51 protein-coding genes, 1 pseudogene and 1 riboswitch (2 of these 53 only partly in view) are annotated in these 56,103 nt (G+C 68.1%); of the genes and pseudogenes, 23 read left to right on the top strand and 29 right to left on the bottom strand.

Annotated features, from left to right (window positions below; all coding sequences use genetic code 11):
- Positions 1 to 2,928, top strand: the 3' portion of a protein-coding gene (locus HEQ16_17410) for an efflux RND transporter permease subunit (protein ID MCO4055787.1). Its footprint begins 252 nt before the window's first position; the window shows 2,928 of its 3,180 coding nt (coding positions 253-3,180); its start codon lies off the left edge, out of view; it ends in the stop codon at positions 2,926 to 2,928.
- 31 nt (positions 2,929 to 2,959) lie between these two features.
- Here the strand turns inward: HEQ16_17410 and HEQ16_17405 are convergent, their stop codons facing one another.
- The 6 genes from HEQ16_17405 to HEQ16_17380 all read right to left on the bottom strand — a co-directional run bounded on the left by HEQ16_17405 (position 2,960) and on the right by HEQ16_17380 (position 7,544).
- Complete coding sequence (locus tag HEQ16_17405) at positions 2,960 to 3,862, bottom strand: DMT family transporter (protein ID MCO4055786.1); 903 nt, start codon at positions 3,860 to 3,862, stop codon at positions 2,960 to 2,962.
- Positions 3,862 to 4,176 carry a DUF190 domain-containing protein gene (locus HEQ16_17400; GenBank protein MCO4055785.1) on the bottom strand — a complete coding sequence of 105 codons (315 nt, stop codon included), beginning with the start codon at positions 4,174 to 4,176 and terminating at the stop codon, positions 3,862 to 3,864. Before HEQ16_17400 ends, HEQ16_17405 begins: the two co-directional genes overlap by 1 nt.
- A 10-nt stretch (positions 4,177 to 4,186) precedes the next feature.
- Complete coding sequence (locus HEQ16_17395) at positions 4,187 to 5,131, bottom strand: sodium-dependent bicarbonate transport family permease (protein ID MCO4055784.1); 945 nt, start codon at positions 5,129 to 5,131, stop codon at positions 4,187 to 4,189.
- A gap of 138 nt (positions 5,132 to 5,269) precedes the next feature.
- On the bottom strand, positions 5,270 to 5,809 hold the full coding sequence (locus HEQ16_17390; protein MCO4055783.1) for an NUDIX domain-containing protein: 540 nt from the start codon (positions 5,807 to 5,809) through the stop codon (positions 5,270 to 5,272).
- The gene (locus HEQ16_17385; protein ID MCO4055782.1) at positions 5,806 to 6,765 is read right to left on the bottom strand and encodes a threonine/serine dehydratase; all 960 of its coding nucleotides are present in this window, start codon (positions 6,763 to 6,765) and stop codon (positions 5,806 to 5,808) included. Before HEQ16_17385 ends, HEQ16_17390 begins: the two co-directional genes overlap by 4 nt.
- Complete coding sequence (locus tag HEQ16_17380; GenBank protein ID MCO4055781.1) at positions 6,762 to 7,544, bottom strand: DUF429 domain-containing protein; 783 nt, start codon at positions 7,542 to 7,544, stop codon at positions 6,762 to 6,764. The genes HEQ16_17385 and HEQ16_17380 overlap by 4 nt, the downstream gene beginning before the upstream one ends.
- Before the next feature lie 124 nt (positions 7,545 to 7,668).
- Here HEQ16_17380 and HEQ16_17375 point away from each other — a divergent pair, with 124 nt between their 5' ends.
- Entirely contained in the window at positions 7,669 to 8,547 is an 879-nt protein-coding gene (locus tag HEQ16_17375) for a CoA ester lyase (GenBank protein MCO4055780.1), read from the top strand.
- 3 nt (positions 8,548 to 8,550) lie between these two features.
- Here HEQ16_17375 and HEQ16_17370 read toward each other — a convergent pair whose 3' ends face one another.
- Complete coding sequence (locus HEQ16_17370; protein ID MCO4055779.1) at positions 8,551 to 8,919, bottom strand: cell division protein ZapA; 369 nt, start codon at positions 8,917 to 8,919, stop codon at positions 8,551 to 8,553.
- 38 nt (positions 8,920 to 8,957) lie between these two features.
- The gene (locus HEQ16_17365) at positions 8,958 to 9,284 is read right to left on the bottom strand and encodes a DUF4164 domain-containing protein (GenBank protein ID MCO4055778.1); all 327 of its coding nucleotides are present in this window, start codon (positions 9,282 to 9,284) and stop codon (positions 8,958 to 8,960) included.
- A 461-nt stretch (positions 9,285 to 9,745) separates the two neighbouring features.
- On the opposite strand from HEQ16_17365, the gene tkt reads away from it, so the two are divergent.
- The 10 genes and pseudogenes from tkt (at position 9,746) to HEQ16_17315 (ending at position 20,348) form a co-directional block, all read left to right on the top strand.
- Positions 9,746 to 11,737, top strand: coding sequence for a transketolase (gene tkt / locus HEQ16_17360; protein MCO4055777.1), 1,992 nt, complete (start codon positions 9,746 to 9,748; stop codon positions 11,735 to 11,737).
- A gap of 96 nt (positions 11,738 to 11,833) precedes the next feature.
- Positions 11,834 to 12,844, top strand: coding sequence for a type I glyceraldehyde-3-phosphate dehydrogenase (gene gap, locus HEQ16_17355; GenBank protein MCO4055776.1), 1,011 nt, complete (start codon positions 11,834 to 11,836; stop codon positions 12,842 to 12,844).
- A gap of 68 nt (positions 12,845 to 12,912) precedes the next feature.
- On the top strand, positions 12,913 to 13,356 hold the full coding sequence (locus HEQ16_17350; protein ID MCO4055775.1) for a hypothetical protein: 444 nt from the start codon (positions 12,913 to 12,915) through the stop codon (positions 13,354 to 13,356).
- Positions 13,353 to 14,543 (top strand): phosphoglycerate kinase, encoded by a 1,191-nt coding sequence (locus tag HEQ16_17345; protein ID MCO4055774.1) that lies wholly within the window; start codon positions 13,353 to 13,355, stop codon positions 14,541 to 14,543. The genes HEQ16_17350 and HEQ16_17345 overlap by 4 nt, the downstream gene beginning before the upstream one ends.
- A gap of 531 nt (positions 14,544 to 15,074) precedes the next feature.
- Positions 15,075 to 16,157: a fructose-bisphosphate aldolase class II gene (locus HEQ16_17340; GenBank protein MCO4055773.1), complete on the top strand. Its 1,083-nt coding sequence runs from the start codon at positions 15,075 to 15,077 to the stop codon at positions 16,155 to 16,157.
- A 32-nt stretch (positions 16,158 to 16,189) separates the two neighbouring features.
- A pseudogene (locus tag HEQ16_17335) lies at positions 16,190 to 16,515 on the top strand (MmcQ/YjbR family DNA-binding protein).
- Positions 16,484 to 17,734, top strand: coding sequence for a benzoate/H(+) symporter BenE family transporter (benE, locus tag HEQ16_17330; protein ID MCO4055772.1), 1,251 nt, complete (start codon positions 16,484 to 16,486; stop codon positions 17,732 to 17,734). The pseudogene HEQ16_17335 and the gene benE overlap by 32 nt, the downstream one beginning before the upstream one ends.
- Positions 17,735 to 17,762: 28 nt before the next feature.
- Positions 17,763 to 18,392: a thiamine phosphate synthase gene (locus HEQ16_17325; GenBank protein MCO4055771.1), complete on the top strand. Its 630-nt coding sequence runs from the start codon at positions 17,763 to 17,765 to the stop codon at positions 18,390 to 18,392.
- Positions 18,389 to 19,495 carry a sel1 repeat family protein gene (locus HEQ16_17320; GenBank protein MCO4055770.1) on the top strand — a complete coding sequence of 369 codons (1,107 nt, stop codon included), beginning with the start codon at positions 18,389 to 18,391 and terminating at the stop codon, positions 19,493 to 19,495. Before HEQ16_17325 ends, HEQ16_17320 begins: the two co-directional genes overlap by 4 nt.
- A 64-nt stretch (positions 19,496 to 19,559) precedes the next feature.
- Positions 19,560 to 20,348, top strand: coding sequence for an inositol monophosphatase (locus HEQ16_17315; GenBank protein MCO4055769.1), 789 nt, complete (start codon positions 19,560 to 19,562; stop codon positions 20,346 to 20,348).
- A 30-nt stretch (positions 20,349 to 20,378) separates the two neighbouring features.
- On the opposite strand, the gene cobT is transcribed toward HEQ16_17315, so the two are convergent.
- On the bottom strand, positions 20,379 to 21,404 hold the full coding sequence (cobT, locus tag HEQ16_17310; protein MCO4055768.1) for a nicotinate-nucleotide--dimethylbenzimidazole phosphoribosyltransferase: 1,026 nt from the start codon (positions 21,402 to 21,404) through the stop codon (positions 20,379 to 20,381).
- Between the two features lie 164 nt (positions 21,405 to 21,568).
- Between cobT and HEQ16_17305 the strand changes: the two genes are divergently transcribed.
- Positions 21,569 to 22,369 carry an adenosylcobinamide-GDP ribazoletransferase gene (locus tag HEQ16_17305; GenBank protein MCO4055767.1) on the top strand — a complete coding sequence of 267 codons (801 nt, stop codon included), beginning with the start codon at positions 21,569 to 21,571 and terminating at the stop codon, positions 22,367 to 22,369.
- Between the two features lie 72 nt (positions 22,370 to 22,441).
- The gene (locus HEQ16_17300) at positions 22,442 to 23,164 is read left to right on the top strand and encodes a TIGR02281 family clan AA aspartic protease (GenBank protein MCO4055766.1); all 723 of its coding nucleotides are present in this window, start codon (positions 22,442 to 22,444) and stop codon (positions 23,162 to 23,164) included.
- Positions 23,165 to 23,174: 10 nt separating this feature from the next.
- Here HEQ16_17300 and HEQ16_17295 read toward each other — a convergent pair whose 3' ends face one another.
- From HEQ16_17295 to HEQ16_17280, 4 genes are all read right to left on the bottom strand, one after another.
- Positions 23,175 to 23,579 (bottom strand): (deoxy)nucleoside triphosphate pyrophosphohydrolase, encoded by a 405-nt coding sequence (locus HEQ16_17295; GenBank protein ID MCO4055765.1) that lies wholly within the window; start codon positions 23,577 to 23,579, stop codon positions 23,175 to 23,177.
- Positions 23,580 to 23,595: 16 nt separating this feature from the next.
- A complete protein-coding gene (locus tag HEQ16_17290; protein MCO4055764.1) occupies positions 23,596 to 24,510 on the bottom strand; it encodes a DMT family transporter in 915 nt (304 codons plus the stop codon).
- Positions 24,507 to 25,757, bottom strand: coding sequence for a bifunctional glutamate N-acetyltransferase/amino-acid acetyltransferase ArgJ (argJ, locus tag HEQ16_17285; protein ID MCO4055763.1), 1,251 nt, complete (start codon positions 25,755 to 25,757; stop codon positions 24,507 to 24,509). Before argJ ends, HEQ16_17290 begins: the two co-directional genes overlap by 4 nt.
- Before the next feature lie 123 nt (positions 25,758 to 25,880).
- Positions 25,881 to 26,711, bottom strand: coding sequence for a peptidylprolyl isomerase (locus HEQ16_17280; protein ID MCO4055762.1), 831 nt, complete (start codon positions 26,709 to 26,711; stop codon positions 25,881 to 25,883).
- A gap of 402 nt (positions 26,712 to 27,113) precedes the next feature.
- Between HEQ16_17280 and secA the strand changes: the two genes are divergently transcribed.
- Positions 27,114 to 29,930, top strand: a complete 2,817-nt coding sequence (gene secA / locus HEQ16_17275; protein ID MCO4055761.1) for a preprotein translocase subunit SecA — start codon at positions 27,114 to 27,116, stop codon at positions 29,928 to 29,930.
- Between the two features lie 177 nt (positions 29,931 to 30,107).
- Here the strand turns inward: secA and HEQ16_17270 are convergent, their stop codons facing one another.
- The 3 genes from HEQ16_17270 to HEQ16_17260 all read right to left on the bottom strand — a co-directional run bounded on the left by HEQ16_17270 (position 30,108) and on the right by HEQ16_17260 (position 33,594).
- Positions 30,108 to 31,508, bottom strand: coding sequence for a murein L,D-transpeptidase (locus tag HEQ16_17270; GenBank protein ID MCO4055760.1), 1,401 nt, complete (start codon positions 31,506 to 31,508; stop codon positions 30,108 to 30,110).
- A gap of 186 nt (positions 31,509 to 31,694) precedes the next feature.
- On the bottom strand, positions 31,695 to 32,651 hold the full coding sequence (locus HEQ16_17265) for an acetyl-CoA carboxylase carboxyltransferase subunit alpha (protein ID MCO4055759.1): 957 nt from the start codon (positions 32,649 to 32,651) through the stop codon (positions 31,695 to 31,697).
- 151 nt (positions 32,652 to 32,802) lie between these two features.
- Positions 32,803 to 33,594, bottom strand: coding sequence for a class I SAM-dependent methyltransferase (locus HEQ16_17260; GenBank protein ID MCO4055758.1), 792 nt, complete (start codon positions 33,592 to 33,594; stop codon positions 32,803 to 32,805).
- Positions 33,595 to 33,695: 101 nt separating this feature from the next.
- Here HEQ16_17260 and gloB point away from each other — a divergent pair, with 101 nt between their 5' ends.
- Positions 33,696 to 34,460, top strand: a complete 765-nt coding sequence (gloB, locus tag HEQ16_17255; protein ID MCO4055757.1) for a hydroxyacylglutathione hydrolase — start codon at positions 33,696 to 33,698, stop codon at positions 34,458 to 34,460.
- A 29-nt stretch (positions 34,461 to 34,489) separates the two neighbouring features.
- Entirely contained in the window at positions 34,490 to 34,921 is a 432-nt protein-coding gene (locus HEQ16_17250; GenBank protein MCO4055756.1) for a cupin domain-containing protein, read from the top strand.
- Between the two features lie 6 nt (positions 34,922 to 34,927).
- Here HEQ16_17250 and HEQ16_17245 read toward each other — a convergent pair whose 3' ends face one another.
- From HEQ16_17245 to HEQ16_17200, 10 genes are all read right to left on the bottom strand, one after another.
- Entirely contained in the window at positions 34,928 to 35,809 is an 882-nt protein-coding gene (locus HEQ16_17245; GenBank protein ID MCO4055755.1) for a DMT family transporter, read from the bottom strand.
- A 97-nt stretch (positions 35,810 to 35,906) separates the two neighbouring features.
- On the bottom strand, positions 35,907 to 36,302 hold the full coding sequence (locus HEQ16_17240) for a response regulator (protein MCO4055754.1): 396 nt from the start codon (positions 36,300 to 36,302) through the stop codon (positions 35,907 to 35,909).
- Entirely contained in the window at positions 36,299 to 37,426 is a 1,128-nt protein-coding gene (gene cheB, locus HEQ16_17235; GenBank protein MCO4055753.1) for a chemotaxis-specific protein-glutamate methyltransferase CheB, read from the bottom strand. Before cheB ends, HEQ16_17240 begins: the two co-directional genes overlap by 4 nt.
- Positions 37,426 to 38,043 (bottom strand): chemoreceptor glutamine deamidase CheD, encoded by a 618-nt coding sequence (locus tag HEQ16_17230; GenBank protein ID MCO4055752.1) that lies wholly within the window; start codon positions 38,041 to 38,043, stop codon positions 37,426 to 37,428. The genes cheB and HEQ16_17230 overlap by 1 nt, the downstream gene beginning before the upstream one ends.
- Complete coding sequence (locus tag HEQ16_17225) at positions 38,036 to 38,908, bottom strand: chemotaxis protein CheR (protein ID MCO4055751.1); 873 nt, start codon at positions 38,906 to 38,908, stop codon at positions 38,036 to 38,038. Before HEQ16_17225 ends, HEQ16_17230 begins: the two co-directional genes overlap by 8 nt.
- A gap of 4 nt (positions 38,909 to 38,912) precedes the next feature.
- On the bottom strand, positions 38,913 to 41,807 hold the full coding sequence (locus HEQ16_17220) for a HAMP domain-containing protein (GenBank protein MCO4055750.1): 2,895 nt from the start codon (positions 41,805 to 41,807) through the stop codon (positions 38,913 to 38,915).
- Between the two features lie 65 nt (positions 41,808 to 41,872).
- Positions 41,873 to 42,370 carry a purine-binding chemotaxis protein CheW gene (locus HEQ16_17215; protein ID MCO4055749.1) on the bottom strand — a complete coding sequence of 166 codons (498 nt, stop codon included), beginning with the start codon at positions 42,368 to 42,370 and terminating at the stop codon, positions 41,873 to 41,875.
- Between the two features lie 11 nt (positions 42,371 to 42,381).
- Positions 42,382 to 44,508 carry a chemotaxis protein CheA gene (locus tag HEQ16_17210; GenBank protein MCO4055748.1) on the bottom strand — a complete coding sequence of 709 codons (2,127 nt, stop codon included), beginning with the start codon at positions 44,506 to 44,508 and terminating at the stop codon, positions 42,382 to 42,384.
- Between the two features lie 5 nt (positions 44,509 to 44,513).
- The gene (locus tag HEQ16_17205) at positions 44,514 to 44,873 is read right to left on the bottom strand and encodes a response regulator (GenBank protein MCO4055747.1); all 360 of its coding nucleotides are present in this window, start codon (positions 44,871 to 44,873) and stop codon (positions 44,514 to 44,516) included.
- Positions 44,870 to 45,154, bottom strand: coding sequence for an STAS domain-containing protein (locus HEQ16_17200; protein MCO4055746.1), 285 nt, complete (start codon positions 45,152 to 45,154; stop codon positions 44,870 to 44,872). The genes HEQ16_17205 and HEQ16_17200 overlap by 4 nt, the downstream gene beginning before the upstream one ends.
- A 349-nt stretch (positions 45,155 to 45,503) precedes the next feature.
- Between HEQ16_17200 and HEQ16_17195 the strand changes: the two genes are divergently transcribed.
- Positions 45,504 to 45,917 (top strand): response regulator, encoded by a 414-nt coding sequence (locus HEQ16_17195; protein ID MCO4055745.1) that lies wholly within the window; start codon positions 45,504 to 45,506, stop codon positions 45,915 to 45,917.
- A 211-nt stretch (positions 45,918 to 46,128) separates the two neighbouring features.
- Here HEQ16_17195 and HEQ16_17190 read toward each other — a convergent pair whose 3' ends face one another.
- On the bottom strand, positions 46,129 to 47,397 hold the full coding sequence (locus HEQ16_17190) for a hypothetical protein (protein MCO4055744.1): 1,269 nt from the start codon (positions 47,395 to 47,397) through the stop codon (positions 46,129 to 46,131).
- A 450-nt stretch (positions 47,398 to 47,847) separates the two neighbouring features.
- A riboswitch (glycine riboswitch) is annotated at positions 47,848 to 47,941 on the top strand.
- A gap of 135 nt (positions 47,942 to 48,076) precedes the next feature.
- Here HEQ16_17190 and HEQ16_17185 point away from each other — a divergent pair.
- From HEQ16_17185 to HEQ16_17170, 4 genes are all read left to right on the top strand, one after another.
- Positions 48,077 to 49,342, top strand: coding sequence for a D-amino acid dehydrogenase (locus HEQ16_17185; protein ID MCO4055743.1), 1,266 nt, complete (start codon positions 48,077 to 48,079; stop codon positions 49,340 to 49,342).
- A 180-nt stretch (positions 49,343 to 49,522) separates the two neighbouring features.
- Positions 49,523 to 49,648: a 50S ribosomal protein L36 gene (gene rpmJ / locus HEQ16_17180; protein MCO4055742.1), complete on the top strand. Its 126-nt coding sequence runs from the start codon at positions 49,523 to 49,525 to the stop codon at positions 49,646 to 49,648.
- Positions 49,649 to 49,781: 133 nt separating this feature from the next.
- Entirely contained in the window at positions 49,782 to 50,462 is a 681-nt protein-coding gene (locus HEQ16_17175) for a tetratricopeptide repeat protein (protein MCO4055741.1), read from the top strand.
- A 27-nt stretch (positions 50,463 to 50,489) separates the two neighbouring features.
- A complete protein-coding gene (locus HEQ16_17170) occupies positions 50,490 to 51,440 on the top strand; it encodes an alpha/beta hydrolase (GenBank protein MCO4055740.1) in 951 nt (316 codons plus the stop codon).
- Positions 51,441 to 51,462: 22 nt separating this feature from the next.
- On the opposite strand, the gene putA is transcribed toward HEQ16_17170, so the two are convergent.
- Complete coding sequence (gene putA, locus HEQ16_17165) at positions 51,463 to 54,588, bottom strand: bifunctional proline dehydrogenase/L-glutamate gamma-semialdehyde dehydrogenase PutA (protein ID MCO4055739.1); 3,126 nt, start codon at positions 54,586 to 54,588, stop codon at positions 51,463 to 51,465.
- Between the two features lie 117 nt (positions 54,589 to 54,705).
- Here putA and HEQ16_17160 point away from each other — a divergent pair, with 117 nt between their 5' ends.
- Positions 54,706 to 55,164, top strand: a complete 459-nt coding sequence (locus HEQ16_17160) for a winged helix-turn-helix transcriptional regulator (protein MCO4055738.1) — start codon at positions 54,706 to 54,708, stop codon at positions 55,162 to 55,164.
- A 60-nt stretch (positions 55,165 to 55,224) separates the two neighbouring features.
- Here HEQ16_17160 and HEQ16_17155 read toward each other — a convergent pair whose 3' ends face one another.
- Positions 55,225 to 56,103 carry the end of an error-prone DNA polymerase gene (locus HEQ16_17155; protein ID MCO4055737.1) on the bottom strand. The gene runs 2,634 nt beyond the window's last position, so the window shows 879 of its 3,513 coding nt (coding positions 2,635-3,513); its start codon lies beyond the right edge, outside the window — the gene reads right to left on this strand; its stop codon occupies positions 55,225 to 55,227.

Genomic DNA, 56,103 nt, shown 5'->3' with positions numbered 1-56,103 from the left:
ACGCTCACCGACGGCACATCCCAGACGCTGATCCAGTTCCGTCTGGAGGTGAATTCGGACAGGGCCCTCAATGACGTCAAGGATGCGATCGCGAAGATCCGCGCCGACCTGCCGCGCGGCATTGACGAGCCGATCATGCAGAAGATCGACGTCGAAGGCCAGTCGATCCTGACCTATGCCGCCTCCTCGCCCGGCAAGACGCTGGAGCAGCTGTCCTGGCATGTCGACGACGTGATCACGCGCGAGCTTCAGGGTCTTAAGGGCGTCGGGCGCGTGGACCGCTATGGCGGCGTCGATCGCGAGATCCGCATTTCGCTCAATCCCGACAGGTTGCTCGCCCTCGGCATCACGGCTGCGGAGGTCAACCGTCAGGTGCGCGCCACGAACGTCGACCTGGCGGGCGGGCGCAGCGAGATCGGCGGGCAGGAGCAGGCCATCCGTACGCTGGCGGGGGCGCGCAGCGTCGAGCAGCTTGCCGACGCCAAGATCGTGCTGCCTGGCGGACGCGAGGTGCGCCTGCGCGAGCTTGGCAGCGTGGTGGACAGCAACTCCGAACCGCGCAGCTTCGGACGGCTCAACGGCCAGCCTGTCGTCTCGTTCGCGGTGTTCCGCTCCAAGGGAGCGAGCGAGCTCTCGGTCAAGCATGTCGTCGAGCGGCGGCTGAACGAGCTGCGCGTGAGCTATCCCGACGTGCAGATGCAGCTCATCGACGATGCCGTGGCCTTCACCTATGGCAACTACAAGTCCGCGATGACGACGCTGCTCGAGGGCGCGGCGCTGGCAGTGCTGGTGGTGCTGCTGTTCCTGCGCAACTGGCGCGCCACGCTGATCACGGCGGTGGCGCTTCCTCTCTCGGCCATTCCGACCTTCTGGGCCATGGACCTGATGGGCTTCTCGCTCAACCTCGTCAGCCTGCTGGGCATCACCCTGGTGACGGGCATCCTGGTGGATGACGCCATCGTCGAGATCGAGAACATCGTCCGGCACATGAAGATGGGCAAATCGCCCTATCGCGCCGCGATGGAGGCGGCCGACGAGATTGGCCTCGCGGTCATCGCGATCACGCTCACCATCGTGGCCATCTTCGCGCCGGTGTCGTTCATGCCCGGCGTGGCGGGGCAATACTTCAAGCAGTTCGGCCTGACGGTCGCTGTCGCGGTGCTGTTCTCGCTGCTGGTGGCGCGGCTGATCACGCCCATGATGGCAGCTTACCTGATGCGCCCGGTGAAGCATGTGGAGCACAAGGACGGCTTCGTGATGCGCGCCTATCTGTCGCTCCTCGCCTTCACGCTGAAGACCTGGCGCTTCGGGCCGGGCCGCTTCAAGGTTCCGGTGTCGAACGCCTACTTCACCCTGATCATCGGGGTGGGCTTCCTGGTGGCGTCGGTGTTGGCGACCGCCCTGCTGCCCACGGCGTTCATCCCCGACGAGGACAATTCCCGCATCGTCGCCAACATCGAGCTGCCTCCCGGCTCGACGCTGGAGGAAATGCGCCGCACCACCGACCAGATCGTGGCGCGGCTGCGTGAGGCCCCCGAGATCCGCCATGTCTTCGCGCTTGGCGGCTCCTCCGCCACAGGCCAGCGCGAGGTGCGGCGCGCAGCGCTGTTCATCCGGCTGGTGCCGAAGACGGAGCGCAAGATCGCGCAGAAGGACTTCAAGGCCATCGTCGCGGACCGGCTGGCGGAAGCGCCGGATGTCCGCGCCTGGTATGTGAACGAGCGCGGCGAGCGTGAGATGGCTTTCTCGATCATGTCGCGTGACGGCGAGGCCCTTTCCGAAGCCGTGGCGCAGCTCGAGGCACAGATGCGCCAGGTGGAGGGCTTCCTCAACGTGGCCGCCACCGGCGCGCTGTCGCGTCCGGAAGTCCGGGTCCGGCCGCGTCTCGAACAGGCGGCTGAGCTTGGCATCACGCCTGAAGCCATCTCCGAGGCCGTGCGCGTCGCCACGATCGGGGATGCGGGCGCCAATCTCGCCAAGTTCAACACCGGCGACAGGCTGGTGCCGATCCGCGTGCAGATCGAGGAGGAAGCGCGCACCGACATGGCGCGGCTGATGTCGCTGCGCGTGACCTCGGCGACGGGGCGGTCCATTCCGCTCAGTTCCGTCGCCGACATCAGCTTCGGCGAGGGTCCGTCCTCGATCGATCGCTATGACCGCGTGCGCCGCTCCTCGATCGGCGCCGACCTCAAGCGCGGGCTGCCGCTTGGCACGGCCCAGGACATCTTCAACGGAATCGTCCGGGAGGTGGGCCTGCCCGAGGGCGTCTGGGTGCAGGTCACGGGCGATGCCGAGATCCAGGGCGAGGTGGCGCAGGGCTTCATCAATGCGATGGGCACCGGCCTGATGATCGTGCTGGCCGTGCTGATCCTGCTGTTCGGCTCGGTCTTCCAGCCCATCACCATCCTTCTTTCGCTGCCGCTCTCCTTCGGCGGCGTCGTGCTGGGCCTGCTCGCCACCAACAATGCCGTCTCGATGCCGGTCTATATCGGACTGCTGATGTTGATGGGCATCGTGACCAAGAACGCGATCATGCTGGTCGATTTCGCTGTCGAGGCGGAAGCCAAGGGCATCGACCGGCGCGAGGCGCTGATGGATGCCGGCCACAAGCGTGCGCGGCCGATCGTCATGACCACCATCGCCATGGCCGCCGGCATGTTGCCGTCAGCCTATTCGCTGGGCGATGGCGGCGAATTCCGCGCGCCCATGGCGATCGCTGTGATCAGCGGGCTGCTGGTGTCGACCGTGCTGAGCCTTGTGTTCGTGCCCGCCTTCTACACGGTGATGGATGACCTCAGCCGCCTTGTGAGCCGCATGTTCGCACCGTTCCTCGGCAAGCGCGAGGATGAGAGCGCCTGGCGCCATGACGACCATCAGGCGACGGCCCTGCCCGATAACGTCAAGCCGTTGCGGCACGCGGCGGAGTAGCAAGCCTGCGGCGATATCCGTGGCGGGGCGCTCAGCCCCTCCGCGCCATCACGAGAGCGGCGAGGATAAGCGCGCCGCCGAGGCTCTGCAGCGCCGTGGGCGCCTCGCCAAACACCGCGAAGGCGGCGAGCGTCGAGACCATGGCCGGATAGATCAGCACCACGGCCGCCAGCGAGGGGCTGACCCCGCCAAGGCCCACCGTGATCAGGCCCTGACCCAGCGCGTGGGAGATGACGCCGAGCGCGATGACGGCCAGCCAGCCGTGAAGGCTCTGCGGCAGGATGGTTTCCCCCAGCAGCAAGGCCACGGCGAGGCACGCCACCGCGCAGATGGCTGATGAGGTGAGGCTGATCCAGGCCGAGGAGCCCGTCCGCCGGGCGCGCTGTATCGCGATGAGATAGAGAGCATAGGAGAATGCCGCGCCCATACCTGCCAGGTCGCCCAGAAGCACGCCGCCCGCCAGATTGTCCGGCTTGATCAGCAGCGCCATCCCCACGCAGGAGAGCGCCAGCGCGCCCAGCACCATGCGGCTTGGCTTGTCGCCCAGGAAAAGGATGCCGATCGCGGCCAGCATGATCGGGGCCGCGTTGCCCAGCAGCGATGCCTTGGCGATGGTGGTGAGTCCCACCGCGACATGGAACAGGTAGACATCGAGCGCAAAGGCGAGGCCAGCAAGCGTGACCGCCGCCCAGGGGAGCGCGTGCGTCGGCATTCCTGCCGTCCGTGCCGCCCGCTTGCCGGAGCGATCGCGCAGGGCCCAGGCCGCGAGGAAAGGCAGGGCGAAGGCCATGCGCCAGAAGCCGAGCGCGGAGGGTCCCACATCGGAAAAGCGCACGAAGATCGCCGAAAAGCCGATGGCCGTGGCGCCGATCAGCAGCGCCGCCAGCGCGCGGCCTGCGCCTGGCCGCGCGGCGGCGATGCTGCGGGCCGGCATCAGAAATGATCCGCCCGGATCACCTGCACATCCGAGACGGTGACGATGCCGATCTGGCGGGCCAGCACGGAATAGACCCGCTCCAGCACGGCGTCTGCCTTTGCGGCGTCGACGATCGAGATCACCATCACCAGTCGGCCTGCATCGCCCGCCAGGCCCTCGGCGCTCCAGGCGCCCTCGCGGCCGGAGCCCGCCAGCACTGGCACGATGGTGTAGCCGGTGACTCCGGCCTGATTGAGCCTGTCGGTGAGGCGGTGCAGGGCAGGGGCTTCGAGGATGATCTCGATGCGCTTCTTGAGATGTGTGACGACCATGGTGGCCTCCTCAGAGCCCGACGCGCTGGGCCAGCGCAAGGTAGAGCGGAATGCCGAGCGCGAGATTGAAGGGGAAGGTCACCCCGAGCGACAAGGTGAGATAGATGGCCGGCTTGGCCTCGGGCAGGGCCAGCCGCATCGCGGCCGGCACGGCTATGTAGGAGGCCGAGGCGCTGAGCGTGATGAACAGCGCCGCCCCACCCACCGACAGGCCCAGCGGCGCTATGGCGAAGGTCGCCAGAGCAGCAGACAACAGCGGCATCAGGATGCCGAAGGCCAGCACGGGCGGAGACAAATGCCGCGCGCCCTCACGCATGCCGCGCCCTGCGACAAGGCCCATGTCGAGCAGGAATAGGCACAGGATGCCACGGAACGGATCGATGATGAACGGGGCGATCATGGCGAGGCCCTTCGCGCCCGTGGCCCAGCCGATGAGGAAGGAGCCGACCAGCATCACCACGGAGGAATTGAGCCCGACCTCGCGGATGAGCGCGCCCGCGCTTTCGCCCTCGGTCTCCTTTCCGGGTCCGCGCGCGCGCCGCGCCAGAAGCAACGCCGAGAGGATGGCGGGCGTCTCCATCACCGCAGCGACCGCAACCAGAAAGCCCTCGAAGGGCAGCCCCTGTCCCTGCACCGCCTCCGTGGCGGCGACGAAGGTGACGATGGAGATCGAGCCGTAATGCGCGGCAACCGCCGCCGCATCGACCGCGGGCAGCCGTGACGTGGCCCTGAGCGCATAAAAGCCGATGACCGGAATGATAAAGGACAGGATGACCCCGGCCAGCATGACCCAGAGCATGAGCGAGGTGAAGCCCGACTTGGCCACCTCGGCCCCACCCTTGAAGCCGATGGACATCATCAGATAGAGCGCCAGCGTCTTGGCCACGGCCTCGGGGATGGTGAGATCCGAGCGCGCCAGCGCCGCGGCGAGGCCGAGCGCGAAGAACAGAACCATGGGGGACACGAGGTTCTGCGTGGCGAGGTCAAGGAAGTTCAAGCCTGCGGTCTCCTCAGCACGGCCGGCGCGGAAGGTGGCCAGAGCAGCGGATGCCGCCGCCGGCTTATCCCGCAGCTAGCTGTCAGGGGCGGGAAGTCAACCGCCAAGGCCCAGATCGATGGGCACAACCGGCAGCGCACCTGTGGCAAGCCGCCTCGCCAGGGCGAGCACCGTCGCGGGGATCAGCACTTCGCCGCTGGCCGCGAAGGCGTCCGGCGCCCACCAGCGCACGTCGAGCACCTCGTCCTGGTCGGTCTCGGCGAGCCGCGTCGTGTCGAAGCCCGACCCCGGCGCGCGCACGAGGAAGTAACGCTCGCGGCAGAAGGCGGCGCGCGTGAACAGGTCGTTGAACGCATCACGCTGGGCCACCTCGCCCAGCAGGGGCAGGCCAGTCAGCCCGACCTCCTCCTCCATCTCGCGCAAGGCAGCCGCTTCCGCGCTCTCGCCGGGCTCGATGCCGCCGCCGGGGGTGAACCAGAAGCTCGACAGCCCCGGCCAGGAGCGCGACTGGCGCTGCGTGGCCGCATAGCGGATCAGCAGGATGCGGTCCTCCGGGTCGAGAATGATCAGCCGCGCCGTGGCGCGCTCCGCCACTGGGGCAGGGTTCGCTCCGGGCGCCGCCGTGCCGGCGCTCATGACAGCGTGTCCTGCAACTTCTTCAACTCGACATTGGCTCCGCAGAGCAGGATGCCGACCCGCTCGCCGGGCGCCGGCTGATAGGCCCCGCACAGGATGGCGGCGAAGGCTGCGGCGCCGCCGGGCTCGGCGGCCAGGCGGAAATCCTGCCACAGCGTCTTCTGCGCCAGCGTGATGGCGTCATCGGGCACGAGGGCGACGTGATCGACCGTCTGGCGGCAGACATCAAGGACAAGCTGCCCGACATTGCGCGCGCCCAGCGAATCGGCGGCGACGGACTGGACGGCGACGTCGACCGGCGCGCCGGCTTCGAGCGCCGCATGCAGCGCCCGCGAGCCCTCGGGCTCGACGCCGATGACGCGGGTGGAGTGGCCGGCCCACCAGGCCGCCGCGCCGGAAATCAGACCCCCGCCGCCGACGGCGATGAGCACGCTGTCAAGCGCCGGGCCGGCGCCAAGCTGCTCGTCCCACTCGCGCGCCAGCGTTCCCTGGCCCGCGATCGTCTCCACCGAGGAGAAGGGATGGACCCTCAGCGCGCCTGTCACGGCGATGTGGGCGTCGCAGGCCGCCTGGGCATCGTCATAGCGTGCGCCCCCGATCACGATCTCCGCGCCGAAGCGGCGGATCGTCTCGATCTTGGCAGGGCTCGAGATCTGCGGCACGAAGATGCGGGCCTTGTGGCCGAGCTGCATCGCGGCATAGGCCACGGCGGCGCCGTGATTGCCTCCTGAAGCGGCTGCTACGCCAGCCTCGGGCACGCTGCGCGAAAGCAGGTTGTTGAAGGCTCCGCGAGGCTTGAACGAGCCGGCATGCTGGAGGAGTTCCAGCTTGAGCATCGGGACCCAGTCCCCGCCCAGCGCGCCGCGCTCCAGCTCCACGATCGGCGTGCGGCGGATGCGCCCGCCGATGCGGGCGGCTGCGTCATTGATGTCTGTGCGGTAGACGGGGCTGGTCATGAGCTCGGGCCTTGGCGAGGAGAAACCGAGCTTTGCGGCATGGGAGCCCAGATCGCAATCGGGATGTTGCAGGCATCGCTTGCGGGCGGCGCAGGCCAGGATTGCGCCCGGCCATGGGCGATGGCGCGGGCGGTGGCGAGGCAGGCGAGCGCGTCGAGCATATCGTCCTGGCCTGCGCCGCGCGGCGCGGCCCTGGCGAGCGCAACTGCACCGATGCCATGGGCTTCCAGCAAGCCGGCGCGCAGCGCCATGCCATCGGGCCAGGGGCTGCCCTTGATCTTCTTGGGCTGGCCGAGGGCGCGGCCTGCGTTCAGCGCCCAGAACACGACCTCCGGATGGCTTTCGAACAGCATGGCCCTCGCCGATTCGTTCTCGAGAAGCAGCGTGTCGATCTCCCGGATGCGGGGGAAGAGCATGAAGCCTTGCTTCGAGACCTTGCGCGGCGGCTCTGACCGGGCCGCTGCCTCGGCGCAGGCGCTCACATAATCCGCTGCATAGATCGCGGCGCGGGCCGGGATGGAGAAGACAGAGGATTGGCGCGCACCGAGCAATGGGCGAACCAGCCGCTCGGGAGCACGCCCGTTCCCCTCGATGCGCTCGGGCAGGCCGATCGGCATGTCGACCGCAATGATCGTGGGCGCCTCGGGCGCTTCCAGCACCTGCGCAAGGCGCCGGATCACGCGGATGCGGGGAGCTGTGATGTCATCGGCCGGCGCAAGGGCGACGATCCAGCCCGCCGGGCAGCCATCCACGCCTGCGATCCAGTTTGCTCCAGCCATTCACTGTTCTTATCCACAAGACCGCGCGGCCGCCAGGAGCCACAGACATGGCGAGCTGCCAGGGCTTTGTCTACTCTGTCCTCCCGAGCAGCCGTCATCCAATTCGGCTGTCGGGAGGCCTGGTATGATCCGCCCACGGCGAAGCGCACTCTATCTTCCGGCTTCCAACGCCCGGGCCATCGAGAAAGCCCGAACGATCGACGCGGATGTCGTGATCTTCGACTTCGAGGACGCGGTCGCGCCCGAGATGAAGACGGTCGCCCGGGAACTTGCCCAGGCGGCGCTGGCGAGCGGCGGCTATGGGCGCCGTGAAATGGTGATCCGCACCAATGCGCCCGGGAGCGTCTGGTTCGAGGACGACCTGGCCATGGCCGCGCGGTCGGGGGCCGATGCGGTGCTCATCCCCAAGGTTTCCGATCCCGCCGATCTTGCGCGTGTGGGCGCACGCCTCGGCGCGTTCGGCGCGCCGGAGCGGCTCAGGGTCTGGGCCATGATCGAGACCGCCCGTTCGATCCTGCGTGCAGAAGCGCTGGCGGCCTGCGCCCATGACCCCGCCACGCGGCTCGCCTGCTTCGTGATCGGCACCAATGACCTGGCCCGCGAGACCGGCGCGAGGCTTGTGCCGGGCCGCGAGCCGATGCTGCACTGGCTTTCGACCGCGCTTCTGGCCGCGCGGGCGCATGGGATCGCAATTCTGGACGGGGTCTATAATGACTTCCGCAATCTTGAAGGCTTTGCGCGCGAGGCGGACCAGGGGCGCGACATGGGCTTTGACGGCAAGACGCTGAACCATCCCACCCAGGCGCCCATCGCCAATGTGGTCTATGCGCCGACCCATGGCGAGGTCGCCCGGGCAAGGGCCGTGATCGCGGCCTTCGCCTTGCCCGAAAACCGGGACAAGGGCGCCATCGCGCTGGATGGCGTGATGGTGGAGCGGCTCCACGCGGAGATGGCCGCGCGGCTGCTGGCGCTTCATGCCGCGATTCTCGGCGAGGCGCCGTGAGCGTCAGCCGGCTGGCGCAGGCGCGAGGGACCGCGCCACCTTCTCGATGCGATCGGCAGCCGAGGCGATGGCGGCGGTGGCCACGCGTTCCACCTCGCTGGCCCGGCTCTCGGCGGAGCCCGCATCGCCCTTGAGAGCGTCGAGCTTCTGCTCAAGGCTTTCCACCCGCCTCTTCATCTCCGACATCTCGTCCGCGATCATGAGCGCCGCCATGACATGAAGGCGCATGTCGCCGAGCTCGCCAAGGCCCTTGCGCATGTCCTCGATGCGGGAGTCATACAGTGCGGCCAGGCTTTCGAGGTGCGCCTCCTCCCCGTCGCCGCAGGACATGCGGTAGACCTTGCCGGAGATCGTGACGGTGACCTGCCCCATGGTGGAGATCCTGCTTCAAGCGGGTTAGCGGGCTGGCATCAGTGGCCGCGTGCCGGGCCGCCATCGGCGCGGCCCTGAGAATCTTGCGGCTCCTCGCCGAGGACGGATTGGATCGCCAGCATGGCGCGGTCAAGGCGCTGCACCGCGTCGTCGGCAGCCGTCTCCACCGAGCGCAGGCGCGAGAGCGCGCCGTCGAGGTCCGTGGCGAGACGGGCGCGATCATCCTGCATGATTGCAAGCTCCGTCTCGAGATCGCCGCGGCGGCGTTCGAGGTCGAGCTTGCGCTGCGCCGCGGCCTCGAGCTGGCCAAGCGATTCGTCGAGGCTTTGCAGAGCGTATTCGAGCGATGACGTGGTCACCTGCATGATCCCTCGGGTGGATGGCGGGTCCAGAGACGTCGGTTTCGATTCGTCATCGTAACCGCTGGGCAGCCGATTGTCAGGGCCGTGCCGAACAGGAATGGGCGCAAGGGCCCACCGCTCGTGTGGCCATCGCTCGTGTGGCCATCGCTCGTGGGCCCATCGCTCGTGGGCCCGCCCGGCCGGGGCCGCGCGGGCACGATGAACGGACCGCTGCGATGACCGTGGCGAATGCCGCAGATCGGCCTGGCTTGCAAAGCAGGCCTCGCTCGCAAGATCGGCCCCGCTTGGTTGACTCTGGCCGGCCTTGCGGCCTATCGACCGCACGAGCGTGGGGGTGGCCATCGGGCCCCGCCGCTCCCGCCTGACGCCGCTCCCGCCTGCCGCAGGCTCGCGCGGCGCGACGCGGCCCCTAGACGTTGCCCCTTCCCGCCGCCAAGGCGCCACATGATTGCCGGATGCACGCCATGACCGACCGCACCCACCACGACATGCTCGCCAACGCCATCCGCTCGCTGGCGATGGACGCGGTGGAGCAGGCGAAGTCCGGTCATCCCGGCCTGCCCATGGGCGCTGCGGATGTCGCCACCGTGCTGTTCTCGCAGGTGCTGAAGTTCGATGCCGCCGATCCGGCCTGGCCCGACCGCGACCGCTTCGTGCTCTCGGCAGGCCATGGCTCGATGCTGATCTACGCGCTGCTTTATCTCACCGGCACGCCGGGCATGACGCTCGACGAGATCAGGCGCTTCCGCCAGCTGCATTCGCTCACGCCCGGCCATCCGGAAGTGGGCCATACGCCCGGGATCGAGACCACGACCGGCCCGCTCGGTCAGGGCCTCGCCACAGCGGTGGGCATGGCCATGGCGGAGCGGATGCTGGCGGCGGAGTTCGGCAAGGGCGTCGTGGGGCACCACACCTATGTGCTCGCCTCCGATGGCGACCTGATGGAAGGCATCAGCCAGGAAGCGATCGCGCTGGCGGGCCACCAGAAGCTCAACAAGCTGATCGTGCTGTTCGACGACAACGGCATCTCCATCGACGGGCCGCTGTCGCTCTCGGACTCTGTCGATCAGATCCGCCGCTTCCAGTCGGCCGGGTGGCGCGCCGAGCGCGTGGACGGGCATGATCCCGCCGCCATCCTCGCGGCGATCGAGCGCGCAAGGGCGGCGAACCGGCCCTCGCTCATCGCCTGCCGGACAGTCATCGGCTACGGCTCGCCGAAGAAGGCGGGCACCTCCAAGGCTCATGGCGAGCCGCTTGGCGCCGAGGAGCTTGCCGCCGCCAAGGCCAGGCTTGGAGTGGCGGCCGGCGCCTTCGATGTGCCTGAGGCCGCGCTCAAGGCCTGGCGGGCAGCCGGCGCGCGGGGCGCTGCAGCCCGCAAGGCCTGGGACGGCGCCTTCTCGGCCCTGAACCCGCGCAAGCAGGCCGAGTTCAAGCGCCGGCTCGCACGAGAGGCGCCGGCGAAGCTCACAAGGGCGATCAACGCGCACAAGGCGGCGCTCGCCGCCAATCCGCCGACCGTGGCGACGCGCAAGGCGTCCGAAATGGCGCTTGAGGCGATAACGCCCGTGGTGCCGGAACTGGTGCTCGGCTCGGCCGACCTCACGCCCTCCAACAACACGCGCATGAAGACGGCCGTGGCCTTCACGCCCAAATCGCCCAGGGGCCGCTATGTCCATTACGGCATCCGCGAGCACGCCATGGCGGCGGCGATGAATGGAATGCTGCTGCATGGCGGCCTGCGTCCGGCCGGTGCGACCTTCATGGTCTTCACCGATTACTGCCGCCCGGCCATCCGGCTCGCGGCGCTGATGAACCAGCCGGCGATCTACGTCATGACCCATGATTCGATCGGGCTGGGCGAGGATGGGCCGACGCACCAGCCGGTCGAGCATCTGGCGGCGCTGAGGGCGATCCCGAACCTGCGCACGCTGCGGCCGGCGGATGCGATGGAGACGGCCGAGTGCTGGCAGATGGCGCTCGAGCGCACCGATGGCCCCACCGTGCTGGCCCTGACCCGGCAGAACCTCGCGCCGATGCGTGCTGAAGCCTCACGCGCGAACCTGTGCGCGCACGGCGCCTATGAGCTGCTCTCGGCAGAAGGCGGTCGTGCCGACGCCACGATCTTCGCCACCGGCTCGGAGGTCGAGATCGCCGCGGCGGCGCGCAAGCTCCTGAGCTTGTCCGGCGTCCGCGCGCGGGTCGTTTCGGTTCCGTCGCTGGAGCTGTTCCTGGCGCAGCCCGAGCCGGTGCGCCGCAAGATCATCGGGCCGGCGCGCATCAAGGTCGCGGTCGAGGCCGGGATCCGGATGGGCTGGGATGCGCTGATCGGGCCAGAGGGCGGATTCGTAGGCATGTCTGGCTTCGGCGCCAGCGCCCCCTACAAGGAGCTCTACAAGCATTTCGGGATAACGGCCGAGGCCGTGGCCGCCGCTGTCAAGGCCAAGCATAACCAATAATCGTCTTTTGTGGCGGCATGGCTTGAAACCGCCGCAAATTCGGGCAAAAGGGCTGCCATCCAACCTGAATTCTCGCATTCCAGAGAAGGTGACCCCATGACAGTCCGCGTCTTCATCAACGGCTTCGGCCGCATCGGCCGAAACGTGCTCCGCTCCATCGTCGAGTCGAAGCGCAAGGACATCGAGGTCGTCGGAGTCAACGATCTGGGCCCTGTCGAGACGAACGCGCACCTGCTGCGTTTCGATTCGGTGCATGGCCGCTTCCCTGCCGAGGTGAAGGTCGATGGCGACGCCATCATCGTGAACGGCAAGCGCATCCGCGTGACCGCGATCAAGGACCCGGCGCAGCTGCCGCACAAGGAGCTGGACGTCGACATCGCGATGGAATGCACGGGCATTTTCACAAGCCGCGACAAGGCCGCCGCCCATCTTGCCGCCGGCGCGAAGCGCGTGCTGGTTTCGGCGCCATGCGACAATGCCGACCTCACGGTCGTCTATGGCGTGAATGACAGCGCGCTGGCCAGGGACCACCTCGTCGTCTCCAATGCGTCGTGCACCACCAACTGTCTCGCGCCGGTCGTCGCCGTGCTGCACAAGGCGGTCGGCATCGACAAGGGCTTCATGACAACGATCCATGCCTATACCGGCGACCAGCCGACGCTGGACACCATGCACAAGGACCTCTATCGGGCGCGCGCCGCCGCCATGTCGATGATCCCGACCTCGACGGGCGCGGCCAAGGCCATCGGGCTCGTCATTCCGGAGCTGAAGGGCCGGCTGGACGGCACCTCGATCCGCGTGCCGGTGCCGAACGTCTCGGTGGTGGACTTCAAGTTCATGGCCAGGCGCAAGACCACTGTCGAGAAGGTCAACGAGGCCATCATGAAGGCTGCGGCGCGTGGTCCTCTCAAGGGCATCCTCGCCGTCACCGACCAGCCCAACGTCTCGGTCGACTTCAACCACGCGCCGGCCTCCTCGACCTTCGCGCTCGACCAGACCAAGGTCATGGATGAGCGCATGGTGCGGGTGCTCTCCTGGTATGACAACGAGTGGGGCTTCTCGAACCGCATGTCCGACACTGCCGTCGCGATGGCGAAGCTGATCTGACCGGGCGCGGCGGGGCCGCGCGGCCCCGCCGTCCTTTTCCCTGAACCCACCTCACGGAGGCTGACGCCATGGCCAATTTAGTGAAGTCCGACCCGGCGCCCGAAGGATCGGCCGTTGCCGCCCTGCCGCTGTCCGGCGCCCCCCGCATCCAGGAGCCGGCGACCGCGCCGGCAGACGCCGGCAAGCTGGACCAGCTCAGCCGCGTCGAGGACAAGACGGCGCGGATCGAGGAGAAGTTCGCACGCTCCGAAGAGCGCATGATGCGCGTCGAGAGCGCGCTTGAGAAGGCGACGCTGCGGCTCGAGGGCGCCACCCAGGACATGAACCTGCAAGGTGTGCGCGACGACCTCGCCCGGCTGCGTGACAGCGTGCGCCGGAAGCCCGGCGCGGCCACCATCTTCGTGATCGCGCTTGTGTCCGCCATTATGGGCGCGGCGCTGTGTTACGCGCTGATGCGCTATGGCGTGCCGGGGCTGCTGCCGGCGATCGTTCCGACTGTGACGCCGCAATGAACGCCTTCCGGACGCTGGATGACGCCCGTCTCGCCGGCCAGCGCGTCCTGGTCCGGGTGGACATCAACGTGCCCATGGAGAACGGCGCCGTCTCCGACGCCACGCGGCTCACGCGCATCGTGCCCACCATCCGCGATCTCGCCCGGATGGGCGCGCGCGTCATCCTGCTCGCCCATTTCGGCCGGCCCAGGGGCCGTGACCCGAAGCAGAGCCTGCGGCCCGTCGCGGCGGCGCTGGCGGGCCATCTTGGCCAGCCCGTCGCCTTCGCCGATGACTGCATCGGCGAGGCTGCGGCCCAGGCCGTGGGCGCCGTGAAGCCCGGCGAGGTGCTGTGCCTCGAGAACACGCGCTTTCATGCCGGCGAGGAGACGAACGATCCGGCCTTCGTGGCGGCTCTGGCCGCCAATGGCGACGCCTATGTCAACGACGCCTTCTCGGCGGCGCACCGTGCCCATGCCTCCACGGAGGGGCTCGCGCATGTTCTGCCGGCCTATGCCGGGCGCACCATGCAGGCCGAGCTCGAGGCGCTCGACAAGGCGCTTGGCAAGCCGCAGCGCCCCGTCATGGCGATCGTCGGCGGCGCGAAGGTGTCAACCAAGCTCGACCTTCTGGGCAATCTCGTCGGCAGGGTCGATGTCCTCGTCATCGGCGGCGGCATGGCCAACACCTTCCTCGCAGCGCACGGCCACGATGTCGGCAAATCGCTGTGCGAGAAGGATCTGGTCGGCACCGCCCGGGAGATCGAGGCCAAGGCGCTGGCCGCCGGCTGCGAGATCATGCTGCCGGTGGATGCGCTGGCCGCCAGGGAGTTCAGGGCCAATCCCGGACACAGGATCGCCGCGGTGGGCGACATCGCCGCCGACGAGATGATCCTCGATGCCGGGCCGAGATCGACCGGGGCGGTGATCGCCCGGCTGCGGATGATGAAAACCCTGGTCTGGAACGGGCCGTTCGGCGCATTCGAGCTTGAGCCGTTCGACACGGCAACCATGGCGGTGGCCAAGGCTGCCGCTGTGCTTGTGAAATCCGGCGCGCTCGTCGCGGTGGCGGGCGGGGGCGACACCGTCTCGGCCATGAACCAGGCCGGCGTCGCAGACGATTTCACCTATGTCTCGACGGCAGGGGGGGCCTTCCTCGAATGGATGGAAGGCAAGCCGCTGCCGGGGGTCGAGGCGTTGAAGGGGTAGCTTATGACTGTGAAGTTAAAGTCCCATAAGCGGCGAGCTTGTGAGGTTTTAGTTTTTCTTTCCCTGTTTTCTTCAGTTCACAACGGCGCGGCTTTCGCTCAAAACGAGAATGATTGCCAATTTTCGCCATTTCCACTGCGTCGCTACCCACAGGCGCTAGTGGAACTTGAGGCTAAGCAGCTATCCGGTGATCCCAACAATACAGTAGTTGGGTCCTTGTTAGGGCGATGCTTGCAAACCCGTCCAGACGTTACATTTGTTTGTGGGGTTTATGCCAGAAGGAGCTCAACCGGATACATAGATCGGGCTACAAGATTTTACGGTGAACTTCGTACATCACCTTCCACAGGAATGAGCTTTCGGATTGTTTCTCGAAACCTCGATGCCGAACGTGATTGTATGAAATACGTTCTAAAGCGAAAATGATGCCCAGTCGGTCTGCTCGCATCCCGCAACTTATGTCCACTGATGGCATGCCCCAATTATATGCCCTCAAGCACGCGTAGTCTTTTCCTTACCCGGAGAACGCCCATGGCCCGCATCACCCTTCGCCAACTGCTCGACCATGCCGCCGAGCATGACTATGGCGTGCCCGCCTTCAACATCAACAACATGGAGCAGGCGCTGGCGATCATGGCCGCGGCCCACGAGGTCGACGCGCCGGTGATCATCCAGGCCAGCCGCGGCGCGCGCTCCTATGCCAACGACATCATGCTCAAGCACATGATGGACGCGGTGACCGAGATCTATCCGCACATCCCGGTCTGCGTGCATCTCGACCATGGCAACGAGCCCGCCACCTGCATGACAGCGATCCAGGCCGGCTTCACCTCGGTGATGATGGACGGCTCGCTCAAGGCCGACGGCAAGACGCCGGGCGACTGGGACTACAACGTTGCCGTCACCCGCAAGGTGGTCGAGATGGCGCATCTGGGCGGCATCTCGGTCGAGGGCGAGCTTGGCGTGCTCGGCAGCCTCGAAAGCGGCATGGGCGAGGCCGAGGACGGACATGGGGCCGAGGGCAAGCTCAGCCATGACCAGCTGCTGACCAATCCGGACGAGGCGCTGAAGTTCGTGCTGGAGACGCGTGTCGACGCGCTCGCCATCGCCATGGGCACCAGCCACGGCGCCTACAAGTTCACCCGCAAGCCGGACGGCAAGGTGCTGGCCATGAACGTGATCGAGGAGATCCATGCCCGGCTGCCGAACACGCACCTCGTCATGCATGGCTCCTCCTCGGTGCCGCAGGAGCTTCAGGACATCATCAATGCCTATGGCGGGCAGATGAAGCCGACATGGGGCGTGCCGGTGGAGGAGATCCAGCGCGGCATCAAGCATGGCGTGCGCAAGATCAACATCGACACCGACAACCGCATGGCCATGACCGGCCAGATCCGCAAGGTCTTTGCGGAGAACCCGGGCGAGTTCGACCCGCGCAAGTATCTCAAGCCGGCGATGGATGCGATGTCCAGGCTGTGCAGGCAGCGCCTGCAGGAGTTCAACACCGCCGGCCAGGCCTCGAAGATCAGGCGCGTGTTCACGCTCGCGGAGATGGCCAGGCGCTATGCCAAGGGCGAGCTTGACCCGGTGGCCAGCGCCGCCAAGGCCGCCTGAAGCGGCGCGCGGGCGAAGGGAACAGGGCGCGCATGGTCAACGCCGTGGATTTCGACCGCGTCGCGCTGGGCTTCAAGGGCACGGTGGCGGCCCCGCATTTCGATAACACCGGCTATGGCGTGAACCGCATCTATGCGGTTCTCGCAGCCGACGGCGCCAGCGCCAACTTCAAGTTTACGCCCGAGGAACAGCGCTATCGCTGCACCATCGCCCGCGATGCCTTCTCGCCCGTGCCCGGCGGGTGGGGCGGAAGGGGTGGACCACGGCGCGCCTTGACCGGCTCTCCGAGGACGAGCTGACCGAGGCCATGCTCACCGCATGGCGCCATGCCCGCCTGCGCAGGGCCCCCAAGCCCTGAATGCCTGCACCCCTCCGGGCGCTGGGCCAGCTCCTTTCAATCTCTCCAGGGGTCTGCCGTGTCGCAGCTCTTCTCCGCCTTCGTGGCTGCCTTCGTCGGCTTCGCCGCCTCCGTCGCGGTGGTGCTCGCCGCCGCGCAGTCGCTTGGCGCGACGCCCGAGCAGACCGTGTCGTGGATCGCCGGCCTGTGTCTTGCCAAGGGCCTTGCCGCGCTTTTCCTGAGCTGGCGGCACCGCATGCCGATCATCTGCGCCTGGTCGACGCCGGGCGCGGCGCTGATCGCAGCGTCATCGGGCATCAGCCTCGATGCGGCGGTCGGCGCGTTCATCGTGGCGGCCGTGCTGATGATCGCCACCGCATTCGTGAAGCCGCTGGGCGCGCTGGTGGCGCGGATTCCCATGCCGATCGCCTCTGCGATGCTGGCAGGTGTGATCTTCCGTTTCGTGGTGGCGGTGTTCGACGAGATGCGGGTGGAGCCCATGCTTGTCGGCGCGATCGTGCTGCTGTTCCTGGTCGTGCGCGGCTTCAACCCGTTCGGCGCCGTGATCGCGGCCCTTGTCGGCGGCATCGGCTTCGCCTTCGCGACGGGGCTCGCCTCGGCGCCGGTGCTGCCCTCGCTGATGCCGAGCTTCGCCTGGGCGCACCCCGTCTTCGAGCCCTCCGTGATGATCGGCATCGGCGTGCCGCTCTATCTGGTGACGATGGCGGCGCAGAACCTGCCGGGCTTCGCGGTGCTGCGGCAGGCTGGCTATCAGCCGCCCACGGCGTCAGCGTTGGCGGTCACGGGCTTCGCGTCGCTGCTCACGGCGCCGCTGGGCGCGCACATGGTCAACATGGCGGCGATCTCGGCGGCGATCTGCACGGGTCCGGACACCCATCCTGATCCCAGGGAGCGCTGGAAGGCCGGCATCTGGTATGGGCTGCTGTGGTGCCTCATCGCGCTTCTGGTCGCGCCCATCCTCGCCATCATGTTCGCCATGCCCAAGGCGCTGATCGTGGCGGTGGCGGGGCTTGGGCTGATCGGCTCGCTGGCCGCTTCGCTGGCCGGGGCCATGGCGGATGAAAAACAACGCTTCGCGGCGGTCGTCACCTTCGCGGTGGGGGCCTCGGGCCTGTCGATATTCGGCATCGGCGCGGCGTTCTGGGCGCTGCTGGCTGGCCTTGCGACCCTTGCCATCGAGCGCAACGTGGCGCATCTCAAGGTCAGGGGCCAGGCCTGAGGCCGGCCCCCAGCAAGCGGTGCGCGCCATGTCGTTCGAAACCTATCTCGTCAGTCCGGTCCTGACCGAGCCTGCGGCGTTCCGCGCCCGGCTCGAGGCCGCGCTGCGCCTGCTCAATCCGGCATCGCTGCTGCTGGACGTGCCGCCGGGCGAGGAGCGCGCCCAGATCAACCTCATCAAGGCGCTGGCGCCGCTGGCGCAGGAGGCGGGCGTGGCCGTGCTGGTCAACACTGCGCCGCAGGTGGCGGTGCGCGGCGGCGCCGATGGCGTGCACGTGGCGTCCCCGCTTCTGGTCGGGCCGGCGCGCGAGGCGCTCAAGGCCGAGCGGATCGTCGGCGCGGGCGGGCTCGCCGCGCGCCATGACGCGATGGATGCAGGGGAGGCGGGCGCCGATTACGTGATGTTTGGCGAGCCGCGAGCCGACGGCACGGTGATGACGCTTTCGGCGCTGGTTGACAGGGCCAGCTGGTGGGCGGAGGTGTTCGAGACGCCTTGCGTCGCCTGGGCCGCGTCCGCCGGCGCGGTCGAGCCCCTGGCCGCCACGCGGTCCGAGTTCGTGGCCCTCGGCCCCTGGTGCTTCGAGGATGCGGCTGCGGCTGCGGCCGCGGTGTCCGAGGCGCGCGCGCGCATCGCCGCGCGGGGCAAGCAGCCGGCATGACCGCGCGACGGAAAAATTGGGCCGTGCCCCTTGCCGTGCCTCTTGCCGTGCCTCTTGCCGCACTCGTGGCCGCGGCGCTGATCCATGCCGGGGCCTCCGCGCAGTCCTCGCCGCCCGCTTCCGCCCCGCCGTCAGCGCAACAGGTCCAGCCTGGCCCGATCCTGCCGGGAATTGCAGTGCCGCCCCGGATCGCGCCGCCTGTTTCGGCCGATCCGAAGGTCGATCAGGCCTATGGCGCCTATCAGGCCGGGCATTATGTCACCGCCTTCCGGCTCGCCACCCGCCGCATCGAGGCCAACGCCGGCGATGCCGCCGCGATGACGCTTCTGGCCGAACTGATCATCCAGGGATTGGGCACGCGCCAGGACGACCGCCGCGCCGCCGAATGGTATCGGCTGGCCGCCGACCGCGGCGATCCCAATGCCCGCTTCGCGCTGGGCATGCTCCACCTGAGCGGACGGGGCGTGCCCCGCGACGAGGCGAGGGCTCGCGCCCTGCTCGGGCAGGCCTCCGAGCAGGGCCATGGCCTTGCCTCGTTCAACCTCGCCTTGCCGCTGCTGGTGACCGGCGAGGCGCAGGATCTGACCCGCGCCATCGCCCTGCTGCAGCGCGCGGGCGATGCCGAGGTGGGCGATGCCCAGCACGCGCTGGCCGTGCTGATGATCGAGGGGCGGGGCCTGCCGCAGGACATCGAGGCCGCGGCCGACATGATGGCGCGCGCCGCCTCCAACGGCTCGCTCGCCGGAGAGGTGGAGTTCGCGATCCTGCAGTTCACCGGACGGGGCATCGGGCGCGACGAGCGCGCGGCGGCCTACCGCTTCGCGCGCGCCGCCGCGCGGGGCAACGCCATCGCGCAGAACCGGCTCTCGCGCCTGCTGTTCCAGGGGCGCTGGCTGCCGCGCAACCCGATTGTCGCCGGCGGATGGCACATCGCCGCCCGCTCGCAAGGGCTGCAAGATCCGGAGCTGGACGCCGAACTCGAGCGCCTCACCCCGGAGGAGCGCCAGAGGGCGGTGGACTTCGCGCAGGATCACGTGACCGCAAACGCCTTGACGAGACCGGGCGCTGCGGCGCAAACCACGGGCCCGGCCTTCAAGCCGTGAACCGGAGGCCGCGAGAGGCATCCGCCTGCCGCCGCTCACATGTCCGCCGTCCGAAAGCAAAACCATGATCCGCTCGCCCCTGATGACCGTGATGACCGACGCCGTCATCAAGGCCTCCCGCAATCTCAAGCGCGATTTCGGCGAGGTTGAGAATCTCCAGGTCTCGCTCAAGGGCCCCGGCGATTTCGTCAGCCAGGCGGACAGGAAGGCCGAGAAGACCATTTATGAGGCGCTCGACAAGGCGCGGCCCGGCTATGGCTTCGTCATGGAGGAGAGCGGCGTCGTCGAGGGGCCCGACAAGAGCCATCGCTGGCATATCGATCCGCTCGACGGCACCGCGAACTTCCTGCACGGCATTCCGCATTTCTGCATCTCGGTGGCGCTGGAACGCGATGGGCAGATGGTGGCAGGCGTGGTGCTCGACGTGATCAAGGACGAAATGTTCGTGGCCGAGCGCGGCAAGGGCGCCTTCGTCAACAACCGCCGCCTGCGCGTCTCCGGCCGGCGCGAAGCCGCCGGCATGCTGATCGGCACCGGCATCCCCCATATCGGAAAGCCGGGCCATGCGCTGTTCATCAAGGAGCTGGGCTCGGTGATGTCGCGTTTCCAGAACGTGCGGCGCATGGGCGCTGCGGCGCTGGACATGGCCTATGTCGCGGCGGGCCGACTCGACGCCTTCTGGGAACGCGGGCTCAACAGCTGGGATGTCGCGGCCGGGATCGTGCTGGTGCGCGAGGCGGGAGGCACGGTGCTGTCCCTCGATGGCCATGCCGACCTGGCGCAGGCCAAGGACATTCTGTGCGCCAACGAGGCAGGCGAGCGGCTGCTGCGCGAGGCGTTGGCGAAGGCCTGAACGCTTGCCCTGACGCCGGCTCGGCGCCGATCATTCGCGGCGCGAAACCTGCGCCTGCTCGAAGGTGGCCATGTTGTTGTGCGTGGCCACCGCCGCCTTGACGATCATGGCCGCGAGGGCCGCGCCGGAGGCTTCGCCGAGCTTCATGTCCAGCGAAAGCAGCGGCATCTTGTTCAGCCGCGCCAGGACCTCGCGATGCGCCCCCTCGGCCGAGAGGTGACCGGCCACGCAATGATCGAGCGCCGAGGGATCGAGCGCATGCAGGATCGCGGCGGCGGCCGTCACCACATAGCCATCGAGCACCACAGGGATGCGCTGCAGCCGTGCCGCCAGGATGGCGCCGCACAGCGCGGCGATCTCGCGTCCGCCAAGCCGGCGCAGGATCTCCAGCGGATCGTTGAGGCAGGCCTTGTGCAGGTCGAGCGCCGTGTCGATGGCGAGGATCTTGCGCGCGAGGCCCTCATCGTTGAGCCCGGTGCCGCGGCCGGCCCACTTGCCGCCGCCGCCGCCATAAAGAGCGGCATAGATGGCCGCCGCCGCCGTTGTGTTGCCGATGCCCATCTCGCCGAGGATCAGCAGATCAGCACCGCCCGAGATCGCCTCCATGCCGAAGGCCATGGTGGCGACCGCCGCCTTCTCGTCGAGCGCGGCCTTGCGGGTGAAGTCCTCGGTCGGCAGTTCAAGTGCAAGATCGAAGACCTTGAAGCCGAAATCGTTGACGGCGCAGATCTGGTTGATCGCCGCGCCGCCGGCCGCGAAATTGTCCAGCATCTGGCGCGTCACGTCCTGAGGGAAGGCCGAGACGCCATGCTCGGCGACGCCGTGATTGCCTGCGAAGACGCAGACAAGCGGCCGGTCGCAGCTGGGCCTCGTCCTGGCCTGCCAGGCGGCCATCCACAGCGCCAGCTCCTCAAGGCGGCCGAGGCTGCCCGCCGGCTTGGTCAGCTCCCGGTCGCGCTCGCGGACAGCCCGCGCCGCGTCCTCATCGGGCCCGGGCATCGAGCGCAGCAGCGCACGGACATCGTCGAAGGGCAGACCGGAGGCGGACATCGACATGGCAGAGGTCTTTCGGCAACGAATCGGGGGGTGTCATGCCCGCAGCTTCGCGGCGCAGGATTGGTTTCTGCTATAACGATGTCCGGTGGTTCGTCCAGACCGGCAGGGGCAGGCGCGAGATGACAGGCACAGGCAAGGCGGCGCAGCCCGCGGTCCCGGACAGGATGACGCCGCGGCGCTTCGCGCTCGCGGTGGCGCGCTGCGTGCGTTTCTATTCGCGCCTGCCAATGCCTGCCCTGCCGGGCGAGGCCGATCCCCATGCCGTGCCCGATTTCCGCATCGAGCCTGTAGGCCTGCCCGTGGCGGCGCTGGTCATCGTCGCGCCGGCGCTGCTGATGCTGGGAATCGCGGCCATGCTGCGGCTTGATCCGCTGCTGAGCGCCGTGCTCGCGATTGCGGCGCTGGTGATCGGCACCGGCGCCTTCCATGAGGATGGGCTGGGCGATGCCGCCGACGGGCTGTTCGGCGGGCATGACGCCGAACGCCGGCTCGAGATCATGAAGGACAGCCGCATCGGCGTCTTCGCGGGCTGCGCCATCATGCTGTCGCTGATGCTGCGCGTGGCCGCGCTGGCCGCCATCCTGCGTACGGGCGGGCTGGATGCGGCCATGGGCGCGCTCGCGGTGGCGGCCGTCGCCTCGCGCGTGGAAGGTGTGCGCATCCTCGCCACGCTGCCGGGCGCGCGGGCCTATGGCGCGGCCGCGGCCGTGGGCACGCCCACCATCGCCACGGCGCTCGTGGCGGCCGCCCTGGGGCTGGCGATCATCGGGGTCGCCACGGCCGGGTCCGGACTGCCCTGGACGGGGCTCGCAGCCGGCCTCGCGCTGGCGGGCCTGCTTGTCACGCTGCTTGCCAGGCTGGCGCTGCGGCTGATCGGGGGGCAGACCGGCGACATTGCCGGGGCGGCGCAGCAACTGGCGGAAATAGGCGTCTATCTGGGCCTCGCCGCTGCGCTCGCGCCCTGAGCCCGGCCTTTCAAAGCGGCGCCCGCGACGCCATATGGCAGGGCGCCGGGGCGGCCCTGCGGACGCTGCCCCATGCCCTCGCGAAAGGCCCCAGCCGACATGCTCTATCTCGTTGTCCTCGTGATGCTCATCGGCGCGATGCTCGCCCTCGTGCTGTTCGGCGAGGGCGAGCACATTCTCGGGCTGGACCCCTCCATGTTCGCCTCGCTGGTGTCGATCCTGGCCTTCGGGGTGCTGGTGCTGGGTTGGGGCGCGGCCGAGTTCAGGGGCAAGTGGCGGCAGGCCGCGCGCGATGCGGCGCTCTGGCTCTTGATCCTGCTCGGCCTCGTCACCGCCTATGCCTATCGCTTCGAGTTGCAGGTCGTGGCCAACCGCGTGCTGGCCGAGATCGCGCCGGGCCATGTGGTGATGGCGCGCGGCGGCGAGGTCATCGTGGCGCGCGCAGGCCCGGGCAGCTTCGTGCTGGCGGGGCGGGTCAATGGCCGCGATGCGCGCTTCCTGTTCGACACGGGCGCGACCATGGTGATGCTGACCGACACGACGGCGCGCGCTGCGGGGCTTGAGCCTGCAAAGCTGAGCTACAACGTCAACGTCATCACGGCCAACGGGCGCACCACCGCTGCGCAGGTTCGGCTCGACCGCGTCACCATCGGCTCGATCGTGGAGACGCGGGTGGATGCGCTGGTGGCGCGGCCAGGCACTCTGTCCGACAACCTGCTCGGCATGAGCTTCCTTGAGCGGCTCGCCTCCTATGAGGTGCGCGACGACAAGCTCATCATGCGCGGCGGGCGCTGAGCGCAGGCCCTCACGGACCCAGCAGATCGATCAGCGCCGGGATCAGGGGCTCGTCGGCTGGCGGCATGGCGAGGCTGCGCAGCATGCCTGGCCTGATCCATCGTATCGCCTGGCCTTCGCGCGAGGCCGGCGCGCCCTCCCAGCGGCGGCAGATGTAGAGCGGCATCAGCAGATGGAAGCCCTCATAGCCATGGCTCGCGAAGGTGAGGGGGGCGAGGCAAGGCTCCTGCACGGATATGCCAAGCTCTTCGGAAAGTTCGCGGATCAGCGCCGCTTCCGGCCTTTCGCCCGGCTCTAGCTTGCCTCCGGGAAACTCCCAGAGTCCGGCCAATGGCTTGCCGTCGGGCCGCTGGGTGACCAGCACGCGGCCATCTGCATCGACGAGGGCGCAGGCGACGACGAGAGTGAGCTTCAGCACGGCCCGTCTCCGTTCAGGCGCGCCGCAGGGCTGCCGGCGCAAGGGTGATGATGGCGACGCCCACGAGGATGACCGCGCCGCCCGCCATCTGCCAGGGCGAGAGCGTCTCGCCGAGCACGATGACGGACAGCATCACAGCCGTCGCGGGCGCGAGATAGCTCGTCATGGACGCCTTGGTGGGGCCGGCGCGCGTGATGAGCTGCATGAAGATGAGGATCGGCAGCGCCGTGCAGACCGAGCCGAGAATGAACAGCGGCCAGCCATGCGCCTGCATCGCTGCGGCGGTGGCGAGCGGACCGGCGATCGCCATCGCCAGCGGGGCCGACACCATGGCCGAGATCATCTGCTGGCCAAGCGCCAGCCGCTCCGGCCGGGAGGCGCGGCGAAAGCGCGTGTAGATGTTGCCCGAGCCATAGCAGACCACGACCGCGATCATGGCGATGACGGCGAGCGTCTCGGCCCCGCCCTCGGTCAGGCGCGGGCCGATCAGCAGCAGCGTGCCGGCAAACCCGACCAGGATTCCGACGACGCGCTGGCGCGTCAGCCGCTCGTCGGCGAACAGCATGTGGGCGAAGAGCGCGGTGAACAGCGGCGTCGCCGCCTGCACCATCGAGGCCATCCCCGCCGCCATGCGCTCGAGCGCGAAGGCCACCAGGATGTTCGGAATCCAGCCATTGACGCTGCCGAGCACCAGCCAGTCCTGGATTTCGCTGCGGGCAGGCCAGGGGACCTGGCGCAGCAGCATCACCCATGCCGCCATCGCCGTCGCAGCGATGGCGGCGCGGATGAAGGAGAGCGTGATGGGATCGACCTCCCCGCGCGTGAGCTTGATGAAGATGAAGCTCGATCCCCAGGTGGCGGCGCAGATGGCCAGATGCGAGGCGACGAAGAGCGTGGAGGCGCTCCGATCCGGACCGGCCGCGTTCACGAACGGTAGTCGCCGTTGATCTCGACATAGGCCTTGGTCAGGTCGCAGGTCCAGACGGTGGCGCGGCCGCGCCCCAGCCCCAGCCCGACGCGGATCGCCAGGTCCTCGCCGCGCATGTAGGCCGTGGTGGCGGCTTCGGAATAGTCCGGATCGCGCGCTCCGCCCGTGGCGACGCGGATGTCGCCGAAATAGATGTCGAGGCGATCGCGCTCGGCGGGCTCGCCGGCCTTGCCGACAGCCATGACGATGCGTCCCCAGTTCGCGTCCTCGCCGGCGATGGCGGTTTTGACCAGCGGCGAATTGGCGATGGACAACGCGATGCGCTTTGCCGAGGCGTTGGAGACGGCGCCCTCGACCGTCACGCCGACGAACTTGCGGGCCCCTTCGCCATCGCGGACCACCATCTGCGCCAGCTCGAGCAGCAGGCTGTCGAAGGCCTTGCGGAAGGCGGCGGCGCGGCGATCATTCGTCGCCTCGATCCGGGGCGCGCCGCGCTTGCCGGCCGCCTGGGTGGCGAAGGCGAGGAGCGTGTCGGAGGTCGAGGTGTCGCTGTCGACGGTGATGGCGTTGAACGAGGCCTTGACGCCGGCCGAGAGCATGGCCTGCAGCGCCGGCGCCGCGATGGGGGCATCGGTGAACACATAGGACAGCATCGTCGCCATGTCGGGGGCGATCATGCCCGCGCCCTTGGCGATGCCCACGAGGTTGACCTCGACGCCGCCGAGCCTGGCCTTGCGGACCGCGACCTTGGGGTAGGTGTCGGTTGTCATGATGGCGCGGGCGGCATCGAGCCAGGGCCCGTTCCTCGCGTCGCGGACGCAGGCGTCGAGCACGCCCTCGAACCTTGTCGCGTCCAGCGGCTCGCCGATCACGCCCGTTGAGGAGATGAAGACCTCGCCCGGCCTGCACCCGGCGGCCCTGGCCGCGATCTCGGCCGTCAGCTTGACCGACTGACGCCCCTTGAGGCCGGTGAAGGCATTGGCGTTGCCCGAATTGACCACGAGCGCGCGGGCCCTGCCGCCCCTGAGCGCCTCGCGGCACCATTCGACCGGCGCGCCGGGGCATCTGGAAGTGGTGAGGACCCCCGCCACCTCGGTGCCTTCGGCAAGAAGCGCCATGAAGACATCGCGGCGGTTCTTGTAACGGATGCCCGCCTCGGCCGTGGCGAAGGTCACGCCTTCGATGGCGGGCGCTTCGGGATAGGATTTCGGCGCAAGCGGCGAAACGGGGACATCCTTGCCAGCCATGGCGGCATACTCCGGAACGATGAAGCGATCACGATCCGGCAATGCCGCCAATGGCCGGGCAGGTCAAGGCGCGCCACGCCATGGCGGCCCGCAGTGAAAGCGGAGCCTGAGCCCGCGCCGGGATCAGGGCTTGGGCTGGTCGAGCCGCTCGAGCTTGAGGTCGCCGCGCAGGCTGAGCACGATGTCCTGCTGGGCCTTGCGCATCAGATAGGTCTCGATCTCACCCTTCACGTCCTCGAACCTGGGCAGGGGACGGTCGCGTTTGTCCTCGACCCTGATGACGTGCCAGCCGAACTGTGTCTGCACAGGCTCGGAAACCTCGCCTGGCTTGAGCTGGAAGGCCATGGCTCCGAACTGCGGCACCATGCGGTCCTGCGTGAAGTAACCAAGATCGCCGCCTTCCTTGCCCGAACCGGGATCCTTCGAGAGCTCGGCCGCAACCTTGGCGAAATCCTCGCCGCTGCGCACACGGGCAAGCGCGGCCTTCGCCTCGTCCTCCTTCTCGACCAGGATGTGGCGGGCGCGAACTTCCTGATCCGGCTTCATGGTCTTCATGGCGTCGTCGAAGAGTTTGCGCGCCGCTTCCGGCGTGGCGGCGATCTTCGACTGGCGGGCGATGAACTCGTCCATCAGGACCTTCTGGCGGAAGTAGGCGAGGCGCAGGGCGAATTCGGGGGCTTCCGTGATCTTGGCGCGTTCGGCGGCGCGGGCTCCGATCTTGAGGTCGGAGAGATAGCCGATGAGGTAGTCGCGGCGCTGGGCCGCCGGAACCTGGGCGATGCGCTCCCCGAGATCCTCGCCCGCAAGGGCGATCTCCTGCTCGGTGATGTCCATGCCGTCGATGCGCGCGACGACCTTGTTGTCCTGCGCCATGACGGGACTGGCGGCGAGGCCCGCGCCGAGGATGGCGGCCGACACGAACATGCGGACAGTACGGATTGCGGTGTGGGACATCACGTATCCTCAAGATGGCCAAGTTTGCAGTTCAGTTGCTATGCAGATCATCTGCTGTAAGTTTCACCTGCCAGCCCTCAAGGGCCTTGGCAAGTGCGCTTGCGCTCCGGTGCGCGCAGCGCGCTTCACCTTGCCGTCAGCAAGGGTCTGGCGTCGGCCAGACCTGGCCGCCGGCACGCCTTGCCCTGGAGCCGGCCGGGAAGGCCTGGCCAAACCCCGATTGGCCGCGCCTGAGCTTGCGTCAGGGCTTGTGCTGAGGCCGTGTCAGACCCCACATGTCGGCACGACGCTGGACCGCAAGGGCCCGCGGCTGTATGCGTGCGCGCAACGCATTCAACAGACTCCCTTCAAGGCCTGCCGGCGCTGACCAGCCCGAGGCAGCCTGCTTGAGAAAGACAACGCATGTTTGGCGCCTTGGCGAAGAAACTGTTCGGTTCTGTCAATGACCGCCGCGTCAAGGGCTACCGGCCTCGGGTGGACGCCATCAACGCGCTGGAGGCCGAATATGCGAAGCTCAGCGATGAGGAGCTGCGCGGCAAGACCGCCCAGTTCCGCGAGCAGTTGGCCGCTGGCAAGAGCCTCGACGATCTGCTCGTGCCCGCTTTCGCGACCGTTCGCGAAGCGGCCAAGCGCACGCTCGGCCAGCGCCACTACGATGTGCAGCTCATCGGCGGTATGGTGCTGCACGAGGGCTCGATCGCCGAAATGAAGACCGGCGAAGGCAAGACGCTCGTCTCCACGCTCGCAGTCTATCTCAATGCGCTGGCCGGCCGGGGCGTCCATGTCGTCACGGTCAACGATTACCTCGCCCGTCGCGACGCGGGCTGGATGGGCCAGATCTACAGCTTCCTGGGCATGACCACGGGCGTGGTGGTGCACGGCGTCGACGATGCCGAGCGGCACGCGGCCTATGTCTGCGACATCACCTACGGCACGAACAACGAGTTCGGCTTCGACTATCTGCGCGACAACATGAAGTATGACTTCGCCCAGATGGTGCAGCGTGGCCATGCCTTTGCGATCGTGGACGAGGTCGACTCCATCCTCGTCGACGAGGCGCGCACGCCGCTGATCATCTCGGGCCCGACCGAAGACCGCTCCGACCTCTATGTGGCGCTCGATGCGCTGATTCCGCGGCTGGACCGCGCCGACTACGATCTCGACGAGAAGCAGCGCCAGGTCTCGCTGACCGAGGCGGGCACGGAGAAGATGGAGGAGATCATCCGCGCGGCCGGCCTGCTCCGCGAGGGCGGGCTCTATGACGCCGCCAACGTCTCGATCGTGCATCACCTCAACCAGGCCCTGCGCGCCCACACGCTGTTCACGCGCGACAAGGACTACATCGTGCGCAATGACGAGGTCGTCATCATCGACGAGTTCACCGGCCGCATGATGCCGGGGCGGCGTTACTCCGAAGGCCTGCACCAGGCGCTCGAAGCGAAGGAGAAGGTCCAGATCCAGCCCGAGAACGCGACGCTGGCCTCGATCACCTTCCAGAACTATTTCCGGCTTTACGAGAAGCTTGGCGGCATGACGGGCACAGCCGCGACCGAGGCGGAGGAGTTCCAGCAGATCTACAAGCTCGACGTGGTCGAGATCCCGACCAATGTCCCCGTGCAGCGCGTCGACGAGGATGACTCTGTGTTCCGCACCTTCGAGGAGAAGGTGAAGGCGATCATCGTCGAGCTCGAGAAGGCCTCGGCCCGCATGCAGCCGGTGCTGGTCGGCACCGCCTCGATCGAGCGCTCGGAGCTGGTCGCCGAACTGCTCGTCAAGGCGGGCTACAAGCAGCTCGACTTCGCCCAGCCCAACGCGCTCGACAGCCTCTACAAGGCCGCGCGGGAGGGCAAGGCGACCAGGCAGTTCGCCGTGCTGAACGCCCGCTTCCACGAGCAGGAGGCCTACATCGTGGCCGAGGCCGGCGTGCCGGGCGCGATCACCATCGCCACCAACATGGCCGGGCGCGGCACCGACATCAAGCTCGGCGGCTCGGTCGAGATGCGCATCCAGACCGAGACGGCCGGCATGGAGGACGGGCCCGAGAAGCAGGCCCGCATCGCGGCGATCAAGGAGGAGGTCGAACGCTTCCGCCAGATCGTGCTGAATGCGCGCGAGGAGATCGAGGTGGAGCCGGCCAAGGGCTCCCGCGCCGCCAAGACCGTGACCATGCCGGGCGGACTCTACATCATCGGCACCGAACGTCATGAAAGCCGCCGCATCGACAACCAGCTTCGCGGCCGCGCTGGCCGCCAGGGCGACCCCGGCCGCTCGAAGTTCTTCCTGTCGTTGCAGGATGACCTGATGCGCATCTTCGGCTCTGACCGGATGGACGGCATGCTGCAGAAGCTCGGCCTTCAGGAGGGCGAGGCGATCATCCATCCCTGGATCAACAAGGCGGTGGAGAAGGCGCAGGGCAAGGTCGAGGCGCGCAACTTCGACACCCGCAAGAACATCCTCAAATACGATGACGTGATGAACGACCAGCGCAAGGTCGTGTTCGAGCAGCGCCGCGACTTCATGCGCCAGCCGTCCGTGCGCGAGACGATCAACGAAATGCGCAGCCAGGTGGTCGACGATGTCGTGCGCCACCACATTCCGCCCGACGCCTATCCCGAACAGTGGGACGTGGCAGGGCTCAAGGCCGAGGTGTTGCAGAATCTCAACCTTGATCTGCCGGTCGATGAGTGGGCCAAGGAGGACGGCATCGCCGACGAGGAGATGCGCGAGCGCATCCTGAAGGCGGCGGATGACGACTACTCGGCCCGCATCGCGCGCAATGGCGACGAGGTCATGGCCTATGTCGAGAAGCAGGTGCTGCTGCAGATGCTCGACCATCTGTGGCGCGAGCATCTCGTCACGCTCGACCACCTCAGGCAGGTGGTGGGTTGGCGCGGGCTGGCCCAGCGCGATCCGCTCAACGAATACAAGGCCGAGGCGTTCCAGCTCTTCGACGGGCTGATCGACAAGCTGCGCGAGCAGGTCACGGGCCAGGTCATGCGCGTCGAGGTGCGTTTCGAGGAGCCGCCGGCCGATGCCCAGCCGGCGCTCGGCCAGGCGCCGCTCGGCGATCAGACGGCCATGTTCGCCCCGGCCGAGGCCGTGGCGCAGAGCCAGCGCGATCCCAACGATCCGTCCAGCTGGGGCCGCGTCGGCCGCAACGAGCCGTGCCCGTGCGGCTCCGGCAAGAAGTACAAGCACTGCCACGGGCAGGTCGCCTGAGGCTTCGCCCGAAACCTAGAGCCCGACCCTGCCGCGCGCGATAAGCGTCTTCATGCGCGCGTCGTGCTGCGCCCAGCCGACGCGGCTCCTGAGCTTGCGGCCGCTGGCGAGGAGGCGGGCCGCCTGCTGGGCACCGATGGCGATGCCCATGCGCGTGCTGTCGGCGACGTCACCGGATCAGTCCCTCGCGGGCGCAGGGCGCTGGGCGACGCGCACCTGCTGGGCAGCGTTCGGCGCAATGGCCTGCGGCGAGGCGCGGCCCTGGGCTTCCGGCCGGCGCGGGGACGCTGCGGCACCGGCAGGCTGTGCAGCAGGCTGGGCTACCACCGGGGCCGCAGCGGCAGGCTCCGCCACGGGGGCGGCGAAGGGGTTCAGCGACCAGACACGCTGGAGCATGGACGGCGTCTCGACGCTGGCCGCCTGGGCCGCAGTCGTGTCAGCGGCAGCCGCCGCAGCCGCCGCAGCCGCGCTGCGCGTCACGGCGGTGGCGTTGGCTGGCTGATTGACGGCGCGCGCAGCGGCAGGCGGCACAGGAGTGGCCGCGACGACAGCAGCAGCGGCTGCCGGGGCTGCGAGGCGGGGGCGGCCCGTCGGGTCGATCGCGACCTCCTGCGGGCTCGCCAGAACAGCTTCAGGGCGGCTGACGCCCACGGCGCGCGAGCCCCATGCGGTCTTCTGTTCGAGCGCATCTGGCCCCGAGTTCATGAGCACCTGGGTGAACTGGTGATGCTGGCCGCCATCCTGGTAGACAAGCCGCACGGCAGGCGTGCCGCGCGCCACCAGAGCCGCGACCTGCGCCTGATCCTGGCGATGCTTCTCGTGCGCTGCGGCGATGATGTCCTGCGCGCGCGGGTCCTCACGGCAGTCCTCGGTGCGATTGAAGGCGTAGCGGGCCTGGCACACCGACACTGCCGGCGCCGCGCCCGCCACCTCGAACATGTCCGAGCCTTCCTTCAGGTTGCGCCAGAAGGGCATGTGCTGATCGTAGCGATGCTTGGCCAGGTTATCGGCCGTCATGCGGAAGGGCAGCGCCTGCATCTGCACGGCCTGCTGGCCGCCATTATGGGCTTCGCGCACGATGGCGTAGATCTCGGCGATCTGGTCATCCGACATCGAGTAGCAGCCGGCCGAGGAGCAGGCGCCGTGCACCATCAGATGGGCGCCGGTGCGGCCATGGGCGCGGTCGAAGGCGTTGGGGTAGCCCATGTTGAAGGATAGGTAGAAGGCCGAGTTCGGGTTCATCTGCGCCGGGGTGATGTGATAGAAGCCCTCCGGCGCCTGACGGTCGCCCTCACGCTTCTTGGGCCCGAGCTGGCCCGACCAGCGGCACATTGGATAGCTCTTGAGCAGCTTGTAGCGGCCGTCACTCGCCATCTTCCAGATTTCGAGCTCCGACTCCTTCTTGAAGGAACGGATCAGCACGGGTGAATGCTTGGTCATGCCCTTCTCGGACATGAGGGCATAAACCGCGTTCGGAATCGGGATGTTGTGGCGGGAAGCTCCGCGCAGGCGCGTCTCCTCGCAGCCGGCGAGGGCCAGCCCGACGACCAGCGCGAGCGAAACAGGCAACAGACGCAAGGCGGAAACTCCCCGGACGGAAACTCCACAGGCGCGTCCCAGAGCGGGACGAACCCAACATACGCGCAACTATAACCGTTAGCCTTGCCGAACCCTTACCACAACCCGCGACAACCTGCCCGCATGGTGAACAAGTTGTTAACGGCGAAACTGAGGCCGCTGCCCGCACCGCGAGGTGCCGGGGCCTCAGCCAAGCTTGCGGCCAATGGCCAGAAACTTGTCGGCGCGCTGGTCGCGCAGCTGGTCCGGCGACAGGCCAGCGAGCTCGGACAGGGCCGAGGCGATGGCGTGCCCCCCGCGCTGGATGGCCTCGATCGGGGCGCGGTGGGCTCCGCCCGCCGGCTCCGGAATGATCCGGTCGATGACGCCAAAGCGGAAAAGATCCTGCGCCGTGATCTTCATGCTGGTGGCCGCATCCTGCGCGCGGGCCGCGTCATGCCAGAGGATCGAGGCAGCGCCTTCGGGCGAGATCACCGAATAGACCGCATGTTCGAGCATGAGCACGCGGTTCGCCGTGGCGATCGCCACCGCGCCGCCCGAGCCGCCTTCGCCGATGATGATCGAGACGCTGGGCGTGCCCAGCGCGAGGCAGGCTTCGGTGGAGCGGGCAATGGCCTCGGCCTGACCCCGCTCCTCCGCCTCGATGCCGGGGAAGGCGCCTTTCGTATCGACGAAGCTCAGGACAGGAAGCCTGAACCGGTCGGCAAGCTCCATCAGGCGCACCGCCTTGCGATAGCCTTCGGGCTTGGCCATGCCCCAATTGTGCTTGAGGCGGGTTTCGGTGGACGAGCCCTTCTCCTGGCCGAGCACGCAGACCGGCGCGCCCCCGAAGCGGCCGAAGCCCGCGATGATGGCCTCATCCTCGCCAAAGCCGCGGTCGCCGGCCAGCGGCGTGAACTCGGTGATCAGGGCGGCGCAGTAATCGACGAAATTCGGGCGCTGCGGGTGGCGGGCCACCTGGGTCTTCTGCCAGGGCGTCAGCGCCTGGTAGAGCGCCTTGAGCGACTGGTCGGCCTTGGCTTCGAGCCGGGCGATGTCCTCGCCGATGGCCACGGCGTCGCCCTTGGCGGCCATGGCCTTCAGCTCGTCCACCTTCGCTTCGAGGTCAGCGATCGGCTTTTCGAAATCGAGATAGTTTCTCATCAGGACAGGATTCCGGCCTTGTGGCTGCGGCGTGGCTTCGGTGCGGGTCCGCCATGTCGTCGCTCAGCCTGCAAGGGCTCCGACGTCACGCCGTGCGGCACGGGAAGTTTGTCGGCTCGCCGCGGTGATGTGGCGGGCCGAGCGGCGACTGTCAAGGATGCCGCAGCGGCAGGCCGAGCCGGCAGGCAGCCGCCGGGGCTGCGCTGCGGCCCGCGGACGGCGCAGGAGCGGGCAGGGGAGCGAGCATCTGGCGCAGGGCGAAGGCGCGGCGGCTCTTGGCCGGGCTGCGGCGATAGAACTGCTTGGTCGCGTCGATCACATGAACGCCGGAGAAGGGCAGGCCAAGCCCGGCGCCGACCTTCTCCCAAACGGCCGCGGAACGCAGCACGGAGGCGCTCTGCAGCGGCGGGGTGAAGAGCGCCTCGGCCCAGTTCTCTGGCGCGAACAGGGTGGCGCGCATCAGCTTCTCGAGCTGGCTGCGCGAGAATGGCCGGCCATGGCCGAAGGGCGTGCCGTCGACGCGCGCCCAAAGGCCCCGGCGATTGGGCGCAACCAGCATGAGCCGCCCGCCCGGCGCCAGAACGCGCCAGCATTCCGCGAGAAGCTCCTCAGCGTTTTCACTGGACTCGATGGCATGAACGAGCAGCACGCGGTCGACCGAGGCGTCGTCCAGCGGCAGCAGCAGCGGATCGACCAGCGCGGAGGCCGAGCCGCCTTCGCTCGCCCAGTTCACCACGCCCTGGGTGGCGGGCATGAAGGCGAGCGAGCGCTCCGCCCCTGCGCGCAGCAAGGCGAGATAGGGCACCGCATAGCCGACGCCAACCAGACGCGCGCCGCGCACGTCGCTCCAGAACCGCAGGATCGCGCGGCCGATGAAGCGGCGGGCGACATGTCCCAGAGGGCTGACATAAAAGCTGCGCAGATCGACGACATCGGTGCTCATGGCCGCGCACCATTGCCCCGGCGCTGGACAAGCGCAAGTGTGCAAGCCCATATGCGGGCTTGCCGGCCGGCCGGCGGTCCTGTGTCGGAAGGAGCAGCCCCGTGCCCATCGACCTTCATGCCTTCCGTTGCCTCGGCGACAATTGCGGAGCCCTGATCCGGGACCGGGCCAGCGGTCTGTGCGCGGCGGTCGACGCGCCCGATGCCGGCGCGGTCAACGCTGCCGCCATCGCCATGGGCTGGAATGTCAGCCACCTCTTCATCACCCATGAACATGCCGACCATGTGCAGGGCGCCGATGCGCTGGCGCGGCTGACCGGCTGCGAGGTGATCGGCCCGCGCGAGGCGGCCCGCGCCGTGCAGCTCGACCGCATCGTGGGCGAGGGCGACGAGGTCAGCCTGGGCGACAGCGCCTTCTCGATCTGGGCGACGCCAGGCCATTGCGCTGGCCATCTGGGCTGGGTGTGCGCGGAGGGCGAGATCGCGCTGGTCGGCGATGTCGTCTTCGTCATGGGCTGCGGCCGGCTTTCGGGCGACACCGCGCCGCAGCTCTGGCGCGCCATCAGCCGAATCGCGGCGCTGCCCGATTCCGTCAGGCTGGTCACGGGCCATGATTACACCCGCTCCAACGCCAGCTTCGCGCGGGCGGTCGAGCCTGGCGACGCAGCCATCGCCGCCCGGGCCGCCGAGGCCGAGCGCCGCGCGGCCGCGCAGGATTTCTGGGCCGTGACCACCGTGGGCGAGGAGAAGGCCACGAACCCGTTCTTCCGCGCCGGCGAGGCCAAGCTGATGGCGCGGCTCGGGGCGGCCGATGCCGCCGCCAGCTTCGCGAAGCTGCGCCAGATGAAGAACGAGTTCAGGGCATGAGCGCAATGCACGGGTCCGGCCTTGCTGCGATGAGCGAAAAGGAGGTCATCGCGCTGCTCGGCCTACAGCCTCACCCCGAGGGCGGGCACTACAAGGAGACGTTTCGCGACGCGCGGCTGGTGGAGGGCGGACGGCCTGCCTCGACCGCCATCCTTTATCTGCTTGGCGCTGGCGAGACATCCGAATGGCACAGGGTGGACGCGGCCGAGGCCTGGCACTGGCATGCCGGCGCGCCGCTGGTCATCACGGTCTCGGCCAATGGCCATGACGCCGAGGCGCATCATCTCGGACCCGAACTGCGCCTGAAGCAGCGCCCGCAGATCATCGTGCCGGCCGGGTGCTGGCAGACCGCCACGAGCCTCGGGCACTGGACCCTGGCGGGCTGCACCGTGGCGCCCGGCTTCAGCTTCGAGGGCTTCGAGATGGCCCCGCCGGGCTGGCGGCCGTCCCCGCGCCGCTGAACGCCCTCAGGGCTTTGATGGCCGCGATGCCACCAGCGCGCCGACCACGATGAGCGCGCAGGCGAGGGCCAGCGCCCAGCCGGCCTCCGCATAGCCGGCCAGCACGAGGATGACGGTGGACAGCACCGGCGCTGCATAGGAGGCGACGCCGAGGAAGGCCATGTCGCCACGCTTCATCCCGATGTCCCAGCACAGGAAGGCCAAGCCCATGGAGCCGATGCCCAGACCGGCGACGCCGAGCCATTCGGTCGCGCCCGATGGCCAGATGGTCGTCTCGAAGGCGAGGTGGCACAGCGTGGCAAGAACGGCGCAGCCCAGCGTCGTGACGCCCAGGCTTTCGGTTGGCACCGCGGCGAAGAGGCGCGAGACCACCGAATAGCTGGCCCAGATGAAGGCGCCCAGCAGCGCGAGCCCGTAGCCAAGCCAGACACCGCCGCCCAGCCCGGGCGCCGAGCCGTCGCCCGAGCCGAGGCGCCCGCCAACCAGCAGCAGCAGGGCGCCAAGCCCGATCAGCGCCCCCATCAGATGGCGCGGCGTGAGGCGCCCTCCCGGCAGCAGCGCGGCGAAGAGCACGATCAGCAGCGGCCAGAGATAATGGATCAGGTTGGCCTCGGCCGGGGGGCTGAGCTTGAGCGCGGCATAATAGACCGCCGTGTCGCCGAAGGGGCCATAGACCCCGAGCGCGAAGGAGGCCCATGTGGGGCGCGCCAGATGCAGCGTGCCGCGCAGCGCCGCGACCAGCAGGATCACGCTGCCGCCGATTCCGAAGGTCAGCGCCACGAGCTGGAAGGGCGGCACCTTGCCAGACATGGCCGTGAACAGGGCGAGGGTCGACCAGATCGCGATGGCGCCAAGGCCGATCAGGGTCGGGCGGGAGAGACGGATCATCACGGGTCCTGAAGCGCGGGCGGCATCCGCGCCGCCCGGCCTCATCCCATTGCGCCGCGTCTCAGGCAATCCCCCGCAGGCGCAGGAACCGCACGGCTCAGGCTGCGAGCTTGCACATCAGCGCCCGCTCTAGCCGGGTGCGCAGCTCCACATCATTGTAGGGCTTGGTGATGTAGTTGCTGGCGCCCGCGCTCATGGCGCTCTGCACGTTGCTCAGCTTGTTCTCGCCTGTGGCGATCAGCACCGCCGTGGTCTTGTTCATCGTGGAGGCGCGGATGAACTTGAGCACGTCGAGACCATTCGTGTCGCCCAGGTTCCAGTCGAGCACCACAAGATCGTACTGGCGCTGCGCCACCAGCTCCTTCGTGGTGGCGCCATCGGGTGATTCGTGGATGCGCCGGAAGCCGAGCTTGTAGAGGTAGAGCATGGCCAGCTCGCGCATGCTTTTCTGGTCGTCAACGACAAGGACTTCGAACTGGTCGAGCGGCTTCATGGCAGGATCTCCGTCTGCAGGGTATGGCGCGCGTCGCGGCGCGGGGGGCGTGAGCCGGCCTGAGGGCCGGGGAGGATCTGGGCGATTTCGCTGCCGATGGCGGCCAGGGGCGTGGAACGGTCCACCGCGCCGCATTCCAGCGCCGCGCGCGGCATGCCGAACACCACGCAGGAGGCTTCGTCCTGGGCGAAGGTGCTCGCCCCGGCGCGGCGCATGGCCAGAAGGCCGTCGGCGCCGTCCCTGCCCATGCCTGTGAGGATGACGCCGATGGCGGCGGAGCCGACGGCGCTGGTGACGGCATGGAACAGCACGTCGCATGAGGGCCTGTGCCCGGAAACCTTGTCCTGGTCGTCGAGCCCGGCCAGTAGCCTGCCGCCCTCCCAGCGCACGCACAGGTGCCGCCCGCTCGGCGCCACCAGCACGGTGTCAGGGCCGAGCACCTCGCCGCCGCGCGCCACATGCACCTGGTGCGGCGTGGTGTTGCACAGGCGCGAGGCGAAGGCCTCCGCATAGCCGGGCAGCATGTGCTGGGTGATGAGAATGGGCGCTGTGCCGGGCGGAAGGCGCTTCAGCACCTCGATCACCGCGATGATGCCGCCGGTGGACGAGCCGATGGCGACGAGCGGTCCGGCGCTGCGCCCGGCCGCCGGGCCTGAGGGGGCGCCCGCCGCAGGCGTACGCGGCGTGGGGGCGCTCGGCAGTTCCGCCTGCCGGTCGCGCCCTGCCTTGACGAGGGCGACGTGGCCGGCGAGCTCGCGCTGGAGCGTCTCGTGGGTGCTTGTGATGCCATCGGGTTTCTGGATCAGGCCGACCGCTCCCAGCGCCAGGGCCTGATCGCGGAGGCGCCCGTCCGTGCCGGCGGCTCCGGAGATGATGAGGACCGGGACCGGGCATTCGCGCATGATCCGCTCAAGCAGCGCGAAGCCATGGCGGCCCGGCAGCTCAAGATCGAGCAGCACGAGGTCCACCGGCTCGCGCACCAGCACGGACCAGGCAGTTTCGGCATCCTCGACATCCGCTATGATCTGAGTGCCGGGTATGCTGCCCAGCAGAAGCATCAACAGGCGGCGAACGGTGGTCTGGTCGTCGCAGACAAGGATCTTGAAAGGGCTGGACGGAATCATCAGAACATCTCCACAACAGAAGCGGCGCGCCTGACCGAGATGGCGGCCTGATGCCGCGCCTCGCTGCGGGCGAGTTCGGCGGTGGCGAGCGGATCGATGTGCTGCACCAGCACCCGGCCGCTCCACGGCTCGAACAGGATGCGTCGAGGGCTCGAGCCGCCCGTGTCGCGCGAGCGGATCGGGATCTTCTCGTGGTTGAGAAATTCCTCCGCGAACTGGGCGTTGCGGTCGCCGATGCCTGACTGATCGAACACGGCCGCGATCTTGGCGCCGCCGAAGACCTTTGCCTCGAGGTTGCGGCGCTCGCAGCCCGCGCGCATCAGCGCGTTGATGAGCACCTCCATCGCGGTGTCGCCATAGAGCATGGCGTCGCGGCTGGCGCTCTGCCCTTCCGCCATGGCCGGCAGCATGAAGTGATTGATGCCGCCCAGCCGCTTGCGCTCATCGCGCAGGCACACCGCTATGCACGAGCCCAGCAGCGTCGACAGCATCTCGGCCTCCTTGCCGGTGATGGCATGGCCGCCCGGCGGCACGGGAACCACGGTCGCCTCGAAGCGCGCGTCGAAGTAGCTGCGCCCGCCGGCATGTTCGCGTCCAGGGATGGTGGCCTCACGCATGGCTGCGTCCGATCAGGCTGTAGGCGGTGCGGCCGACAAGCTTCAGCTGGTTATAGTTGGGGCCAAGCGACTCGGAATGGCCGATGAAGAGCGTGCCGTGGGGGGCAAGCATCCCCGCGAAGCGGTCGATCAGCGCCATCTTCGTGGGAGTGTCGAAGTAGATCATCACGTTCCGGCAGAAGATAACGTCGAAGGGGCCGTTGAAGGGCCAGGGTTCAAGCAGGTTGAGCTGCCGGCAGGTGACGAGGCGGCGCAGCGGCTCGCCGACGGTCAGGTGTCCTGCCCGCGACGAGGGCGCGCAGCCCAGAAGCGGCGCCAGGTCGGGGGGCGCCCGGCTGACAGCCTCCTCGGCGTATTCGGCGGCGCGCGCCCGCTCCAGGATCTCGGTGTCGAGATCGGTGGCGAGAATGCGCGCGTCGCATCCGGTGTGGCCTCGAAGTGCCCGGTGCAGGATCGCGGCGATCGAATAAGGCTCCTCGCCCGATGAGCACGCCGAGGACCAGATACGCAGCCTTGCCGGCTTGCGGGCCAGGATCGTCGGCAGCACCTCGCTGGCGAGCTGGTCGAAGTGATGCCGCTCGCGGAAGAAGGAGGTGTGGTTGGTGGTCAGTGCGTTGAGCAGTCCGGGCAACTCGCGGTCCCGTTCGGGCGTCCGCAGCAGCGCTATGTAGTCCGAGATCGAGCTGAGTCCGAGCGCCTTGACCCGCCGCATCAGCCGGCCGCGGGTCATGGCAGACTTGTTGTCGCGGATCACGATCCCGGATTTCTCGTGGACGATCTGGGCGATCAAGCGCAGTTCGTCCTGCCTGAGAGTCAGGTCCACCGGCGCAGCGCCGCTCATATCCGCGTTCGCAAGCGCAAGCATCGGCTCAGAACTCCGTCCAGCTGGTGGCCGCCGCGCTGGCCGTGGCGCCGCTCACCGCGCCCTGCCGGACCGGCTGAGCTTCTGGCGCGGCTGCTGCGGGCCTGCGCGCAGGCGCCTTGGCGCTCCAGCCTTCACGGGAGGCGGGGGTCGAGGGGCGATTGGGTGTCGCCGTTTTCTCGGCAAAGGCGGCGCTGACCAGGTTCTGCAGCAGCTTCGGCTCGGGCTGGCCGCGCACCTGCGCCTGGGCGGGCCCGGTCTCCGTGCGGAACGAGGCCGCGAGGGAACGCAGCGTCGCGATCTGTTGCTGCAGCCCGTCCGCCGCCGCCGCGCTCTGCTCGGCCATGGCGGAATTCTGCTGGGTCATCTCGTCGAGGTGCGCCACGGTCTGGCTCATATCCTCGATGCCATTCGCCTGCTCGGCGGTGGCGGAGGAGATGTCGGCCACCGTGGTGGAGACGCGGCTTGCAGCGTCCACGATCTGTTGCAGCGCCTCGCCCGCGCCGTGCACCAGCCGGACGCCGTCAGCCACTTCCTGACCGGAATTAGCGATGAGGCCCTTGATGTCCCTGGCCGCCTGGCCGGAGCGCTGGGCGAGCGTGCGCACCTCGGACGCCACCACCGCGAAGCCCTTTCCGGCCTCCCCGGCGCGCGCGGCCTCGACCGCGGCGTTGAGCGCGAGCAGATTGGTCTGGAAGGCGATGTCGTCGATGACGCCGACGATCTCCGCGATCTGCTGGGAGGCCCGCTCGATCCGGCCGATGGCATCGACCGCGTCGCTGGCGATCGCGCCGCCCTTCGCTGCGACCGTGCTGGCCTCCTGGGCGAGCTCGGTGGCGCGGCGGGAGCTCTCGGCCGTCTGCTTGACGGAGGCTGCCAGTTGCTCGGTCGTCGCCGCGGTTTCCTCCAGCGAAGTGGCCTGCTGCTCGGTGCGCTGGGCCAGATTGTTGGAGCCGGCGTTGATCTCGGAGGCTGCATTGGCGACCTCCTCGGCCGTGGCCTGGATCGTCGTCATGGTCTCGGTCAGCCGGTCGAAGGTGGCCTGCACATTCACCTGCAACTGCTCGAAGGACCCGATGAGCTGGTGCTGGCTGCGATAGGTCAGGTCGCCCTGCGACAGATGCGCGAGGGATTCAGCGATTGTGGCGATGGCGGTCTCGATCGTGTTCGAGATCTGGTTCAGACCATCGGCAATTTCGCGCATCGGGCCGGACTTGCCGTCGAGCGACACACGCTGGGTGAAGTCGCCGACCGCGGCGGCGCTGACGATGCGGGCGACCTCGGTCGCGGTGCGCAGCTCGTCGGTCACGTCGCGCCATTCGACGGTTGCGCCGAGATACGCGTTGCGCTCGTCGCGGACGGGGATCGTGGTCAGGTCGATGGTGCGGCTGCCGAAGCTTGACCGCGTCGCGGAGCCGGCGCCGTTCGAGGCCTTGGTGACGCTGTCGATCCCGAGATAGCGGCACATGGCCTCGTGATTGGAGCCGACGATGGCGTCGGGGTTGAAATCGGGGTTGCTGTTGCGGATCTGCGCGGCATGCTCGCGGAAATAGGCCAGCGCCGCGCCAGAGGCGTAGACATAGGCATTGCTGGAGTCGGTCACGAGCAGGTTGACGTTGGCCTTGTCGAGCGAGGAGCGGATGCGGGCTGCATCCATGCCGGCCGCGTGCACGACCTGCAGCGAGCGGGCGAGGTCGCCGATCTCGTCCTCGCGGGCGAGGCCGGGAATATCCGCGCTCTCGCCGCGCGCCAGGCTTCCGATGGCGGCGCTGAGCCGGGTGAGGGGAGTGGTGACGGTCCGCGCCGCGAAGGCTGCCAGCAGCATCATCACCAGCAGCATCCCGGTCGAGATCATGACGATCCAGTAGACCAGCTCCATGACGCCTTGCTGGATCGCGGCCATGGGCCTGGTGACCACAACGGCCCAATTCCTGCCCATGACTTCGATCGGAGCGGCTGCGACAAGCGCCTCCACCCCATTCATGTCCCGGCCGACAGCAATGCTGCTCCGGCCCCTGAGCGCAGCGGTTACATGCTCACCGGTCACCTCCCTGGCCAGAATGGTGTTCTGTGTCGTTGATGAGAGTTGGCTGCGCAGTAGGCTGTCGGGTCCCACCAGGGCTACATCCACCTTGGCCCCTTCAGCTGATTGAAGCTTGTCGGTGGTGGCCGTGACGGACATCTGCACCGCCACGACGCCGAGAGGCTCGTTGGCATCGTTGACCAGGACACGGGCAAGGAAGCTTGCGGGAATTCCGTTGCTGGGCTCGTAGGGCTGGAAATCGGAGAAGACAATCGTCCGGTCCGGCGCCTTGGCCATGGCGTCGCGGAAAGCCTCGGCAATGCCGCTGTTGCGCAGCTGCCCTGTGAGCAGGTTCTCACCGAAATCGCTCTCCTTCTCGACCGTGTAAATGATCGTTCCATCGGTGCTGATGAGGAATATGTCGTAATAGCCCAGCTCGGTTTTCAGCTTGCGAAGCTGCGGGTGCTGGCGCCGATGGAGCGCGCCATAGCGGCTGCGGTCGCCTTCCCCGTCATAGCTGAAGCGCGGCGCGCCCTTGGCAGGGTTCTCGGAGGTGTAGGCCTTCACCACAGTCTCGAATTCGCCGGGCCCGAAGGCGTCGATCGCGCCTTTGAACGAGAGCAGCGCGGTCGTTATCGATGGCGAATCCGCCATGATCTCCATCTCCCGCCGCACCTGGTCGAAGTGAAGCGTGACCATCTTGGCGCTGTAGGCGGCCATGTTGCGGAAGCTGTCCTCCGACTGGACCCTGACCGTCTGGTTGGCGACGTAGATCGCCACCCCGGACAGCGAGAGCGTGGAGATCAGCAATCCGACCCCCGCAAGAAGAGGCAGCTTCATGGACAGGCTGGACAGGAAGCGAGGCAAGCGGATACGCATCGGGAAACTCCGGGACTACACACAAAAATCAGGCAGTTGGGCTGAAACGGCGGGAATAGCCTGCTTCAGGCCGCTTCCTGGGAGAGGTTGGTGGCCGTGACCAGCGGGCTGCCATCGACCGCCCGGTCAAGGGAGAGCAAGGACACCACGTCATCGCCCACGATCACGACGCCGCTGAGCATCTGGTCGCAGGTCTGGACGTCCGGCGGCGGGCGGATGGCTGAAACAGGTATGTCGATGATGTCGGACACCGCATCGACGAGAAGGCCGGCCACCCTTTCGTGCACATCGACGACGAGGATGACATGGGCGGGCGTAGCCGCGGTGACTCCGAGGCCGATGCGGGCGCGAAGGTCGTAGACCGCCAGGATCATCCCGCGCAGGTTGATGACGCCGCGCACATGGGGCGGAACATGGGGAAGCGGCGTCGCAGGATGCCAGCCCTTGATCTCGCGCACGGCGGCGACGTCGATGCCGAAGGTTCGGGCATCAACACGGAAGGTCACGATCTTGCGCAGCTCGTTGGTCTGGACGGAATCTGTGCTGGAAGGGATAGCGCTCATGGGAACCTCTGTCACGCGGCTGTCGGATAGGCTGAGGGGGCAGGGGCACGCGGCGTGCCGCGGCCTGAGGCGATGCGTCGTGCGGCCAGGTCCGGCAGGGCGTCGATGTCGAGGATGAGGGCAACCATGCCGTCGCCCAGGATGGTGGCGGCCGAAGCTCCGGCCACGTTGCCGAAGGACGCTTCCAGACTCTTCACGACGACCTGCTGCTGGCCGAGAATTTCGTCCACAGCCACGCCGATGATCTCGCCGCGATCCGTCTCGGCGCTGATGACCACGGTTTCGTCGCCGCTCTCGCCAAGCTCGAGCAGGCTTCCCAGCCGAATGAGCGGGGCTATCTCGCCGCGCAGCCGCACGATCTCGACGCCGCTGGGCAACCGCTCGGGCCGGCAGTTGCTGATCTGCAGCGTCTCCATGATCGAGCTGATCGGCACGATGATGCGCTGGCCAGCCACGCGCACGACCATGCCATCGGCGACGGCGAGGGTCAGGGGCAGGGATAGCGCGAAGGTGCAGCCGCGGCCAGGTTCCGATTCCACGTTGACGCGGCCCCCTAGCGCCTCGACGTTCTGCTTGACCACATCCATGCCGACGCCGCGGCCCGACACGTCGGTGACGGCCTCGGCGGTGGAGAGCCCGGCATGGAAGATCAAGAGGTCGATCTCGGCGGGCGAGGGCTTGGCGTCGGCCGAGATGACGCCGCGGCTGACGGCCTTGGCCAGGAGGCGGTCGCGATTCAGGCCGCGCCCGTCATCGGCGATGGTGATGACGATGCGCCCGCCCCGCTGCTCTGCGGAGAGCGTGATCGCGCCCTCGACAGGCTTGCCGGCGGCAATGCGCTCCTCGGGCCGCTCGAGCCCGTGATCGAGCGCGTTGCGGATCATATGGGTGAGCGGGTCCGCCAGCTCCTCGATGATGGTCTTGTCGACTTCGGTGTCCTCGCCATGGGTGATGAGGCGAACTTCCTTGCCGAGTGCGTTGGCGAGGTCTCGCACCACGCGGGGCATGCGCTGGAACACGGTCTTCACCGGCTGCGCGCGGACAGCCATGACCTGGTCCTGCAGCTCGCGCGTCTGCCGGGTCAGCGCCTCGATGCCTTCGGTAAGCTGGAGCGCATGGAGCACCGGCAGGTTGCGGCTGCGGTCGATCAGCATGGACTGGGTGATGACGATCTCGCCCACCAGGTTCATCAGACGGTCGACCCGGTCGAGGTCCACACGGATGGTGCGCACCATGGCGGGCCGGTTCTTGAGCGTCTGCACCGGCGCGCCTGCCTCCGGCAAAGGCGACATCAGCGGCAGAAGCTGCGCGGACTTGAGCGCCGAAGCCATCCCGGCTTCAGGCGCGCGGGCCGGCTCGTCAGCCCGCGCCGGGGCCTGCGCCGGCGTGCCGGCCGCCTGGCCCGCGCCGGGCGCGACGATCTCGAACTCGTCCTCGTCGAGGCAGCGCATCAGCACATCCTCGAGCTGCTCGCGAGGGGGGGCGCCCTCGAGCCGGATGTCGAAGCGCAAATGGCAGATGTCAGGATCCAGATCCGAAAGGCGCGGGACCTGGGACAGATCGCAGGAGAGCACCGGCTCGCCGAAATTCTCGAGCGACTGCATGATCTGCGGCGGCTCGACCAGGCGGCGGAACAGGTCCGGGTGCGGCGTGATGCGGATGTGAATGCCGGAGGCGGGATGCGCCGGCGCAGGTTCCGGCGCGCCGCCCATGGCGGGCGCGGGCGCCGGCGCAGCGGCCGTGGAAGCGGCCGGGGCTCCGCCGCTCACGAAAAGCTTGAGGGCTTCCAGAATGTCGGGGAAGGCGGGCATGGGATCATCACCGCGCGCGGCGGCCACGCAGGCCCCCACGGCATCGGCGGTGCGCAGGAACAGCGCCGTCGGCGCATCGGCGACACGGACCTTGCCATTGCGCAGCAGGTCGAGGCCCGCTTCGAGATGGTGGGCGTAAGGAACCAGATCGGTGAGGCCGAAGGCGCCGGCTCCGCCCTTGATGGAATGAATGGCCCGGAAGGCCGCGTTCACCGTGTCTGGATCCTCGGCTCCACCCTCCATGTCCTGGAGACAGCGCTCCAGGGCGGCGAGAAGCTCGTCGCATTCCTCAAGAAATGACTGCCGCAGCAGGGCCATCGGATCCATGTCGGTCACCGGTCGAGCTGGGCCACGAGGGCAAGAAGCGTGTCGGGCACGAAGGGCTTCACCATCCAGGCGGTGGCGCCGGCGCGGCGGCCCTCCGATTTCAGATCAGTGCCGGTCTCCGTCGTCAGGATGACGATCGGCGTCGAGTGCCCGTCGGGATGCTCGCGGCAGGCGCGGGTGAACTCGATTCCATCCATCACGGGCATGTTGAGGTCAGTGATCACGAGCTGTGGCTGGTGTGCCTCGAACTGCGTCATGCCCTCGGCCCCATTCTCGGCCTCGACGACATCATGGCCGGCATCGCGCAGGCAGTGTGACAGCAGCTTGCGCAAGGTTGCTGTGTCATCGATCGCAAGGATTTTCATTGGGCATACTCCAGCGTGAACAGGCCGTTCTCCGGCTGAAGGCCGATGGCCTCGAAGGAGAACAGGAAGGCGAAGGACGGGTTGATGATGGTGACGCCCTGTCCGCGCTGCTCGGCCTCACGGGAGGCCGCGACGAGCGCCTGAATCCAGGCGAGAGGCAGCTGGGCGACCTGCATGGCGTCTATCCGCAACGCCTCCCCCTGATTCAGCCGCGCCAGGGCGGCGGCGCAAAAGGGCGGCAGTTCGCGGGGATGGGGTTTCTCGGCCAGTGTGAGGGTCATGGGCGCGCTTCGCTCGAATGGATACGTCGAATCCGAAGAATGGGCGTCATGGATTGAAAAACTATTACTGTAGGTTGTATTCAATAAAAATACATCCAATATAATCTCGGTCTCGGCTCTGGCAGCTGGGGGGCAACGATCGCTTTGACTCAGGATGAGTTCGGCTGGACTCAGCCGCGCCAGGCTCTCGACTCATCGACGGCGTGCGCAGGGCGCGGCGGTCACATGCTCCGCCGAATGACTCTCGGGCAGTCCGGCGCGCCAGTCGATGCTCCAATGATAAGTGCCGTTTTAGTTGTATAGCATTTTTATACAACTAAAAGGCTAGGGTGGCGTCGAGGTGCTTCCCGTGTCCAATCCCCGACCTGTCCTGCGTGTGCTGATTGCCGACAAGAACGCCTTCTACAGGCGCGTGGTGCGGCAATACCTTGTGCCCTTTCGGCACTCCGAGATGATGGATGTGGAGAGTCCGCTCGAGGCGATCTCGCTGCTGCTCACCCAGCCCTTCGACCTGATGGTCGTCGACTGGGAGCTGCTGATCGGCAATGACGGGGCCTTGCTCGAACTGATCGTGCGCAGGGCGCGCCTCGCGCGCCGCAAGATGCCCGTCATGGCGCTGATGGAGTTGCCGACGCAATCGAGCGTCCTTCATGCCTCGAACAACGCCGTCGACATGGTGCTGCGCAAGCCGTTCTCCCCGAAGACGCTGCAGGTCAGGGCCGAGTGGCTGCTCGCGCAGGTGGTCGAGGAAATCGCGAGCTGAGGCCAGGGGGGCTGTGCCAACGAGCATCGGCGCAGCCGTCTTCTTTTCGTTGCCGACATTCGCTCCATGAAAAAAGCGGGGAAGCCTCTCGGCTTCCCCGCCCGTTCGAGCGTGCTTCGTGGTGGTGCTCCCGAGGCGTGAAGAGGACCGCCAGCGCGGGCTTGGGGGGCTGGGGAGCGGCCCGGGCCGGCGGCCTCTGGCTGGTGGGGCCTCAGCCGAGGAGCCGCAGCACGCTCCCTTCCTGCTGCGAGGCCAGGGCGAGCGCCTGGCTGGACAGCTGCTGGCGGGTCTGCAGGGTGAGCAGGTTGGCCGCTTCTTCGTTGCTGTTGGCGAGGACAAGGCCGTCAGCGCCGGATTTCAGGGTGTTGACCAGCTCGTTGGTGAAGTCCTTGCGGGTCTGCACGATGGCGAGCTGCGAGCCGAAGGTTGAAGCGGTGGAGCGCAGCGACGCCAGCGCCACGTTCAGACTTTTGTCGACATCGTCGATATCGGAGTTTGTCTGCAGGCCCTTCACGCCGGTCACGTCGATGGCGGCGAGCTGGAGGCCCGAGCTGCCGTCATCCTTGCCGGCGGTGAAGTCGGTGCCGTCGATCGTAAGCTGCGCCTTGTCGGCGTCGGACCGTTCGTTGAAGGCGACCGTCAGCTGGTCGGAGTTGAGCAGGTTCACGCCATTGTAGCCCGAGTCCCGCGCCAGCTTGGTAATCTGCTCGCGGATGTCGTTGAACTGCTTGGCCAGGGTCTGGCGCTGTTCGCCGGCGCTGTCGAGCTTCACGCCGCCGCTGGTGAGCGTCAGGGAGGTGACGCCAAGGGACGAGAGCACCTCGTCATCCGACTTGCCGGCGCCAGCCGCTGCGCCGGCGGCGACGCCGCCGGCCGCCGTGGCGTTGATCGCCACCGTGCCATTGCGGCCTGTCAGGACCAGCTTGCCGCCGGAATCCTTGGAGGCGGTGACGATGCGGGTGCCGGAGGCGTCGCGGTTGGCGGAGGAGCTGTTGATGGCAGCGATCGATTCATCGAAGGTCTTGCCGCCGCCGATGACGATGTCGATGTCCTGGGCGGCGCCGCCGGTCGGGGTGAAGGACAAAGAAAGCTGGCCAGTGTTGGTCGCGCTCACTGCGCCGCTGGTGCCGGTGCCGGCCGCCGCGACGGTGAAGGCTTCGGAGGTGCCGCCAGCCGTCAGCGCGCGAGCCTGGCGGGCCACGGACTGGGCGTTCTCGACGAGCTTGGTGATGGAGCGGATGCCATTGTCGGCTGCTTCGACGGTCTTCAGCGAGTTCGAGATGCCGTCGAGCAGGCCGTTGAGATCCTTGGCGCGGCTGTTGAGCGACTGCGCGGTGAAGAAGTTGGTTGGGTTGTCGATCGCCGAGTTCACCTTCTTGCCCGTCGCCAGACGATTCTGCGTGATGGCGATGAGATCGGAAGACTGCTGAAGCGAGAACAGGTTCTGGCGGATGCCGCGGCCGAGAGAGATGTCAGACATCGAAATGACCTTTCTGGTGGTTTGCAACCCCTGGCTGCTGCCCGGGCGAATGCAACCTAAGAGAGCATTTCCTAATTAAACGTTATGGTTGTATTTCTATTTTATGCAACCTGTGATCTTTATGGCCTGCGCATCAGAACGCCATTGTTGGTGGTCGCCTAACTATATGATTTAATGAATTATTTCAGGAACTCTCACGAACTGGTCCGGCCGCCGACGCCGGTTGACCCCCGGCCTTGGGCGGAGTCCATGCGCGGTGGTCAGCCTTCGTCGCTGCTCGTAGTGGTTGCATAAATCTGCTGCTCCAGCTGACGCTGCAACGGCTTGAGGCGACAAAAGCAGAAGCGGCTTGTGGAAGATCGGGTGGCCAGAACGTGTGAAAAGCGGGCAGCGCTGCCCGGGAATTGCGCGCAGACATCCTTGCCGCAGGCGGGCGCTGTGCTATGTCATGAGGTGTCAGCGGGAGAGATGCAGGAGCAGTCCTGGCATCGCCGAAGGAGCAACCGCCCCGGAAACTCTCAGGCCAACGGACCGCTGACGATCGTGACGACTCTGAAAAGCGGAGCGGCAGCTCCCGCCGGCGGTGTAAGCCTGATGTTCATGGTGAGCGCAGGGTGATACTCTCAGGCCAATGACAGAGGGGGCGTTCAGTCCCGCTGCGGCGGGCAGGAGAACGCTCATGCGCGATGTTTCGCAGCCCCGCATTGCCGTTATCGGCGCGGGCATCACCGGCACCACCACAGCCTACAATCTCGCGAAGCGCGGCTGCGTCGTGACGCTGTTCGACAAGCATCCCTATGCGGCCATGGAGACATCCTTCGCCAATGGCGGGCAGCTTTCCGCCTCCAATGCCGAAGTGTGGAACAGCTGGGCCACGGTTTTCAAGGGCATCAAGTGGATGTTCACGCCCGGCGCGCCGCTTCTGGTGAACCCCACGCCCTCCTGGCACAAGCTGTCCTGGATGGCCGAGTTCATCGCCGCCATTCCGAAGAACGAGCAGAACACCATCACCACGGTGCGTCTCGCCATCGAGGCCCGCGCCCAACTGACGAAGATGGCGGAGGAAGCCGGCATCAGCTTCGACTGCGAAGAGCGCGGCATCCTCCATTTCTATCACAACAAGCCGGACTTCGAGGCGGCCAAGCGCACCACCGAGATTCTCGCCAAGGGCGGGCTGACGCGCCGCGCGGTGACGCCCGCCGAGATGCGGACGATCGAGCCGGCGCTCAAGGGCGATCTTTACGGCGGCTTCTACACCGAATCGGACTTCACCGGCGACATCCACAAGTTCACCAACGGCCTCGCCAAGGCCTGCGAGCGGCTTGGCGTGACGATGCGCCTCGCCACCCAGGTGCAGGACGTGAAGGCGACGGAGGATGGCGTCACCATCAGCCACCGCTCCACCGAACCTCGCCTCGACGAAAAGGAAGCGCCGACCGAGGTAAGCAGCTTCGACAAGGTGGTGATCTGCTCGGGCGTGCTCTCGCGCGATCTGGCGCGCTCGCTCGGCGACCGGGTCAACGTCTATCCCGTCAAGGGCTATTCGATCACCGTCAGCCTGCCCGAGCCCGAGGATCAGAAGGCCGCGCCCTGGGTCAGCCTGCTCGACGACAAGGCCAAGATCGTGACCAGCCGGCTTGGCCCGACGCGGTTCCGCGTTGCCGGGACGGCCGAATTCAACGGCATCAACAAGGACATCCGGGCAGAGCGAATCGATCCGCTGGTGACCTGGTGCCGCATGCACTTCCCCGGCATGAGCACCCGGCAGGCCGTGCCCTGGGCTGGCCTCAGGCCGATGATGCCGGACATGATGCCCCGTGTAATGCGCGGCAGCAATCCGCGCGTTTTCTACAACACCGGGCATGGCCATCTGGGATGGACCCTTTCCGCGGCCACCGCCGACTCTGTTGCGGCGCTTGCGACCGCGCGCATCAACACTGCCTGACCGCCTGCGTCGTTGACGAGGCCCGGGCCGCGAAAAAGCCCGGGCGCCGCCGCCCGACGGGTTGACTTCGCTGAAGGGTTGCTCGATACCAGCCGCGAATTCGCCGCCGGCCGTCAAGCCGGCGCTGTCCTGTTTCAGCCACGCCGGAGGCCTTGCGGCCGCAGCGTCGAGGAGTGCGTCATGAAAATCCGCAATTCGCTGAAGTCGCTGCGCGCCCGCCATCGCGACAACCAGCTGGTCCGCCGCAAGGGCCGCGTCTACATCATCAACAAGACCCAAAAGCGCTTCAAGGCGAAGCAGGCCTGAGTCGCGGCTGGCGGCTGCGGCGCGGGTTCCGGGCCTGCGTGCGGTCATCACGATCCGGTAAGATGCCGAGACGGTCGCCTTTCCGGCGGCCGTTTTCGTTTGACCGGGGCCAAGGCCGGGCTATCCTCTTGCCATGATGCTCCGATCTCGCTCGCGGTCTTCCTCGCGGTCTTCCTCGCGGCTTGCGCCGCGCCCCTTCGTCGCCGCGCTCGTCGTCGCGCTGATCGCCGGCGGCGGAGTCGCCGCGCTGGCCCAGACAGGCGGAGCGGCGCGTCCCGGCCCTGCGCCCCCCCTGCCGGAGACGCGCGATGCGCAGCCTGCGCCCAGGCCGGGGCCGCCCTCCCTTTCCACTCTCTATGAGCGGCTCAAGGCCGCCGCCACGCCGCAGGAGGCCGAGGTTCTGGTGCGCCAGATCGCGCGGCGCTGGGCCCGTTCCGGCAGCGACACTTCCGATCTGCTGATGGCGCGCGCCAGGCAGGCGCTGGGCGCGCAGAACGGCCCGCTTGCGGTGGAGTTGCTCGATCGTCTGATCGCCTTGCATCCGGGCTGGGCCGAGGCCTGGCACGCGCGTGGCCTCGCCTTCTTCATGATGCAGGACGATGCCCGCGCTCTGGTCGATTTCCGTGAGGCGCTGCGCCGCGAGCCAGGTCATTTCATGGCGCTCGGCATGGCGGCTGCGGCGTTTCAGCGGCAGGGCGACGAGCGCAATGCGCTGAACGCCTACCGTGCGCTGGAGGCTCTGAATCCGCATTTCCGTGGCGCGAAGGAAGCCATCGAGCGGCTCAAGCCGTCGGTCGACGGCCGCGACGCCTGAGCGCGTGGCCGGGGACGGTCAGCCTTCATGCCGTTGATGAGTTCGCTTGGGCTGGTGGGCCTCGTGGCGGCAGGAAACTGGGCCGCGACATGGCGCGTTGCGGCCGCCGCAGAGGCCCGCCACCCGCCGCAGGGCCGCTTCGTCACCGTTCCGGGCGGCCGGATGCATCTGATGGACACTGGCGAGCCCTGGCCGGGAGCGCCGGTGATCGTGCTGATCCATGGCGCCTCCAGCCTCCATGCCGATCTTCTGTCGGTGCTTGGGCCGCGCCTGAAAGCACAGGCGCGCGTGATCGCCATCGATCGGCCGGGCCATGGCTGGAGCGATCGGCTGGGCGGGCGCGAGATGGCGAGCGCGGCGCTGCAGGCAGACGCCATCGTCGCAGCGCTGGCGGCGGCGGGGGCGCGGCGCTTCACCATCATCGGCCATTCGCTGGCGGGGGCCGTCTCCACGCGCATCGCGCTGGAGCATCCTGACAGGGTCGTGGCGCTGATTCTGCTTGCGGCGGTGACGCATCCGTGGCCGGGCCGCGCCATCACCTGGTATTACCATCCCGCGTCACATCCGCTGACGGGCGGGGCCTTCGCGCGCCTCCTCGCGATCCCGGTGGGAACCGCTGGGCTGGAGGGCGCCATATCGGGGGTGTTCGCGCCGCAGGCGCCGCCGCCGGATTATGCGCAGACGGCGCAGATCAGGCTCGTGCTGCGCCCGGCCGCCTTCGAGGCCAATGCGCAGGATGTGGCCGCGACCTATGACTTCGTCGCGGCGCAGGCCGCGCGCTACGGCGAACTGGCCATGCCGGTCCTGGCCATCGCAGGCGATGCCGACACCATCGTGTGGACCGACATCCACACGCGGGGCATCGCGCGGGAGGCGCAGCGTGGCAGGGCCATCGTGCTGCCCGGTCTTGGCCACATGCCGCATCACATCGTGCCGGAGCTGATCGTGCGCGAGGCGCTGGCGCTGGCCGGGGCGTGAGCCTTGCAGCCGGGCGCAGGCCTCATTCGTCTCCGGTCGCGATCAGCTCGGCATTCCCGCCCGCCGCCGCCGTGTTCACGGTCACAGTCTGCTCGGTGGCGAAGCGCGGCAGGTAATGCGGGCCGCCAGCCTTGGGGCCCGTGCCGGACAGGCCGGAGCCGCCGAAGGGCTGCACGCCCACCACCGCGCCGATCATGTTGCGGTTGACATAGATGTTGCCAACGCTCAGCCGGTCGACGATCCGTTTCACAAGCCCGTCAATGCGGGTGTGGACCCCCAGCGTGAGCCCATAGCCGGTGGCGCCGATGGCATCGATCAGCGCCTCGATGGCGCCGGCCCTGTAGCGCACCACATGCAGGATCGGGCCGAAATGTTCGCGGGTCAGATCCTCCACGCGGTCCAGCCGGATGATGGCGGGGGCGACATGGCGCCCTTCGGAGGCCGGGAGCCGGCCCTGCCAGACCAGCCTGCCAGCCTTCGCCATGGCCTCGACATGGCGGTCGAGCCGGTCCTTCGCCTCGGCATCGATGACGGGGCCGACATGGACGGTCAGGTCGCGCGGGTCGCCGGGCTTGAGCTCGTTCGCAGCCCCGGCGATCATGTCGATCACCTTGTCGGCCACATCCTCCTGGACGCAGAGCAGGCGCAGCGCGGAGCAGCGCTGGCCGGCCGAGCGGAAGGCCGACATGACGACATCGTCGGCCACCTGCTCCGGCAGGGCCGTGGCGTCGACAATCATCGCGTTGAGCCCGCCCGTTTCGGCGATCAGCGGCACGATGGGGCCGTCCTTGGCGGCGAGCGCGCGGTTGATGGCGCGGGCGGTGGCGGTTGATCCGGTGAAGGCCACGCCCGCGATCGCCGCATTCTCGACCAGCGCCTTGCCGACCTCGCCGCCGCCCAGAACGAGCTGGAGCGCCCGCGCCGGCACACCCGCCTCGTGCAGCAGCCTGACCGCCTCACCTGCGATCAGCGGGGTCTGGGGCGCGGGCTTGGCGACGGCCGTGTTGCCGGCCGCCAGCGCCGCCGCAACCTGCCCGACGAAGATGGCGAGCGGGAAGTTCCACGGTGCGATGCAGGCGAAGACGCCGCGCCCGCGCAAGGCCAGCCGGTTCTCTTCCCCTGTGGGGCCGGGCATCCGTTCGGCGAGGCTGAAATGCCGCCGTGCCGCGATGGCGTAGTAGCGGCAGAAATCCACCGCCTCGCGCACTTCCGCGAGCGCGTCGTCCAGCGTCTTGCCGGCCTCCGCCTGAAGCAGGGCAAGAAGCAGGGGCCGGCGGCTCTCCATGAGGTCGGCCGCGCGCTCGAGCGCCGCCGCGCGCTCCTCCACCGGGGTCGAGGCATAGGCGCGGAAGGCTGCCTGCGCCGATGCCACGGCGCGGGCGACATCGCCGGCGGCGGCTTCCAGCGCCTGGCCGATCACCTGGTCGTCGATGGGCGAGCGCACCTCGCGCGGCGCGGCGCCGGCTTTCGCGCCGTCGATCAGGCAGGTCGCGGGAGCAAAGCCACGAGCGGTCGCGGCATCGACGCCGGCCTTGAGCGTGGCCAGGGCCTGCCGGTCTCCGAACTCGACGCCGGCCGAGTTGGGGCGGGCCAGGCCGTAGAGCGCCCCTGGCAGCGGCAGGCTGGCGCTGGCTGCGCGGCCGGGCTCGCCGATGCGGACGGCAGGGCGAACCAGAAGGCTCTCGGCCGACACGGATCTGTCGCCAGCCGCGCTGACGAAGGAGGAGTTGGCGCCGTTCTCCAGAAGGCGGCGCACCAGATAGGCCAGCAGGTCCTTGTGGCCGCCGACCGGCGCATAGGTGCGGCAGGCAAAGCGCGCGTCCTCCGCCAGCAAGGCTGCGTAGCTGGCCTCGCCCATGCCGTGCAGGCGCTGGAACTCGTAGCCATCCGGCCCGCCGGCCATTTCAGCGATGGTGGCGATGGTCAGGGCGTTGTGGGTTGCGAACTGTGGATAGAGCACCGGGCGCAGCGCCAGCATCTGACGCGCGCAGGCGATGTAGTTGAGATCCGTCATGGCCTTGCGCGTGAAGACGGGATAGCCGTCCAGCCCGCGCTCCTGCGCCCGTTTCACCTCGGTGTCCCAATAGGCACCCTTGACCAGGCGCACCATGAAGCGGCGTTCATGGCGCCGGGCAAGCTCAGCCACATGGTCGATCACGGCGGCGGCCCGCTTCTGATAGGCCTGTATGGCGAGGCCGAAGCCTGTCCAGCCCGCAAGCGCTGCATCGGCGACCACGCGGTCGATGACATCGAGCGACAGTTCCAGCCTGTCGGCCTCCTCGGCATCGATCGTGAAGTTCATGTCGTGGTCCTTCGCCATGCGGGCGAGGGCGATCACCTTCGGGCATAGCTCGGCCAGCACGCGGGCGGCGCTGGTCGCCTCGTAGCGCGGGTGAAGGGCCGAGAGCTTGACCGAGATGCCGGGCCGGGCCGGAAGCGGCTCGTTGCCCGCGCGGGCGCCGATGGCGCCGATGGCGTCGGCATAGGAGCGATGATGGCGGTCGGCGTCGGCCTGGGTGCGGGCGCCTTCGCCCAGCATGTCGAAGGAATAGCGGAAGGCGCGGGCCGAGCCCGAGCCGGCGCGCTGGAGCGCCTCCTCTATGGTCTGGCCCAGCACGAAATGCGAACCCATGATCCGCATGGCCTGCCGGGTGGCCGTGCGCACCGCCGGCACGCCGAGGCGCTTTGCGATCTGGCCCAGCACGCTCTCCGGCGTCTCTCCGGGCTGGATGACCTTTGCTGTGATGCCCAGCGCCCAGGACGAGGCGGTGACCAGGAGCGAAGCGGATTTCGTGCTGCGGTTCTCGAAATCGCCCTGGCCGATCTTGTCCTCGATCAGCCGATCCGCCGTGGCCGCGTCGGGCACGCGCAGCAGCGCCTCGGCCAGCACCATCAGCGCCAGCCCCTCCCTGGTGGACAAGGAGTATTCGCGCAGCATGTCCTCGACGCCGCCGAAGCTGCCGGACTGGGCCCTGATCGCCGCGATGAGGCGGCTGGCACGGGCATCGATCCGCGCCTCGGCCTCCGCACCCAGCGGCGGCGCAGCCAGAAGCGAGGCCGCGAGGCCTGCGTCATCGGGCGCATAAGGGGCGCGGAACCCTTCCTGTCCGGCGGGGGCGGATGGCTCGGAGCTGGCGACGAGCGACATGGGCGGACCTGTGATGCGGAATTGATGAAGCATAACGCGCTTCAAACCGCATTTCATCTCTTGTATTTTGTATCTGGCACTCATAAATCCAATAAAAAGCAGGATAGACAAGATAAAATCATGCTTGACAGGATCGACAGGCGGCTTTTGTCCGTTCTGCAGGGAGATGGGCGCATCGCCGCCGTGGAACTGGCTGAAGCGGTGGGGCTTTCGGCCACCGCCACCGGGGAGCGGCTGAAGCGGCTGGTGCGCGAGGGCTACATCACGCAATTCCGCGCGATTCTCGATCCGGTGCGGCTGGGGCTGGGGCTTTTGGTGTTCGTGGAGGTCTATCTCGACAAGACGACGCCCGATGCCTTCGAGCGCTTCGCCGCAGCGGTGCGGCGCGCGCCCGAGGTTCTGGAATGCCACATGGTGGCGGGAGGCTTCGATTATCTCGTCAAGACCCGTGTGGCGGACATGGGCGCCTATCGCCGCTTCCTCGGCGAAGTGCTGCATACGCTGCCGGGCGTGCGTGAGACGCGCACCTATGCCGTGATGGAAGAGGTGAAGACGGATGGCCTGCTGCCTGTTTGAGCGCGGCCCGTGAACGCGCGGCCGTGGGTTTTCTGTCCCGTGGCGGCGCCGCGCGCAGCCTCAATGAAAGTTGCGGCCCTTCGGCATGACCTTGCGAGCCTCGGCGGCGGCGATGTCGTCGGCCAGCGAAGGCTCCTCGCGCAGCAGCGCCTCGATGGCGAGGGTCCTGGCGAAGCTGATGCGTCGTGGATGGCCGCGCCCTCCCGCCCCGCGCGCATCGACGCCGGGCCGCTTGACCTCGTCGGCACGGGCGAGGGCGCCGACGCCGGGCGCTGCCTGGGCGATCGCGCCCAGCGCCGGCGACAGATCCTCCAGCCGCTCGGCCACGACATGGGTCACCCCCGCCTCGCGCTGGAGCCGGCCGGTGACGGCGGTGAGACGCCCTCCCAGGATAACGGGACGGAAGCGCTCGAAGAGTGATGGCCAGACGATGATGTTGGCGATGCCCGTCTCGTCCTCCAGCGTCATGAAGATGACGCCCCTGGCCGAGCCCGGCCGCTGGCGCACCAGGACCAGCCCGGCCACGGTGACACGCGAGCCGCCGGGCAGGCCGAGCAGCCGCTCATGCGGGATCATGCCTCGGGCCGCCAGGGCCTCGCGCAGGAAGGAGACGGGGTGCGCCTTCAGCGAGAGGGCGAGACGGGTGTAATCCTCCACCACCTCGGCGCCGGGCGTCATGGCGGGGAGGTGCATATCGGGCTCGCGCTCGGGCTGGTGGGCGGCGGCGAAGAGCGGCAGGTCGTCCTTGTCGCCGCTGCGCCTGAGCCCCTTCACCGCCCAGAGCGCATCCCGGCGCGACAAGCCGAGCGAGCGGAAGGCATCGGCTTCGGCCAGGCGCTCCAGCGCGGAGATGGAGAGGCCCGTGCGCAGCCACAGGTCGCGCACCGAATCATAGCCTGCGCCGCGTCGCCGCTCGAGGATCAGCAACTCCTCCCTCGC

The organism is Bosea sp. (in: a-proteobacteria) (genome assembly GCA_023910605.1).
GTDB lineage: Bacteria > Pseudomonadota > Alphaproteobacteria > Rhizobiales > Beijerinckiaceae > Allobosea.
Note: the sequence above shows the minus strand (reverse complement) of the source record. Positions and strands in the feature narration are given on the sequence as shown.

Bases quoted from the DNA above. Each gene is read 5' to 3' on its own strand.
- HEQ16_17405 (MCO4055786.1), bottom strand. From the start codon at position 3,862: ATGCCGGCCCGCAGCATCGCCGCCGCGCGGCCAGGCGCAGGCCGCGCG.
- HEQ16_17400 (MCO4055785.1), bottom strand. From the start codon at position 4,176: ATGGTCGTCACACATCTCAAGAAGCGCATCGAGATCATCCTCGAAGCC.
- HEQ16_17395 (MCO4055784.1), bottom strand. From the start codon at position 5,131: ATGGTTCTGTTCTTCGCGCTCGGCCTCGCCGCGGCGCTGGCGCGCTCG.
- HEQ16_17390 (MCO4055783.1), bottom strand. From the start codon at position 5,809: ATGAGCGCCGGCACGGCGGCGCCCGGAGCGAACCCTGCCCCAGTGGCG.
- HEQ16_17385 (MCO4055782.1), bottom strand. From the start codon at position 6,765: ATGACCAGCCCCGTCTACCGCACAGACATCAATGACGCAGCCGCCCGC.
- HEQ16_17380 (MCO4055781.1), bottom strand. From the start codon at position 7,544: ATGGCTGGAGCAAACTGGATCGCAGGCGTGGATGGCTGCCCGGCGGGC.
- HEQ16_17375 (MCO4055780.1), top strand. From the start codon at position 7,669: ATGATCCGCCCACGGCGAAGCGCACTCTATCTTCCGGCTTCCAACGCC.
- HEQ16_17370 (MCO4055779.1), bottom strand. From the start codon at position 8,919: ATGGGGCAGGTCACCGTCACGATCTCCGGCAAGGTCTACCGCATGTCC.
- HEQ16_17365 (MCO4055778.1), bottom strand. From the start codon at position 9,284: ATGCAGGTGACCACGTCATCGCTCGAATACGCTCTGCAAAGCCTCGAC.
- tkt (MCO4055777.1), top strand. From the start codon at position 9,746: ATGACCGACCGCACCCACCACGACATGCTCGCCAACGCCATCCGCTCG.
- gap (MCO4055776.1), top strand. From the start codon at position 11,834: ATGACAGTCCGCGTCTTCATCAACGGCTTCGGCCGCATCGGCCGAAAC.
- HEQ16_17350 (MCO4055775.1), top strand. From the start codon at position 12,913: ATGGCCAATTTAGTGAAGTCCGACCCGGCGCCCGAAGGATCGGCCGTT.
- HEQ16_17345 (MCO4055774.1), top strand. From the start codon at position 13,353: ATGAACGCCTTCCGGACGCTGGATGACGCCCGTCTCGCCGGCCAGCGC.
- HEQ16_17340 (MCO4055773.1), top strand. From the start codon at position 15,075: ATGGCCCGCATCACCCTTCGCCAACTGCTCGACCATGCCGCCGAGCAT.
- benE (MCO4055772.1), top strand. From the start codon at position 16,484: ATGCCCGCCTGCGCAGGGCCCCCAAGCCCTGAATGCCTGCACCCCTCC.
- HEQ16_17325 (MCO4055771.1), top strand. From the start codon at position 17,763: ATGTCGTTCGAAACCTATCTCGTCAGTCCGGTCCTGACCGAGCCTGCG.
- HEQ16_17320 (MCO4055770.1), top strand. From the start codon at position 18,389: ATGACCGCGCGACGGAAAAATTGGGCCGTGCCCCTTGCCGTGCCTCTT.
- HEQ16_17315 (MCO4055769.1), top strand. From the start codon at position 19,560: ATGATCCGCTCGCCCCTGATGACCGTGATGACCGACGCCGTCATCAAG.
- cobT (MCO4055768.1), bottom strand. From the start codon at position 21,404: ATGTCGATGTCCGCCTCCGGTCTGCCCTTCGACGATGTCCGTGCGCTG.
- HEQ16_17305 (MCO4055767.1), top strand. From the start codon at position 21,569: ATGACGCCGCGGCGCTTCGCGCTCGCGGTGGCGCGCTGCGTGCGTTTC.
- HEQ16_17300 (MCO4055766.1), top strand. From the start codon at position 22,442: ATGCCCTCGCGAAAGGCCCCAGCCGACATGCTCTATCTCGTTGTCCTC.
- argJ (MCO4055763.1), bottom strand. From the start codon at position 25,757: ATGGCTGGCAAGGATGTCCCCGTTTCGCCGCTTGCGCCGAAATCCTAT.
- HEQ16_17280 (MCO4055762.1), bottom strand. From the start codon at position 26,711: ATGTCCCACACCGCAATCCGTACTGTCCGCATGTTCGTGTCGGCCGCC.
- secA (MCO4055761.1), top strand. From the start codon at position 27,114: ATGTTTGGCGCCTTGGCGAAGAAACTGTTCGGTTCTGTCAATGACCGC.
- HEQ16_17265 (MCO4055759.1), bottom strand. From the start codon at position 32,651: ATGAGAAACTATCTCGATTTCGAAAAGCCGATCGCTGACCTCGAAGCG.
- HEQ16_17260 (MCO4055758.1), bottom strand. From the start codon at position 33,594: ATGAGCACCGATGTCGTCGATCTGCGCAGCTTTTATGTCAGCCCTCTG.
- HEQ16_17250 (MCO4055756.1), top strand. From the start codon at position 34,490: ATGAGCGAAAAGGAGGTCATCGCGCTGCTCGGCCTACAGCCTCACCCC.
- HEQ16_17245 (MCO4055755.1), bottom strand. From the start codon at position 35,809: ATGATCCGTCTCTCCCGCCCGACCCTGATCGGCCTTGGCGCCATCGCG.
- HEQ16_17240 (MCO4055754.1), bottom strand. From the start codon at position 36,302: ATGAAGCCGCTCGACCAGTTCGAAGTCCTTGTCGTTGACGACCAGAAA.
- cheB (MCO4055753.1), bottom strand. From the start codon at position 37,426: ATGATTCCGTCCAGCCCTTTCAAGATCCTTGTCTGCGACGACCAGACC.
- HEQ16_17230 (MCO4055752.1), bottom strand. From the start codon at position 38,043: ATGCGTGAGGCCACCATCCCTGGACGCGAACATGCCGGCGGGCGCAGC.
- HEQ16_17225 (MCO4055751.1), bottom strand. From the start codon at position 38,908: ATGCTTGCGCTTGCGAACGCGGATATGAGCGGCGCTGCGCCGGTGGAC.
- HEQ16_17220 (MCO4055750.1), bottom strand. From the start codon at position 41,807: ATGCGTATCCGCTTGCCTCGCTTCCTGTCCAGCCTGTCCATGAAGCTG.
- HEQ16_17215 (MCO4055749.1), bottom strand. From the start codon at position 42,370: ATGAGCGCTATCCCTTCCAGCACAGATTCCGTCCAGACCAACGAGCTG.
- HEQ16_17210 (MCO4055748.1), bottom strand. From the start codon at position 44,508: ATGGATCCGATGGCCCTGCTGCGGCAGTCATTTCTTGAGGAATGCGAC.
- HEQ16_17205 (MCO4055747.1), bottom strand. From the start codon at position 44,873: ATGAAAATCCTTGCGATCGATGACACAGCAACCTTGCGCAAGCTGCTG.
- HEQ16_17200 (MCO4055746.1), bottom strand. From the start codon at position 45,154: ATGACCCTCACACTGGCCGAGAAACCCCATCCCCGCGAACTGCCGCCC.
- HEQ16_17190 (MCO4055744.1), bottom strand. From the start codon at position 47,397: ATGTCTGACATCTCTCTCGGCCGCGGCATCCGCCAGAACCTGTTCTCG.
- HEQ16_17185 (MCO4055743.1), top strand. From the start codon at position 48,077: ATGCGCGATGTTTCGCAGCCCCGCATTGCCGTTATCGGCGCGGGCATC.
- rpmJ (MCO4055742.1), top strand. From the start codon at position 49,523: ATGAAAATCCGCAATTCGCTGAAGTCGCTGCGCGCCCGCCATCGCGAC.
- HEQ16_17175 (MCO4055741.1), top strand. From the start codon at position 49,782: ATGATGCTCCGATCTCGCTCGCGGTCTTCCTCGCGGTCTTCCTCGCGG.
- HEQ16_17170 (MCO4055740.1), top strand. From the start codon at position 50,490: ATGCCGTTGATGAGTTCGCTTGGGCTGGTGGGCCTCGTGGCGGCAGGA.
- putA (MCO4055739.1), bottom strand. From the start codon at position 54,588: ATGTCGCTCGTCGCCAGCTCCGAGCCATCCGCCCCCGCCGGACAGGAA.